At 65.5% G+C, this 57671-nt stretch carries 43 protein-coding genes, 2 tRNA genes, 3 rRNA genes and 2 pseudogenes (2 of these 50 running past the window's edge); 15 read left to right on the top strand and 35 right to left on the bottom strand.

What is annotated here, in order from left to right; translation table 11 throughout:
* Positions 1 to 975, top strand: the 3' portion of a protein-coding gene (locus WS87_RS33290) for an alkene reductase (protein WP_059819760.1). It extends 138 nt beyond the left edge of the window; the window shows 975 of its 1113 coding nt (coding positions 139-1113); the start codon falls outside the window, past its left edge; its stop codon occupies positions 973 to 975.
* A 77-nt stretch (positions 976 to 1052) separates the two neighbouring features.
* On the opposite strand, the gene WS87_RS33285 is transcribed toward WS87_RS33290, so the two are convergent.
* The 3 genes from WS87_RS33285 to WS87_RS33275 all read right to left on the bottom strand — a co-directional run bounded on the left by WS87_RS33285 (position 1053) and on the right by WS87_RS33275 (position 6712).
* Positions 1053 to 1724, bottom strand: coding sequence for a hypothetical protein (locus tag WS87_RS33285; protein ID WP_059819761.1), 672 nt, complete (start codon positions 1722 to 1724; stop codon positions 1053 to 1055).
* A gap of 95 nt (positions 1725 to 1819) precedes the next feature.
* Entirely contained in the window at positions 1820 to 3700 is a 1881-nt protein-coding gene (locus WS87_RS33280) for an amidohydrolase (RefSeq protein WP_059698928.1), read from the bottom strand.
* A 120-nt stretch (positions 3701 to 3820) separates the two neighbouring features.
* Positions 3821 to 6712, bottom strand: a complete 2892-nt coding sequence (locus WS87_RS33275; protein ID WP_059819787.1) for an ATP-binding protein — start codon at positions 6710 to 6712, stop codon at positions 3821 to 3823.
* 417 nt (positions 6713 to 7129) lie between these two features.
* Between WS87_RS33275 and WS87_RS33270 the strand changes: the two genes are divergently transcribed.
* The gene (locus WS87_RS33270; RefSeq protein WP_059819762.1) at positions 7130 to 8038 is read left to right on the top strand and encodes a helix-turn-helix domain-containing protein; all 909 of its coding nucleotides are present in this window, start codon (positions 7130 to 7132) and stop codon (positions 8036 to 8038) included.
* Between the two features lie 22 nt (positions 8039 to 8060).
* Here the strand turns inward: WS87_RS33270 and WS87_RS33265 are convergent, their stop codons facing one another.
* The gene (locus WS87_RS33265; RefSeq protein ID WP_107938258.1) at positions 8061 to 9002 is read right to left on the bottom strand and encodes an MBL fold metallo-hydrolase; all 942 of its coding nucleotides are present in this window, start codon (positions 9000 to 9002) and stop codon (positions 8061 to 8063) included.
* A 201-nt stretch (positions 9003 to 9203) separates the two neighbouring features.
* Positions 9204 to 9854 (bottom strand): DsbA family oxidoreductase, encoded by a 651-nt coding sequence (locus tag WS87_RS33260; protein ID WP_059819763.1) that lies wholly within the window; start codon positions 9852 to 9854, stop codon positions 9204 to 9206.
* A gap of 104 nt (positions 9855 to 9958) precedes the next feature.
* Here WS87_RS33260 and WS87_RS33255 point away from each other — a divergent pair, with 104 nt between their 5' ends.
* Entirely contained in the window at positions 9959 to 10864 is a 906-nt protein-coding gene (locus WS87_RS33255; protein WP_059819789.1) for a LysR family transcriptional regulator, read from the top strand.
* 18 nt (positions 10865 to 10882) lie between these two features.
* Here the strand turns inward: WS87_RS33255 and WS87_RS33250 are convergent, their stop codons facing one another.
* Genes WS87_RS33250 through WS87_RS33240 form a run of 3 tightly spaced genes read right to left on the bottom strand, consistent with a single transcriptional unit; the run spans position 10883 to position 14056 of the window.
* Positions 10883 to 12325, bottom strand: a complete 1443-nt coding sequence (locus WS87_RS33250) for an alginate export family protein (RefSeq protein ID WP_059819790.1) — start codon at positions 12323 to 12325, stop codon at positions 10883 to 10885.
* A 14-nt stretch (positions 12326 to 12339) separates the two neighbouring features.
* Positions 12340 to 13281: a hypothetical protein gene (locus tag WS87_RS33245; RefSeq protein ID WP_059534424.1), complete on the bottom strand. Its 942-nt coding sequence runs from the start codon at positions 13279 to 13281 to the stop codon at positions 12340 to 12342.
* Between the two features lie 49 nt (positions 13282 to 13330).
* Entirely contained in the window at positions 13331 to 14056 is a 726-nt protein-coding gene (locus WS87_RS33240) for a YoaK family protein (RefSeq protein WP_059534426.1), read from the bottom strand.
* Between the two features lie 366 nt (positions 14057 to 14422).
* On the opposite strand from WS87_RS33240, the gene WS87_RS33235 reads away from it, so the two are divergent.
* Positions 14423 to 15142, top strand: coding sequence for a TetR/AcrR family transcriptional regulator (locus tag WS87_RS33235; protein WP_059690265.1), 720 nt, complete (start codon positions 14423 to 14425; stop codon positions 15140 to 15142).
* Positions 15143 to 15169: 27 nt separating this feature from the next.
* On the opposite strand, the gene WS87_RS33880 is transcribed toward WS87_RS33235, so the two are convergent.
* A complete protein-coding gene (locus WS87_RS33880; RefSeq protein WP_159085748.1) occupies positions 15170 to 15448 on the bottom strand; it encodes a hypothetical protein in 279 nt (92 codons plus the stop codon).
* Between the two features lie 49 nt (positions 15449 to 15497).
* Here WS87_RS33880 and WS87_RS33225 point away from each other — a divergent pair, with 49 nt between their 5' ends.
* A complete protein-coding gene (locus WS87_RS33225) occupies positions 15498 to 16640 on the top strand; it encodes an FAD binding domain-containing protein (RefSeq protein WP_059819765.1) in 1143 nt (380 codons plus the stop codon).
* Between the two features lie 19 nt (positions 16641 to 16659).
* Here WS87_RS33225 and WS87_RS34440 read toward each other — a convergent pair.
* From WS87_RS34440 to WS87_RS33200, 5 genes and pseudogenes are all read right to left on the bottom strand, one after another.
* Positions 16660 to 16806: pseudogene (locus WS87_RS34440) on the bottom strand (IS481 family transposase); the annotation flags it as partial.
* Entirely contained in the window at positions 16805 to 17815 is a 1011-nt protein-coding gene (locus WS87_RS33215) for a CfaE/CblD family pilus tip adhesin (protein ID WP_269467401.1), read from the bottom strand. The gene WS87_RS33215 and the pseudogene WS87_RS34440, both read right to left, overlap by 2 nt.
* A gap of 222 nt (positions 17816 to 18037) precedes the next feature.
* Positions 18038 to 20740 carry a cable pilus usher protein CblC gene (gene cblC / locus WS87_RS33210; protein WP_059819767.1) on the bottom strand — a complete coding sequence of 901 codons (2703 nt, stop codon included), beginning with the start codon at positions 20738 to 20740 and terminating at the stop codon, positions 18038 to 18040.
* 84 nt (positions 20741 to 20824) lie between these two features.
* On the bottom strand, positions 20825 to 21325 hold the full coding sequence (gene cblA / locus WS87_RS33205) for a cable pilus major pilin CblA (protein WP_059819768.1): 501 nt from the start codon (positions 21323 to 21325) through the stop codon (positions 20825 to 20827).
* A 3-nt stretch (positions 21326 to 21328) separates the two neighbouring features.
* A complete protein-coding gene (locus tag WS87_RS33200) occupies positions 21329 to 22150 on the bottom strand; it encodes a fimbrial protein TcfA (RefSeq protein ID WP_059819769.1) in 822 nt (273 codons plus the stop codon).
* A 1064-nt stretch (positions 22151 to 23214) separates the two neighbouring features.
* On the opposite strand from WS87_RS33200, the gene msrB reads away from it, so the two are divergent.
* From msrB to WS87_RS33180, 4 genes are all read left to right on the top strand, one after another.
* Positions 23215 to 23748, top strand: coding sequence for a peptide-methionine (R)-S-oxide reductase MsrB (gene msrB / locus WS87_RS33195; protein WP_059819770.1), 534 nt, complete (start codon positions 23215 to 23217; stop codon positions 23746 to 23748).
* 35 nt (positions 23749 to 23783) lie between these two features.
* Positions 23784 to 25664: a cytochrome c biogenesis protein DipZ gene (locus WS87_RS33190; protein WP_059819771.1), complete on the top strand. Its 1881-nt coding sequence runs from the start codon at positions 23784 to 23786 to the stop codon at positions 25662 to 25664.
* A gap of 60 nt (positions 25665 to 25724) precedes the next feature.
* Complete coding sequence (gene msrA / locus WS87_RS33185) at positions 25725 to 26468, top strand: peptide-methionine (S)-S-oxide reductase MsrA (protein WP_059819772.1); 744 nt, start codon at positions 25725 to 25727, stop codon at positions 26466 to 26468.
* 233 nt (positions 26469 to 26701) lie between these two features.
* Complete coding sequence (locus WS87_RS33180) at positions 26702 to 27817, top strand: aromatic ring-hydroxylating oxygenase subunit alpha (protein WP_059819773.1); 1116 nt, start codon at positions 26702 to 26704, stop codon at positions 27815 to 27817.
* Between the two features lie 21 nt (positions 27818 to 27838).
* Here the strand turns inward: WS87_RS33180 and WS87_RS33175 are convergent, their stop codons facing one another.
* From WS87_RS33175 to WS87_RS33140, 8 genes are all read right to left on the bottom strand, one after another.
* Positions 27839 to 28228 carry a cytidine deaminase gene (locus tag WS87_RS33175; protein WP_059534451.1) on the bottom strand — a complete coding sequence of 130 codons (390 nt, stop codon included), beginning with the start codon at positions 28226 to 28228 and terminating at the stop codon, positions 27839 to 27841.
* A 127-nt stretch (positions 28229 to 28355) separates the two neighbouring features.
* Positions 28356 to 29681 (bottom strand): thymidine phosphorylase, encoded by a 1326-nt coding sequence (gene deoA / locus WS87_RS33170; RefSeq protein WP_059819774.1) that lies wholly within the window; start codon positions 29679 to 29681, stop codon positions 28356 to 28358.
* A gap of 20 nt (positions 29682 to 29701) precedes the next feature.
* A complete protein-coding gene (locus WS87_RS33165) occupies positions 29702 to 30976 on the bottom strand; it encodes a NupC/NupG family nucleoside CNT transporter (protein WP_059690276.1) in 1275 nt (424 codons plus the stop codon).
* A gap of 345 nt (positions 30977 to 31321) precedes the next feature.
* Positions 31322 to 32779, bottom strand: coding sequence for a dihydropyrimidinase (hydA, locus tag WS87_RS33160; RefSeq protein WP_059819775.1), 1458 nt, complete (start codon positions 32777 to 32779; stop codon positions 31322 to 31324).
* Between the two features lie 46 nt (positions 32780 to 32825).
* Positions 32826 to 34334, bottom strand: coding sequence for an NCS1 family nucleobase:cation symporter-1 (locus WS87_RS33155; protein ID WP_059819776.1), 1509 nt, complete (start codon positions 34332 to 34334; stop codon positions 32826 to 32828).
* Between the two features lie 99 nt (positions 34335 to 34433).
* Positions 34434 to 35741, bottom strand: a complete 1308-nt coding sequence (gene preA / locus WS87_RS33150) for an NAD-dependent dihydropyrimidine dehydrogenase subunit PreA (RefSeq protein ID WP_059606025.1) — start codon at positions 35739 to 35741, stop codon at positions 34434 to 34436.
* A 90-nt stretch (positions 35742 to 35831) separates the two neighbouring features.
* Entirely contained in the window at positions 35832 to 37169 is a 1338-nt protein-coding gene (locus WS87_RS33145) for an NAD(P)-dependent oxidoreductase (protein ID WP_059819777.1), read from the bottom strand.
* Between the two features lie 128 nt (positions 37170 to 37297).
* Entirely contained in the window at positions 37298 to 38578 is a 1281-nt protein-coding gene (locus WS87_RS33140) for a Zn-dependent hydrolase (RefSeq protein WP_059819778.1), read from the bottom strand.
* 362 nt (positions 38579 to 38940) lie between these two features.
* Between WS87_RS33140 and WS87_RS33130 the strand changes: the two genes are divergently transcribed.
* Positions 38941 to 39633 carry a TetR/AcrR family transcriptional regulator gene (locus WS87_RS33130; RefSeq protein ID WP_059819779.1) on the top strand — a complete coding sequence of 231 codons (693 nt, stop codon included), beginning with the start codon at positions 38941 to 38943 and terminating at the stop codon, positions 39631 to 39633.
* Between the two features lie 112 nt (positions 39634 to 39745).
* Here the strand turns inward: WS87_RS33130 and WS87_RS33125 are convergent, their stop codons facing one another.
* Genes WS87_RS33125 through WS87_RS33115 form a run of 3 tightly spaced genes read right to left on the bottom strand, consistent with a single transcriptional unit; the run spans position 39746 to position 43416 of the window.
* Positions 39746 to 40936, bottom strand: coding sequence for an acetyl-CoA C-acetyltransferase (locus WS87_RS33125; RefSeq protein ID WP_059819780.1), 1191 nt, complete (start codon positions 40934 to 40936; stop codon positions 39746 to 39748).
* Between the two features lie 18 nt (positions 40937 to 40954).
* A complete protein-coding gene (locus WS87_RS33120) occupies positions 40955 to 41722 on the bottom strand; it encodes a 3-hydroxyacyl-CoA dehydrogenase (RefSeq protein WP_059819781.1) in 768 nt (255 codons plus the stop codon).
* A gap of 20 nt (positions 41723 to 41742) precedes the next feature.
* On the bottom strand, positions 41743 to 43416 hold the full coding sequence (locus tag WS87_RS33115; RefSeq protein WP_059819782.1) for an acyl-CoA synthetase: 1674 nt from the start codon (positions 43414 to 43416) through the stop codon (positions 41743 to 41745).
* Between the two features lie 135 nt (positions 43417 to 43551).
* On the opposite strand from WS87_RS33115, the gene WS87_RS33105 reads away from it, so the two are divergent.
* The 3 genes and pseudogenes from WS87_RS33105 to WS87_RS33095 all read left to right on the top strand — a co-directional run.
* Positions 43552 to 44556 carry an AraC family transcriptional regulator gene (locus WS87_RS33105; protein ID WP_059819783.1) on the top strand — a complete coding sequence of 335 codons (1005 nt, stop codon included), beginning with the start codon at positions 43552 to 43554 and terminating at the stop codon, positions 44554 to 44556.
* A 351-nt stretch (positions 44557 to 44907) separates the two neighbouring features.
* Positions 44908 to 45507: a hypothetical protein gene (locus WS87_RS33100; RefSeq protein WP_059819791.1), complete on the top strand. Its 600-nt coding sequence runs from the start codon at positions 44908 to 44910 to the stop codon at positions 45505 to 45507.
* Positions 45508 to 45609: 102 nt separating this feature from the next.
* Positions 45610 to 45807: pseudogene (locus tag WS87_RS33095) on the top strand (DUF4440 domain-containing protein); the annotation flags it as partial.
* A gap of 88 nt (positions 45808 to 45895) precedes the next feature.
* On the opposite strand, the gene WS87_RS33090 reads toward WS87_RS33095, so the two are convergent.
* Positions 45896 to 47019, bottom strand: a protein-coding gene (locus WS87_RS33090; RefSeq protein WP_107938141.1) for an IS3 family transposase whose coding sequence is annotated in 2 segments (ribosomal slippage) — positions 45896 to 46758 and positions 46758 to 47019 — 1125 coding nt in all. Because the reading frame shifts where the segments join, the coding sequence is not laid out codon by codon here.
* Positions 47020 to 47062: 43 nt separating this feature from the next.
* A protein-coding gene (locus WS87_RS33085) for an IS3 family transposase (protein WP_442861418.1) occupies positions 47063 to 48192 on the bottom strand; the annotation gives its coding sequence in 2 pieces (ribosomal slippage) (positions 47063 to 47940 and positions 47940 to 48192; 1131 coding nt in all).
* A gap of 91 nt (positions 48193 to 48283) precedes the next feature.
* Here WS87_RS33085 and WS87_RS33080 point away from each other — a divergent pair.
* Positions 48284 to 49407, top strand: a protein-coding gene (locus WS87_RS33080; protein WP_107938004.1) for an IS3-like element ISBvi7 family transposase whose coding sequence is annotated in 2 segments (ribosomal slippage) — positions 48284 to 48545 and positions 48545 to 49407 — 1125 coding nt in all. Because the reading frame shifts where the segments join, the coding sequence is not laid out codon by codon here.
* Positions 49408 to 49623: 216 nt separating this feature from the next.
* Here WS87_RS33080 and rrf read toward each other — a convergent pair.
* From rrf to WS87_RS33050, 5 genes are all read right to left on the bottom strand, one after another.
* Positions 49624 to 49736, bottom strand: a 5S ribosomal RNA gene (rrf, locus tag WS87_RS33075).
* A gap of 132 nt (positions 49737 to 49868) precedes the next feature.
* A 23S ribosomal RNA gene (locus WS87_RS33070) occupies positions 49869 to 52750 on the bottom strand.
* A gap of 272 nt (positions 52751 to 53022) precedes the next feature.
* Positions 53023 to 53098, bottom strand: a tRNA-Ala gene (locus WS87_RS33060).
* A 39-nt stretch (positions 53099 to 53137) separates the two neighbouring features.
* Positions 53138 to 53214, bottom strand: a tRNA-Ile gene (locus tag WS87_RS33055).
* A 64-nt stretch (positions 53215 to 53278) separates the two neighbouring features.
* A 16S ribosomal RNA gene (locus tag WS87_RS33050) occupies positions 53279 to 54811 on the bottom strand.
* Together the 16S, 23S and 5S rRNA genes with 2 tRNA genes alongside form the textbook arrangement of a ribosomal RNA operon.
* Before the next feature lie 710 nt (positions 54812 to 55521).
* Here WS87_RS33050 and WS87_RS33045 point away from each other — a divergent pair.
* Positions 55522 to 55959 (top strand): ATPase, encoded by a 438-nt coding sequence (locus tag WS87_RS33045; RefSeq protein ID WP_236873292.1) that lies wholly within the window; start codon positions 55522 to 55524, stop codon positions 55957 to 55959.
* A gap of 189 nt (positions 55960 to 56148) precedes the next feature.
* Here WS87_RS33045 and WS87_RS33040 read toward each other — a convergent pair whose 3' ends face one another.
* The 3 genes from WS87_RS33040 to WS87_RS33030 all read right to left on the bottom strand — a co-directional run.
* The gene (locus WS87_RS33040; protein WP_059820733.1) at positions 56149 to 56838 is read right to left on the bottom strand and encodes a DUF429 domain-containing protein; all 690 of its coding nucleotides are present in this window, start codon (positions 56836 to 56838) and stop codon (positions 56149 to 56151) included.
* Between the two features lie 9 nt (positions 56839 to 56847).
* A complete protein-coding gene (locus WS87_RS33035; protein WP_059699304.1) occupies positions 56848 to 57372 on the bottom strand; it encodes an HD domain-containing protein in 525 nt (174 codons plus the stop codon).
* Between the two features lie 122 nt (positions 57373 to 57494).
* A protein-coding gene (locus WS87_RS33030; protein ID WP_059820734.1) for an ATP-binding protein crosses the window boundary here: on the bottom strand, positions 57495 to 57671 show its 3' portion. Its footprint extends 3294 nt past the window's final position; only the last 177 of its 3471 coding nucleotides appear in the window; its start codon lies off the right edge, out of view — the gene reads right to left on this strand; its stop codon occupies positions 57495 to 57497.

The raw sequence follows: 57671 nt of genomic DNA, 5'->3' as shown, positions 1-57671 counted from the left end.
GCGTCCGCCGGCCTGATCGTCACCGAAGCGACCAACGTCAGCCCGGCCTCCGTGGCATTCGAACTCACGCCGGGGCTCGTCACCGACGAGCAGGCGGCCGGCTGGAAGCAGGTCACCGACGCGGTCCATGCCAACGGCGGTCGCATCTTCGCGCAGCTGTGGCACGGCGGCCGGGTCAGTTCGCTGACGCTGCTCGGCGGCGCGGCGCCGCTGTCGCCGTCCGGCGTCAACGACGATCTCGAACAGTTGCAGGTGTGGGCGCAGTTGCAGAACGGCTACTACACGAAGATTCATGCGACGCCGTCGCGCGCGATGACGACCGACGAGGTCGCCGCGACGGTCGAGGAATTCCGCCAGGCGGCGCTTCGGGCGAAGGCGGCCGGCTTCGACGGTGTCGAGATTCACGCGGCCAACGGCTACCTGCCGCACCAGTTCCTGTCGTCGACGCTGAACCGCCGCGACGACCGCTACGGCGGCTCGCTCGCGAACCGCGCGCGCTTCCTCGAGGAAATCGTCGACGCCGTCGGCGGCGTGCTGCCGCTCGATCGCGTGGGCGTGCGCATCTCGCCGTACGCGAAGTACAACAACGTGCGCGACGCGGATCCGGATGCGACCTACGCCTACGTCGGGCGCATGCTCGACGAAGCCGGCGTCGCCTACGTGCACGCGGCGGACACCAACGGCTGGAGCGGCGAGCCCGACCTGCCGCGCATCATCGCCAACACGCGCGACGCGTACCGCGGCACGCTGATCGTCAACGGCGGCATCGCGCCGGACGCCGCGAATGCGCTGATCGACGCGGGCGATGCCGATCTCGTCGCGTTCGCGCGCGCATACATCGCGAACCCCGACCTCGTCGAGCGGATCGCAGCGAATGCGCCGCTCGCCGCGCCGAAGACGGTCGGCTGGTACGGCGGCGACCGCGCGGGATACGTCGACTACGCGCGTCACGACGCGGCGGGCCTGACCGCCTGACCGTCAGCGCATGGCACCGGCGGCAGCCCCCGCTGCCGCCGCGACCGGCCAGAACGTCAGGATCGCGAAGAATGCGCTCAGGTGTCCTGCCAGCGGGAACCGAGCACACGGCCGCAGAAATTCGGCCGGCGAAAATCCGGATCGGCCCGATCGAGCACATCCGCGCTCCACGTGCCGAAGGTCGACGCCGGCCGATGCGCGACACCGCGCGCGAGCGCATCGAGGAACGCATCGCCGAATCCTTCGCCGCGCGGATACGCGGCGAGCAGCGCGCGGCGCTCGTCCGCCGAATACGCGTCGAAGCCGGTCGCCATCAGGTCGGTCGACACGGCGAACGCCAGCGCACGCGCGAGCGGCGACATGCGCGCGGCCACGCCGGGCGTCGTATGGAGCGCGATCGCGCACCACACCTCGTCGCGCAGCTGCTGCGAAATCTGGTGGCGCGACAGGAACGCCTGCGCGGCATCGGCGCTGTCGATCTCGTAGCGTTCGGTCGAGCGGGAGTAGGCCGGGCTCAAGCCCATGTTCGCGTACATCGCGGCCACGTACAGCGCATCGGCATCGAGCGTCTCGCCGGCACGGCGCGCGGCGAGCGACGCGAGGACGAACACCCGGCATGCATGATCGGCGATCACGCGCGGCAGCGACGCGCATGCGGCCTCGACGGCTTCGATCGTCATCGGCGTCCGGGGAATGCGAACGCCGGCAACTTCGTCGTCGGCCCGTGCACACGTGTGCGCAGCACTCATCTCGTCTCCTTCTGCCCGTTGCCGGGGCACAAAATTATCCATTCGCTGCGCGGTACGCACCGGCACCGCCATTCCGCCCGCCGACCCATGTCGTCCTAAAAGGCGGCACCGTGGCAGACCAATCCTTCGCACTGCTCGACGACCTCCCGCGCGGCCGCCTGCAGGCGCTGCGCGAAACGGCCCGCATGACCGCGCGCGGCGCGCGCATCCGGGTGGCCGTCGGCCGCCGCGCGCTTCGGCATCGCGGCCGTCCAGCCACGCCGCGCGAAGCCGCCGAACTCGACCACCGGCGACCACGCGGGGCTGACCGGCAGCGGCGGCGGCGCCAGCGTTTCGAACTCGTCGTCGGCGTGCACGACCTTGCCGTCGACGACCGTCAGCACCGACGCCAGCGACTTGATCTGCGACTCGTCGATCGTGAAATAGTCGTCCGTCAGCACCGCGAAATCCGCATACTGGCCCGGCACGAGCGCGCCCTTGCGATCGTCTTCGTTCGAGAACCACGCGCTGCCCACCGTGTAGCGGCGCAGCGCCTCCATGCGGCTGAGCCGGTTGCATTCGGGATAGAGCGCCGTACCGCCCACGGTGCGCCCGGACACCATCCAGTACAGCGACAGGAACGGGTTGTAGCTCGCGATGCGCGTCGCATCGGTGCCCGCGCCGACCGGCAGCCCGGCCGCCAGCATCGCGCGGATCGGCGGCGTGCGCGCGGCCGCTTCCGCGCCGTAGCGCGCGATGAAATACTCGCCCTGGTACGCCATCCGGTGCTGAACGGTCACGCCTCCGCCCAGCGCGGCGATGCGCGCGATGTTCGCATCCGAGATCGTCTCGCAGTGGTCGAGGAACCAGCGCAGTCCGTCGAACGGCACCTCGCGGTGCACGGCTTCGAGCACGTTCAGGAAACGGCCGATCGATTCGTCGTACGTCGCATGCAGCCGGAACGGCCAGCGGTGCCGCACCAGCAGCCGCACCACGGCGGCCAGTTCCGTCTCGAGCGCTTCCGGCAGATCGGGGCGCGGCTCGAGAAAATTGCCGAAATCGGCCGCGGAATACACGAGCAGTTCGCCCGCGCCGTTCATGCGCAGGAACGCGTCGCCGTCGCCGGGTTTCGCCAGCGTTACCCACTGCGCGTAGTCGTCGATCTCGCTCCCGGCGTGCTGCACGAACAGGCTGTACGCGATGCGCACCGTCATTTCACCGCGCTGCGCGAGCGCCATGATCGCGCCGTAGTCGTCCGGATAGGACTGGAAATCGCCGCCGGCGTCGATCGCGCTCGTCACGCCGAGGCGATTCAATTCGCGCATGAACTGCCGCATCGAATTCATCTGCTCGTCGTGGTCCAGCTTCGGGCCGCGCTCGAGCGCCGCGTGCAGGACGCCCATGTCCGGGCGCGCGATCAGCATGCCGGTCGGCCTGCCGAGGCGATCGCGCTGGATCTCGCCGCCGGGCGGATCGCCCGTGTCGCGGCCGTAGCCGATCGCACGCAGCGCGGCCGCGTTCAGCAGCGCGCTGTCACCGAGGTGCAGGATGAAGACCGGCGTGTCGGGCGCGATCGCGTTGAGCTCGGCCACCGTCGGCCCGCGCTTTTCCGCGAACTGGAATTCGGTCCAGCCGCCGACCACGCGCACCCAGTGCGGCGCCGGCGTGCGCAGCACCTGGCGACGCAGCATGCACAGCGCGTCGGCCAGCGTCGGCACGCCGTCCCAGCGCAGTTCCAGGTTGAAGTTCAGGCCGCCGCGAATCGCGTGCAGGTGCGAATCGTTCAGCCCCGGGATCACGGTGCGGCCGTTCAGGTCGATGCGCAGCGTGCCGTCGCGCGCATGGCGCATCACGTCGTGCCCGCTGCCCGTTGCGAGAATCCGGCCGTCCTTGACCGCGAGCGCGGTCACGAACGACTGCCGCGCGTCCTGCGTCGCGATCTTGCCGTTGTATACGATGAGGTCCGCCGCTTCGGCGGATGCCGTCGTCTCGAGCACCGTCAGGCCCCCCCGTGTGCGCCGAAAGCCGGCATGCGGCCGCACGCGGCGTGCATCCGGTTTGACGATCCACCGACCATCCCTTCCTCCTTGAACATTGAACGATCGGCCCGCGCGCCGTCACGCCGCCGACTGCATCGCATCCGCCGCCTCGCGTCGCGCGCGCGTCGAGCTGGTCGACGCGTTGGTCTCCTGGCGAACGAAGTTCTGCAGACGCGCCAGCCGCCGGACGTCGAACGCGCGCGACTGCGGGTCGATCTGCCCCGACAGGTCGGCCACCAGCGACGATGCCTGCGCGATGCGCCCGCGCTCGATCAGGTGATCGGCCAGGTCCAGCGTGCCGCGCAGCGCCCACATCGCGGCGCCTTGCGCGTTCGCCGTCTGGATCGCCGTCAACAGATGATGCTGCCCGTCCGCTTCGCACGCGGCCGCGCGATCCGGATCGGCGGCGCGGGCCTGTTCGAGCGTCGCCAGCCCGCGCGCGCGCAGCAGTTCGGGCACGAACAGATGCTCGCCGTGCGCGCGGCAGCGCGCGAGCGTCGCGTCGAGCTTGGTGCATGCGTCGGCCGCGCGGCCGGTGCGCGTCAGCCCTTCCGCGTAGGCGACGACCAGCGGCGCGAGCAGCCGCCGGAACCCGCTCGCTTCGATGCGCCGCAGCGCGGGCTCGAGCCGCGCGAGGCCGGCGCCCGGATGGCCTGCCTGCATGTCGAACCGCCCAGCGAGACATTCGGCATGGTTGCGCCAGATGTCGAAGCCGTTCGCGTCGGCGGTCGCGCGCAGCGTCGCGAGATAGTCGGAGATCGCATCGTGATCGCCGTAGCGCAACGCAATCGGCACGGCCGCGGCACCGAGCACGACGCACAACGCCAGCCCCGAGCCGCTGCGGCGCGCGCGTTCGACCGCCTGCGCCGACAGCCGCATCGCGTAATCCGGATCGCCCTGGATCCAGACGAGCCGCATCAGCATCGTCCGGCCGAGCGTCGCGACGTCGATGCCCAGCGCGGCTTCGGCGCACGGCGGTTCACCGGCGTCGGCCAGCTCGGCCGTCGCCGCCTCGAGCCGCTCGCGCGCCTGCGCATGCTCGCCGAAGTAATGCAGCGAGGTCGCGACCATCGCACTCGCCAGCAGCCGTTGCGACGGGTCGCCCCGCCGCTGCGCGGCCCGCTCGAAGCGCGTCGCATAGCGCAGCGATTCATGAATGTCGGCGCGCGTCAGCATGGTGTTCCACAGCCCGACCAGCGCGCGTGCGTCGAACGCGTCGTCGCCGATCCGGCCCGCGAGACCGAGCGTCCTGTCCCACATCGCGGCGGCCGTATGCGTGTCGCCGTCGGTATGCAGCAGTGCAGCCGCATAGGCCGCGCGCAGGCGCATCTCGCGCGCGGCGTCGACGGCCTCCGGCGCGCCGGCGTCGAGCGCGTCGAGTGCGCGTCGCGCGGGTAGCGAACATTCGCGCATGCGCGCCGGCTCGAGCAACGCCTGCGCCAGCCCGTCGATTTCCGCGGCCTGCGGCCCGGCCGCCGCGCGTTCGCGAAGCGGCGCCACGTCCGCGTCGGGACGCAGGTCCGCGGCGTGCGCGGGCTGTGCCTGGGCCAGTATTCGCGCTTCCGCCTGCTCGTGTTCGTAACGCGCATGACGTGCGGCGACCGCGTCGAATTCGCCTTCGTTGTGCAGTTTCTCGAGCGCGTACGCGCGGGTCGATTCGGTCAGCCGGTAGCGCGCCTGCGCACCGTTGAATTCGACGGCGACCAGCGACTTCGCAACCAGCTCGCCGAGCAGCGCGACCATCTCGGCGGCCGGCATGCCCGGGTCCATCGCGACGTCGCGCGCGGCATCGAACGTAAACGGACCGATGAAGCAGGCCATGCGGCGAAACAGCGACCGGGCGGCTGCATCCAGCAGCACGTAGCTCCAGTCGAACGTGGCCCGCAACGTCTGGTGGCGCGGCAAGGCCGACCGCAGCCCGCCCGTCAGCAGGTTCAGCCTGTCGTCGAGACGCGCCGCGACGACCTCGAGCCCGAGCGTCGCGACGCGCGCGGCCGCAAGCTCGATGGCGAGCGGCAACCCGTCGAGGCGCCGGCAGATATCGCCGATCAACCTGAGGCCAGCCGCATCGACCGCGCAATCGGGTGTGGCAGCGCGAATCCGCGCCAGAAACAGCTCGACGGCGGAATGGCGCACGATCTCGTCGACGGATGCGCGCCCGTCCGGCACCGCCAGCGGGCTCACGCGAAACACGGCTTCGACCGAAATATGAAGCGGCTCGCGACTCGTCACGAGCACGCGCAGCGCCGCGCTGTGCGACGTCAGCGTTTCGACCAGGTCGGCCACCAGATCGACGACGTGCTCCGCGTTGTCGAGCACGAGCAGGCCCCGCGACGCGGCGAATGCATCGCCGATCCGCTCGATGGCAGGCACGCCGGCCGCGTCGAGCCCGAGTTCGGCGGCAATCGCGCGCAGCACGTCGTCGCGCGTCGTCGCACACGCCAGTTCGACGAACAGCACGCGCTCACCCGAACGCGCGCGCAATTCATGCGCGACGCGCGCGGCGAGGCTCGTCTTGCCGATGCCGCCCGCGCCGACGAGCGTGACGACCGGCACCCGTTCGAGCATGTCGACGATCTGCCCGATCTCGGTTTGACGCCCGACGAGCGGCACCGGATGGGATGTTGCTTCGGTATCGTGCGCCACCTCGGGCGCGGGCGGCGCCACGGTGTGCGCGACCGGCGGATGCGCGATCAGCAGGTAGCCTCGGCCCGGCACGGTCTTGATCAGGTCGCGGTTCGGGCCCAGCGCCTTGCGCAGCGTCGCGACGTGCACCTGCAGCCGGTTCTCCTCGACGATCAGGCCCGGCCATACCGCGTCCATGATGTCGTCCTTCGACACGAGGGATCCGTTCGCGCGATGCAGTACTTCCAGTATGTCGAGCGCGCGCGCGCCAATCCGCAGCGACGCGCCGTGATGGCGAATGTCGCGCTGCTCGAAATCCACCGACAAATTCCCGATCTGGATCATGGCCGCCTCCAGGTTCCCCACGATGACCGCCATGTGAACGCACGGTTCACCGGGGCGGAAGCCCGCACCGGGCCTGCGCGGCACGCGGGGCACGAAATGTCAAAAAGTGGGCCGAGTCTAAACGCCGCATAAAGAAAAATCTTGAATGAAAATGCACTCGCGCCCGCCGCGACGGCACGCGGCGGACACGCGGGCGGCGAGAACCCGAATGGGGCAGTATCATTCGGCCCGCTGTCTCCGCAGGCCGTTCGCGCGACGGCGAAATCGTTCGCGTGCTGGCACAATGAACCGGCCCGGCCGGCGCATTTTTCATCAGCAAGCGGACATTTATTCAAGTTACAGTGGGCCTGTCGGGCGCGCCGTATAAACTGCGCGCAAGAATGCTCGCGCGCCGTACCCCTCGAAGGACGCTCCATCATGTCAGATGCCCTCGTCGCGCCCGCCGCGGCGCCACCGAAAGACACGCTCGGATGCATGTCGAGCCTGCTTTCCAAGGATATTGAAAGGTCGGCCGGCGGCCTGACGCTCCATCGCAAATGCATGCGCGACGAACAATTCGAGCGCATCGAGATGGCCGCCAGCGATCGCGGCTTCCTGATCGGCGTATCGCTGAACGGCGGGCATCGGCGCACGATCTATGGCGGCACGGGCAAATCCGAGCGACGGTTTGAGCACAACTCCATCTACATTCGCGACTTTTCCCGGAATTTCCGCGCCGACCTGTACGGCAAGTTCGACTTCATGCTGATCGAGCTGTCGCACAGCTACCTCGGCCATCTCGGCCGCGAGCACGACGGCACCGAAATCGCCGGCCTGACCTGCGCGCCCGACGTGCAGGACGCGGTGCTCGGCCACCTCGCGCACGCGGTCGCCGACAGCCTCGACGTGCCGGGTGCGCTGAACACGCTGTTCGTCGAGCAGATGGGCGTCGCGATCGGCACGCATCTCGCGTGCCAGTACGGCAGTGCGCATGCGCGCGACCTGCAGCGCAAGGGCCTGCTGTCGCCGGCCAAGACGGCGCTCGCCAAGGAACTGCTGATGGAGAAGGCGAACCTCGGCGTATCGATCGAGGAGGTCGCGAACGAATGCGATCTGTCGCGCGGATATTTCATCCGCGCGTTCTCGCGCACGACAGGGCGCACGCCGCATCAATGGCTGCTGGAGCAGCGCGTGATGCGCGCCCGCGAGCTGATCGAGACGACCGACATGACGCTCGCGGAAATCGCGGCCGCGTGCGGCTTCGCCGACCAGAGTCACCTGAACCGCCTCTTCGCGCGCATCGTCGGCCATCCGCCCGGCGCATGGCGGCGCGGCATGTCGCGCTGACGCTGTCGCGGGCATCGTCCCGTCATCGCAACGGCGTCGCGTCGTAGTTGACGGGCACCCAATCGTACCGCGCCCCGTCCCTGCGCAAGTGTCCGAGCCCGGGAAACGCAATGTGCGCGGCGCCGACCAGATAGCGCCGGTCGGCCACGCGCTTGAACACGTCGCGCCGCGTGCGGCGGGCTTCGCCGGCATCGCTGTCGTACTGGACGGTCGCGTCGAGATCCCGCAACTGGATCGCCGCAACGTGCACGATGTCTCCCCACGCGAGCAGCCCGGCATCACCGCTCTCGATCAGATAGGCCGTATGGCCCGGCGTGTGGCCGGGCATCGGCACCGCGCGAATGCCCGGGGCGAGCGTCGCTTCGCCGCGAAACGTCCTGAAGCGGCCGGCGGCGACATAAGGTGCGACCGACGCGGCCGCCGCGTCGAAAAACGATGCCAGGAACGCCGGCGCCTGCGCCTTGTTGTCCGGGGCGAGCCAGTAATTCGCCTCGATCTCGTTCACCCGGACGACCGCGTTCGGGAAGGTCATCCTGCCGTCCGACACGATGCCGCCGACATGATCCTTGTGCAGGTGCGTGAGCAGCACCTCGTCGATCTGCTCCGGCGCGTAGCCTGCCGCGCGCAGATTGTCGAGCAGCTTGCCGCAGCAGTCGCCGTACAGCACGCCGGCGCCCGTATCGACGAGAATCCGCTTCGATCCCGTGTCGACCAGGAACGCGTTGATCGACCCCTGTACCGGCGGCTCGAGAAACTCGCGATCGAGATCGCGTCGGACTTCATCCTTCGACACGTCGCGGAACACCGTATCGACCGGAAACGGATGGGTGCCGTCGGACAGCGCGACGATCTGCAGGTCGCCGAGCTTCTGCCGGTAGAAGCCGGGCGGCTGGCTGCCGCCGCCCGGCCCGGCGGCAAACGCGCCCGAGGCGAGAAGGCCGACGCACCATGCGGCGAGCAGCATGGCGCCGGAGCGCAACGCGCGCATGCGCCGGTTCAGTGTGTTCATGTCCGAGTTCCACGGTTGCGTGTCGACGTCGCGCGGCGCCTGCCGCTCCAGCAGACGAAATGCGCGCAACATGGAGCGTACCGTTCGGTTTCGCAATAATCCTGAGCCGAATATGAAACGTTCTGAAAATCGACGCGCCGCGGCTGCGGGCCGGATTCATGCGACCGGATGATGCGCGCGGTGCGCGGCGAGCAACGCATCGCGAAACACGGCGGCCGGCTGCGCGCCGCTGACGACCGTGGATCCGATCCGCGTCGACGGCACCGACGCGACGCCCGCGCGCACCGCATCGGCCTCGAGCGCGATCACCGCGTCGAGCCCTTCGTCAGAGGCGAGGAACGCCCGCACCGCGTCGCCGGCCAGACCGGCACCCGCCGCAAGCTCCACCAGCACGTTCGCATCGCCGATGTCGCGGCCGTCGCGGAAGTACGCGGCGAACAGCGCATCGACGAGCGCGGCCGCGCCGCCGCGCTGCTGCGCGAACCAGACGAGCCGGTGCGCGAGCCGGGTGTTCGGCGTGCGCGCGATCCGCGCATGATCGAACACGAGGCCCGCCGCGCGGCCGGCGTCGGCCACCTGCGCGTCGAGTGCCTGGGAGCGCGCCCAGCTGCCGAACTTCGCGCTGCGGTACGCCTTGCGGTCCATGCCCGCGGCCGGCATCGTCGGGTTCAGTTCGAACGGCGCGAACCGGACCTTCACGTCGCCAGCGAGCCCGGCTTCGTCGATCGCCTCCGCGAGCCTGCGCTCGGCGATCCAGCACCACGGGCAGATGAGGTCGTAGGTGATCGTGACTTCGACGAAATTCATTGCGCTCTCCTGTTGATTGCAGTCTCGAAGATAGCGCTTGCCGGCCGGCGATAGAATGCGAGCGGCACGCAACGCATCGTTGCGGCATGCACAAAGGCAACGACATGGACAAATTCTCCGCGCTGCGCGCGTTCGTGGAAGTAGCGGAAGCCGGCGGCTTCTCGAGCGCGGGGCGGCGTCTCGATCTCGCGGCCTCGTCGGTGGTGCGCGCGGTGGATGCGCTTGAGGCATCGCTCGGCACCGTGCTGCTGAACCGCACGACGCGCCAGGTCACGCTGTCCGATGCCGGCTCCGTGTATTACGCGCGGGCCAAGCGGCTGCTGGAGGAACTCGCGGAAGCCGACGCGCTCGTCTCCGATCGCGGCGACGAGCCGTCCGGACCGCTGCGCGTGTCGGTGCCCGTCGCGTACGGCGTGCGTCGCATCGCGCCGCACATCGGGGCCTTCCTCGCGCGCTACCCGAAGCTCGACCTCGACCTGCAGCTCACCGACGAACGCGTCGATCTCGTCGCCGGCCGGATCGACGTCGCGATCCGGCTCGGCGAGGCGGCGCCGTCCGCGGAGGTCGTCGCGCGGCAGCTCGGCACCTTCCAGCGCTTCGTCGTCGCGAGCCACGACTACCTCGATGCGCACGGTGCGCCGGGTAGCCCGGCCGAACTGGTCGACCATCAGTGCCTGCGCTTTCACTTCGGCGGCGACCAGCAGGCGTGGTCGTTCGCCGATGCGCACGGCACGACGAAAGTGCTGGTCGCCGGACGGCTGAAGTCGAACCACAGCGAAGTGTTGCGCGATGCCGCGCTCGACGGCGCCGGCATCGCGCTGCTGCCCGACTGGCTGGTCGACGGCGACGTCCAGTCGGGCCGTCTGCGCAGGCTGTTCGAAGCGTACGACGTCATGCCCGACGCGGCGCGCTCGGTCGTCACCGCGCTGTATCTGCCGAATCAGCGCGGCTCGAAGCGCGTCACGGCGTTCATCGACTTCATCGAGACGCTCGCCGGCGCGCAGCACTGAGCCGCGCGCCGCGCCGCGTCACCAGCCGAACTTCGCCTCCACGCCGACATAGTCGGCGTTGCGCGCGCCCAGCGCGCGAATCGAATCGGCGAGCTGGAAATGCACCGCCTCGACCGCCAGCGCCGTGTTCGCATTGACGAGCCAATCCACGCGGGCCTGCGCGTACATGCCGGTCCACGCGCCGCCCTTGCCGGCCGTGCCGGGCACAGCCTGCATCCCTTGCCCGTAGATCGCGTCGGCCGTCGTCGCGCGCCACTGGAAACCGACCGCGGTCAGCACCGTCACGTTGCCGGCCGGCTTGAACGTCAGCGACGGCTTCACATGAATCAGGTTGCTGTAGCCCGTGTAGCCGGCCAGCGTGAAGTAATAGCCGTTCGGGAACAGCGGATTGAAGGTGCCCATGCGTCCGTCGCCGGGATGCTTGTCGCCCGACGCGCCGTCGACCTGGATGCCGATGCGCGGCGTGCCCGGCGTCTTCGCGAATGTGTAGCCGCCCAGCGCGCCGAACGCCCATGCACCGATCGTGTCCTGGCCGATGTGCCCGGTCTGCAGCATCGCTTCGGCGTCCCAATCGAACCCGGAAGACTTGCCCGCGTAGCGCATGTCGAACACGTCGCGCCGCTCGGTGCCGGCCCCCGCGATGTAGCGCGCGTTGTCGCGCGTATAGCGCGACCAGTAGCCCGACAATTCGCCCGGCCCCACCGCGTTGTGCTCGATCCGCACGCCGTCGAATCTGAGGTGCCGGTTCGACACGTCGTCGAACACCGCGTCGTTGCGATACTGCACGGGGCGCGTCACATAGCCGATCAGCCGCCAGTTGCCGATTTCATAATCCGCCCACAGCGCGTCGAACGCCTGGCGCACGTTGGGCCCGTCGCGCACCGACACGAACCGCTGCAAGTCGTACGCCATTTCCTGCCGGCCGACGCGCGCCTTGAACGTGCCGCCACCCAGCTGGTCGACATACGCGACGAACGCCTGCTCGATGTCGAGCTGATCCTTGTCGACCGGGCCGACCGTGTCCTTGCCGTACGGCCGCGCATCGACGAACTGGACGAACGCCTGGAAATGCCCGGCATAGCGCAGATCCGCGTGCACCGTCGCGCGCTGGATCACGTAGTTGTCGTCGTGGGCGGCGCCGAGCCCGAACAGCGGCGCGTTGTTCAGCTCGAAGCGCTCGCGCAGGTTCGCGCCGAGCGACAGGTAAGTCGACGGGTCGCCGCCCAGCGGGATGTACTTCAGCCCGTCGAGCGGCTTGCGCGGCACGCACGGATTCGCGAGCACCGACCAGTCTTCCTGCCAGCGGTTGAACAGCACCGCGGGACGCTTCGCGGTGCACGTCGCGGCGGCGGTCGAGGCCGGCGCCGCGGTTTCCTCGGCGCCGGCCGCCGTCCCGGCGTACGTCGCGACGCCGCCCGCCAGCACGGCGGCCGGCAACACGCCCCGCCACGTCCGCCTCATCGACCGCCGTTCCATCACTTCGACCGCGCGTGGATCTCGGCGACGTAGCCGCCCGGGAACTGCACGAGCGCCGCATCGCGCCCGTCCGACGTGAAGGTCGGCACCAGCACCGTCACGCCGGCGGCCTTCGCCTTCTCCAGCGTGGCAGCAAGGTCCGCCACTTCGTAGCCCGTCATCTCGCGCCCGAACGGATAAGGCAGATGGCCGTCGGTGGCCAGCACGGTCATCTTGCCGAAGCCCGACTCGATGCGGATGCGGCGGTACGTGTCGTTCGGCCGGCCGATCTCGATGCCCGGCGCCTTGCGCACGTCGGACACGACCTTGCCGCGCGAGAACGCGACGAAGTCGTGCACCAGCTTGCTCGCGCTTTCCGGCGACACGTACACGCGGTTTTCCGGCACGGTCTGCAGCGGATCGTAGTGCGGCGCCTGGGTGTGCCAGTACAGCTGCATGTTCACGCCGCCCGGCCAGCGGATGATCGCATCGCGGCCGATCGGATCGGGGAACGTGTCGACGACCACGTCCGCGCCGTGCGCGCGCGCCGACTTCATCGCGACGTCCATGTCGGTGACGAGATAGCCGGTGCGCTCCTCGCAGAACGGGTACGGGATCGGCGTCTTGAAGCCGAACACCGAGATCGTGCCGGACGGCGTGAACACGAGCTGCGACATCGTCTGGCTCGGCGTCGGCGTGACCTGGAACACGCCCTGCTGCGACTTCTTGCCGCCGAACGTGGCGACGAAGCTGTCGGTGAAGCGGTCGAAGTCTTCCGGCGCGACGCACACGTGCGTCGTGTCGTATTGCGGGCCGACCGAGACGGCCGGCACCTTCGCCGACGAGGTCTCGAGCAGACGCGTCTCGTCGGCGTGGGCCGGCGCGGTCGCCAGCAATGCGCCGAGCACGGCCGTCGACGCGGCCGTCATCCGCAATACCTGTCGCAACTTCAGTGCAATCATCGAAATTCTCCTTGAAAGTGGCAAGCGCTGCCGTGCGGCGCGCGTGGATTCAGCGTGATGCCGGCCCGTCGTCGGGCCGGCCGGATCGATAGGCGAGGAAGCACAAGGTCGCGAGCGGCAGCGCCAGCGCCCAGAAGGCGGCGAATACGTACGCCGCGGCCCCCGCGCCCGCGCCGATCGCGAAGGCCGCGACCGGCGGCAGCGTGCGCCGCAGCCGCACGCGCGCGGCGTCGCGTTCGGCCGGCGCGGCAAGCGGCACGAGCCAGTCGAACGCGTCGATCACCGCCTGCGTGACGTTGCCCGTCATCACCGTGTTGGCGACGACCGAGCGGGCCGTCAGCCGGCCGTGCGCGTTCTGGACACCCATTGCCGCGGCGCCGAGCAGACCGCACAGGATCGTGCGCGGCGCATCGGCGTCGGCGATCGGCGACGCCATCACGCCGGCCAGCATGAACCCGGCCAGCAGCACGGCCTGAAGCGCATAGAGCGAACGCGCGCGCGGGCCGTGGCCCAGCGAACGCATCCGGTGGTCGAGCACGCGCGCGCCGACGATACCGGCGATGAAGGCCGGAAACGCGAGCCATTTGATCGCGAGCCCTTGCCCGACGCCGGCCAGCCCCGAGCCGATCAGGATGAAGTTGCCGGTGACGTGCGCGGTAAACAGGCCGAACAGCGCGACGAAGCCGAGCGTGTCGACGTAGCCGGCGATCGACGCGAGAAACACGTCCTCGCCGCGCACGTGATCGGGCGCCGCGGCCGCGGTTACCGTCGGCATGACACGGCCTCCTGGATGGCGACGGTGGCGCCGGCGCACGCGATGCGTGCGTCCGGCGAGATCAGATCACGCATGTTCCGCTCCGGTTGTGCCGAACGGCCCGGCGGTGCCGACTGGCGTCCGGTCCAAACGGCTGTTCGGAAGCAAGACTAGTTAAGGCGCGTCTTAATGTCATGGCGATGGGCCTGAATTTTCCTGAATAGGCCGCCCGGACGCCCGGTCGGATGGCGCGCTCGACGCGACGCGAGGCGCGTGCGCGACGGGTCCCGCATCGCGTCGACAGGCACGCCGCGAGCGGTCCTCGCGGTCCGATCGTGTTATTTTTCGATCGATAGCTTAAGCGCACACGCGATCAGGAGCCGATGCATGACCGAAAGAAAACGCAGCACGCCAGCCCGCGAGCGCGGGACGGACGCCGAAGGCAACGCCGTCACGCCGGGCCGGCGCCTCGCGCCGGAAGCGCGGGAGCGGCAGATCGTCGAAAAGGCGATCGAGCACTTCGCGACGCACGGCTTTTCCGGCAGCACGCGCGAGCTCGCGCGGCAGATCGGCGTCACCCAGCCGCTGCTGTACCGGTATTTCCCGAGCAAGGAAGCGCTGATCGATCGCGTGTACGACGAGGTCTACACGTGGAGCCCCGACTGGGAAAAAATGATCGCGGATCGCACGGTCCCGCTGCAGGAGCGGCTCGTCGCGTTCTACCGCGCGTACGCGCAAACCATCCTGCGGCGCGAATGGATCCGCACCTTCATCTTCGCGGGGCTCAGCCGCGAGGGCTTCAACACGCGCTATCTGTCGCGGCTGCGCGAACGCGTGTTCCTGCCGGTGCTGCGCGAGCTGCGCCACGAATACGACATCGCCACGCCGGCGACGGAGGCCCAGCGCAACGCGGAAATCGAGCTCGTCTGGAGCCTGCACGCGAGCATCTTCTATTTCGGCGTTCGCAAGTGGGTCTACGGGCTGCCGGTGCCCGACGATCTCGACACCGAAATCGAACGGCTGGTCGACGCGTTTCTCCACGGCACGCCCGCTACGCTGAAGCAACTCGCGTCCGGTGCGAGCGCGCGGCGCCGCCGCCGCGTGTAGCGCGGCCCCGCGCGCCGCCCGACGAATTCAGAACAATTCATCCGGCGTGCCGGTCGCCGCGCCTATCCTCGAAAGGCATTTGCGCCCGCGTCCGGGCGCGTGCGGGCCGAACCGCATGGTGACCGTCACCTGACCAACGACACGCATTCGATCGCTCATCGCACCGTCACCGTCACTGCGAACGGTTTCCGCCAGCACGACGTCGACGCCGGCAGCGGGCCGGTCGTCGGCCAAGACAAGCGCAACATGGCGCGCGAAGAACAGCCGGCGCGTGTGAATGCGTGGCCGGTGTGTTTCCTGAAGCATCGGGAAGGTTGAGTCGCCGCGCGCGACAAATCATCGGGGGAAGGGAATCATGAGCGACGTTTCGGGCCCGTCGGCGATCGTCATCGGCGGATCGGTGGGCGGGCTGTTCACGGCGACCGCGCTGCGCGCGGACGGATGGCGCGTCAAGGTATTCGAGCAATCGCCGAACGACCTCGACAGCCGCGGCGGCGGCATCGTGCTGCAGCCGCCGATCGAGCGCGCGTTCGCATTCGGCGGCGTGCCGGTGCCGCGCGATGCAAGCGTCGATTCGGTCGACCGGATCTATCTCGACGAGCACGACCGGATCGTGCAGCGCCTTTACATGCCGCAAACGCAGACCGCGTGGAACGTGATCTACACCGCGCTGAAGCGCGCGCTGCCCGCCGGCGTCGTGCACGCCGGCGTATCGTTCGAGCGGTTCGAACAGGACGGCGCGCGCGTGATCGCGCATTTCACGGATGGCCGCGTCGAGCATGCCGACCTGCTGGTCGGCGCGGACGGCGGCCGCTCGGCCGTGCGCGCCCAGCTACTGCCCGACGCGCGGCCCGCGTATGCGGGCTACGTCGCGTGGCGCGGGCTCGTCGACGAGCACACGCTTCCCGACACGGTGCTGCGGGTGCTGCGCGATCGGTTCACGTTCCAGCAAGGCAACGCGCATCTGTTCCTGACTTACCTGGTGCCCGGCCGCGACGGCGCGATCGAGCCGGGCAAGCGGCGCGTGAACTGGGTCTGGTACCGGTGGCTCGAGCAGGATCGCGTGCCGTCGCTGTTTCTCGCGCAGGACGGCACGCAACGCGACGGCTCGCTGCCGCCCGGCGCGATGCGCGACGACAACCGCCTCGAACTCGTGGACGCCGGCCGCCGGTTGCTCGCGCCGACGCTCACCGGGCTCGTCGACGCGACCCAGGCACCGTTCGCGCAGGCGATCCTCGATCTCGCGGTCGAGCGCATGGCGTTCGGCCGCGCGGTGCTGCTCGGCGACGCGGCCTGCCTCGTGCGACCGCATACGGCCGCCGGGGTCGCGAAGGCGGCGAAGAACGCGGTCGGTCTTGCAGAAGCGCTGCGCGGCGGCGTGCGCGCGAGCGCATTCGACGCCGCGCTGTCGCGCTGGGAAGCCGCCCAGCTCGCGACCAATGCTTCGCTGTCCGAACTCGGCATCTCGCTCGGCACGCGGATCATGGGACGGGTGTGATCGGCGGCAGGCCGGTGTCGCGCGCCTCTCGTGGATGTATCGCCGTGTAGGCAATCCGGGCATGATCGTCCACGGCGACGAAGATGTACGCTCAGCCAACGGCGTTCACTGTATCGCGCCGATTGCCGGTGACGCGATGGCCGGGACGCACGATACGGCCGTGCTTACAGACTCGCCGACGACGGCGTAAACGTGATCGTCAGCTTGTTGCTGTACTTGCCCGGACGCTTCCACACCGACTGGAATTCCGGCGTCTCGAGTGTCAGCGGCGTCGGGGTGCAGACGACCGGCACCGAAATGCCCGGCAACGATACCGAGCGACCGGCGCTGTTGTTCACGCCCTGGAGCCGCACCGTCTCGTTGTTCGGCAGCGTGATCTTCTTGCCGGCATACGTCAGGCTCACGTTGTAGTCGATACGCGATTCGTACGCACCGCTCTTGTCCGAAGCGAGCAGCACGGAATACTGGCCCTTGTCGCGGCGATCGACCGTGAGACCGTCGCTCGCCGATACGTCGAACCACGTGCTCTGCGAGTTGTAGCCGTCGTACAGGCACATGTCGATGTTCGACGTGCCCGACATCCGGCTACCGTTCGGCAGCTTGCGCAGCTTGAGATCGACCGTCGGCGTCGCGCTCGTGAATTCCGGAAGATAGACCTGGATGTTGTCTTTGTCGGTGACGTTCAGCGTGATCGCTGATTTGAAGACTGCGAGCTTCGCAGCCGTACCTTCCGTCCCCCACAATCTCAGGTTCAGTTGAAGGTTCGCCTTCCAGGTCCCGCCGGACGGGAGGTTCTTCAGTTCCGCAGCGGGAATCTTGACGAAGAGCGAGCGCCCGTCCCAGCCTAAGGTGAGGCAAGCGGCCACGACAGAGGACGCCGCTTGATGGATCGCCAAACGCGCCAGCGACTGTACTTCTGGAATGACGTTGCCGTCGCAATCGAGGTGGCGACTGTATGCACTTTCTCCGTTGAGATTCAGCACGGCCGTGGCACCGGTCCGCTCCTCCTTGAACGAAAGCCGGATCGAGGTCGACTTGCCCTCAGCCGTCCATACCGGCTCGGTCGCGCACGCACCGGTCGCCGTGTCGGTGGCCGACTGGCACGTCCACGAATTTCGCCCCCATTTCCTGTAATCGGTCGTGTCGTAGCCGCCCGACGCGCCGTTGAAGATCACGACATCTCCCACCGGCGAACTACGATCCCGAACAGCTTGTGCGGTATCGTTGCGATCCGCAGGTACCTGCATGACTGCAGACACATCGAGCGTGATCGCGCTCAGTATGGCCGCCAGGACGATTGCCCGACAGCGAATTCGGCTGATCTGAATCATTTGAATGACTATTTTCCCTATGTACTTGAATCGTTGGTCGCGCCACGCGGCAGCCGCGCATACACGTCATTGGGCCGTTTCGGGAGCCCCTGTCGTCCGCGCCCGCATCGACATCACATATCGATGCTCCAGCAGCTTGCGCACGCGGGCCTGCTTGCGCAGCGATTCCGGCAGCGCATCCGGCCCGGCCACTTCGCAGCGCACCTTGCCCACCATCATCAGCACGTCCTGCTGGCGCTTCACGTGCAGCGGGCAGCGCATCAGTGTCGGCCCGTCCACGACGAACAGTTCGCTTTCCTTATGGTCGAGTTCGGCAATGAATCCGCCCTGACTGTCGATCAACGGCATCGCGCCGTTGAGAATCACGCTGTCCGACAGCGGCATGCCACCCTTCGAGAAGGCCTGGCCGACGTAGGTGTACGTCACCTTCGCATCGACGTTGCGCAGCGCAAGCTGCCCCGGCACCATAAACAGCGTGCGCTTGCCGAGCCCCTCGGTCACGCTCGTCGCGCCCGCGGACGCATGCGCGCCCGCGTCGTTCACTTCGGTCGTCACCGGCGTGAAGGCCGACACCGGCAGCAGCGCGCGCTGCCCGAAACCCACCTTGATCCTCGCGCTCGAATCGCTGCGCACCTCGGCTGCCATGCCACTCGCATCGTCGCGCTTGCCGACTCTGACGGCGAAACCCGCCAGCGGATCCGGCTGCGACGCGGATGCGCCGAGGAACACGCCCTGTCGCGCCACCGCGAACGACGACGAATAGCTCGCCGTCACCGACGGATTGTTGCCGCCGCTGTCACGGCTGTAGCTGTTCGCGACCGACGCGGCGACGTCGCCGTAGCGCCCATTCCAGCGGCCCTGCACGGTGCCGGTCAGGCTGTCGGTGCCGTAGCCCGACACGCCGAGCGCGACCTCCCGGTAGCTGTCGCCCTGCCAGTTCCAGTTGCGGTCGAGTGTGTAGTTCGTCGTCGTGCTGCTGCGGTCCGTGCGAACGTCGACACCCGCCGACGTGTAAGCGGACGCTCGCCCGGGCTGCATCGCGGGTTCGGCCATCGACAGCGTCACGCCGACGTAGCCGCCGTACTCGCTGCGGGCACCCGTGTTGCGGTTCGCGTACGCGCCGACGCGCAGGTTCGTGCTGACCTTGCGCCATGTGAAGGATCGCGACAGCGACGCCTGGAGCGCACGCGACACCTGATCGCCTTCACGGAACACGGGCGTCGCCCACGGACGGTCCGGTGTGTCGGGCTGCCAGTTCTGCGACCGCCCGACGCTCTTGTTGTACGTATAGCCGAGCATTGCCGACCAGTTGCCCATCGGAAACGACACGGTCGCGTTCAGCATGTCGTAGCAGCCGATGTCGCGATATGACACGGCCGGACCATTGCACGCCGCGCCGCGCATCTGGTAACGGTACACACTCCACGACACGCCGTCGGCGAATGAAATCTGCTGCGTGTTGCCTCGCGAGCCGTCGTTGCCCACGAAAAACGAGCCGCCGGTCGAAAGCACACCCAGCGGAAACGCGTGTCGCCACTCCAGCGCCGTTTCGTTGTACACGTGCCGGCCGACGCTCGCGATACCGCTCGTCAGCGCCATTTCACGCAACAGCGGAATCCGCACGCCGGCTGCCGCTGCCATGCCGTCCGGCGCGTCCCGGTCGGACGGGCGACCGGCCTGCGCGAACCATTGTCGCGTGCGCGAATTGACACCGCCGCCCGTCTTCGTGAACGGCGACATCTGCGTGCGCACCTGCACGCCATTCTCGAACACGCGCAGCGTCAGCGGATACGTGCCTTCCGGAAAGCGGGACGTATCGAGCGCATTGACGCCGGCCTTCATGTAGAACGTGCCCAACAGCTCCTGGCCGCGGTACGCGTCGATACGCGAATCGCGTGGTAGCAGCAGCGTGACCGGCGTGCCCTGCTGCGCGACTTCCGGATTCACATATGCCAGCGTCGTGCCGACGCGCACGCCGTCGAGCGTGCCGACCGGCAGCATCGTGAACCCGAAGTTGCCGCCGAGCGCGCTCGCGAGGTTGCGGTTGTCCATCCGGCCGGCCTGCGCGTAATGCTCGGCGCCGAGATCGTTGCGGTAGTAGAGATCCTGAAGCTGGACGTGGCTGTCCGATCCTCTCGAATAGCCCGTATGGGTGAAATTCCAGTTCCCGCCGATGAAACTCTTCGGCGTGATGCCGAGCGCGCCCGTGCCCGACACGGACAGGCTCTTGTAGCCGCGCCCGCCCGACAGGTTGATCGTCTGCTGATGGATCAGCGCGTTTTCGGTCATCGGCGACGGCTCGCGAAACCGCTGGTCACGCTCTTCGGTGCTCAGCCAGTCGCGCGACAGGAACAGCTCGATGTTGCCTTCGCTTTCGTCGTAGATCACGGCCGCGCCGTCGGTGTCGACATACCCGCAGCCGTTCACGCCCGCCGCCCCCGCGCAGGCGAGGTTGCCGTTGCGCGCCATCGACTTGGACAGCGCGTCGCCGATCGTCGACACGTCGGTCGCCGGGTTCACGTGTGAGCCGAGCGCCTGCAACAGGCCTGCGGGATCCTCGAAACGGACCGTGTCCGGTGTCACATACACGCGGAACAAGCCGAGCGGCTTGCCCAGAAAGTTGACGTTGATGCGTTCGTCGTGCCCCGTCATGATGTCCTCGAAGCCCGGCGGCACGGATGAAGCAGCCTGCGCGACGGACACGACGTCCGTCACACACAGAGCGCTCAGACATGCGACAACGGTTTTCTTGAGGTCGAATGGAATCATGCGGGAAATTGAACGTTTTTTGACGGAGTACTACAAAAAACAGGGCGCGCCGTTCAGGCGCGCCCATCGATACAGCCCGGGAGCTTAGCTACCCGACGCGGCGCTCTGCGTGACGATCACGCTGACGAGGCCTTGGTAGCTACCGGACGCCGTGACGGCTGCGACCGTCTTCTGACCGATCGACAGCGGCAGCACGTTCGAGCCTTGTGCCAGTTCGCCGGGGAAGAGCTCCGCCGTCTTCAGCGTCGACGCCGTGGTAGTCAGCTCGGTTTCCCCCAGCTTGACCGACAGCGGAATTTCCGGCGCGCCCGGGCTCGTCTGGTTCTTCAGCGACGGGACAGTCGCCAGGCGGATCTGCAGATCCTTCGCCTTGTCGTTCGTGAAGATCTTCGTTTTCACTTCAGCTGCCTGAAGACCCGTACCCGGCAGATATTGCATCTGCATGGTGGTCGGCAGTGCCGAGCCGTCCGCCGACAGCATTTCGAGCGTCGTGTCGACGTTGGCCGTGACGGTGATGTCCTTCTGAACGGCGTAAGCCGACATCGACATCAGGGCTGCGGCAGCGATCGGAACGTATTTCAGCATGGGTTAGTCCTTCTGGTTGGTTGAAACAATTGAATGACCCGCCAGGGTCTCGTTATTCGCGCTCGGCGCGTTTATCGTGTCGGCGGAATGCGTGCGCACAATCTTCTGCTGTACATCTGTCATTCCCCCCACGCGATATCGGATTCGCACATAAGGTGCGGAATTCAGCCCCTCCAGCGCGAAGTGCTGGCCAGGGTAGACACTGCGGTCGAATTTCGTCCAACTGCACGACGCGGCGTCCTGCTCGGACTGGCACGCGCCGGCTTCGATCAAACCGATCCGTACGTTGCCGGTATTGGCCAGCGCGCCTTTCGACACGTGGAAATCTGGCACGAGCGTCTTCGGCAGCACACGGACGAGCGGTGCCCAGACGAGACTGAAGTCGACCTTGCCGGACATATCGTCCTTCGCCGCGGAGTCGTCATCCGACGGTGCAGCCACCGGTTGCAGATAGACGCGATACAGCACCTCCTTTTTCGGCACGCCCAGCGGTATCACCCGCACGAGCCGTGTGCCGCCGGCCGGCAACGCGAACTTGGCCGGCGAGATCACGATTGCGTCGTCGCCGGAATTCATGCTGGCCTCCTCGCGCTCGTGATCCGTCGCCGGATCGATCACGCGCTTCGCGATCGCCTTCACGTATTGCGTCGTCTCGGATTTCGAATAGATGCGCAGCTCCGCGGCCGACTCCTTGCCGCCGCCGATCGACGCAGACATCGGATAGACCAGCATGTTCGCGGTGGAAATCGACGATGCAAGCGACATCGCGACCGCGACGAGCGGCATCCTATACGGACTGCACTTCAACATGTTAATAATTCGCATAACTTATCTGTATATAATCCAGATTAACTCGGACATCAAATCGGCTCGCGCATCCCTCATCGATCAGATCTAGAACCGTCTTGGATCTGATCAGTTCGACGTCGTTTTTCACACCTAATTTTCATCGCGTTGACCTTCCGCGCTGATGGTCTGCTTGCCTTTCTTCATGCGCTCCGCAATCTGGCTTCCCTCATTCCAGACGAGTAAAGCCGGATCACCTCCATCTCGCGCGGCGACAGCCTGGATGCACGCTTTTCGCCGTCACGGTTTATCGACTCGAGAGACCTCTTGATCATCGGTGACAAATTCGCAATGCGTGCGCGACATCGAATCGATTAGAGCATCTGTAGTCCTATATATAATTACGATATCGATCGCGTTGGAATCGCCTTCGATATACTTCTTGCCCGCAAGCGTCGATGGCCGCCGCTTGCAAAAATAGGTCCCTCGCGAAATTTTCTCATTTGAATTTCCTGCTTCACCTCGAGCCGCCGTCATTCGCCGCAAATACTGAATCGCCGCCGCTCCCGCCCGAGGTCATCTTGCGAAATTCTTTGATAGATATTTTATAAATCCCTTACAACGCAAGATATAGGACCAGTGCCCAATCTAGGGTTCGCCGAATTAGACAAGTCCTAGATATGACGAATTTTGACAGTTTGGCGACCCACCGCCTCCTGCAAAGTCGACTCGGTGCGCGCCACGCGGGATCTCGCGCCCTTCACGCGATATCAAGGCGGTTCCCGTCGCGGTCTGGCGCGCCCTACCGACTGAACGCCCAGCCGATACACCGCCTCTGTTTTCGACCGGACGCACTTGCCTGAGCGTGACGAGTTTCGTTTGCCCGGGTGCCTCATTCGGATCACGGCGCGAGCAAGTGCTCGGCAAACATCGGCGGCTCACCTGCTCGAAGGCCCTTGCCAGTTGGAGCGTAGACGGATGCGAGCGCGCCCCGACGGAACACCACAAACATCACGATTCCTTTAACTTTCCGTGAGGACTTCGACACCGGCCGCTGTCTACGATAGGCGCATGTTTTCAGGACCTGCTTCCAGGAGCCCATCATGCCCACCCGCAGACATCTGCTGCTGTTCGCCGGCGCCACCGGCCTCGCCACGCTCGCGGCGCTGTCGTCGGCCGGCCGTCGCGCACTGGTCGGCCGCGCGTTCGCCGCGTCGACGGCTGCGCCGAAGATGGCCGCGCCATACGAACTCACCCTCAGCGACGCCGAATGGCATCGCCGGCTCACGCCCGCCCAGTACGCGATCCTGCGCGGCGCCGGCACCGAGCGGCCTTACAGCAGCCCGCTGAACGACGAGCACCGCCCCGGCACGTTCGCGTGCGCGGGCTGCGGCCTCGCGCTGTTCTCGTCGGCCACCAAGTTCGACAGCCACACGGGCTGGCCGAGCTTCTGGAAGCCGCTCGACCACGCGGTCGCGACCGACGCCGACACGTCGTTCGGAATGGTCCGCACCGAAGTGCACTGCCGCCGCTGCGGCGGCCATCTCGGCCACGTGTTCGACGACGGCCCGCCGCCCACCGGCCTGCGCTACTGCATGAACGGGCTCGCGCTCGCCTTCCACCCGGCCGCCGCCTGATCCGGCCCTACTCCCGACCGACTGGAGAACGCACCATGCTGCTCATCGTCCTTGCCTATCTCGGCGGCGTGCTCACGATCCTGAGCCCGTGCATCCTGCCCGTGCTGCCGTTCGTGTTCGCGCGCGCCGACCAGCCGTTCGTGCGCACCGGCCTGCCGCTGCTGGCCGGCATGGCGCTCACGTTCGCCGTCGTCGCGACGCTCGCCGCCGTCGGCGGTGGCTGGGTCGCGCAGGCCAACCAGGCCGGCCGCTGGGCCGCCATCGTGCTGCTCGCGGTATTCGGCCTGACGCTGCTGATGCCGCGCCTCGCCGAACACCTGACGCGCCCGCTCGTCGCCGCAGGCAACCGCCTCACCGGCCTCGCGCAGCGCGACGGCCGCCCGGCCGGCCCGCTGTCGTCGCTGCTGCTCGGCGTCGCCACCGGCCTGCTGTGGGCGCCGTGCGCCGGCCCGATCCTCGGGCTCGTGCTGACCGGCGCCGCGCTGCGCGGCGCGAGCGTCGGCACCACGCTGCTGCTCGTGGCGTACGCGGCCGGCGCGGCGACGTCGCTCGGCGTGGCGCTCGTGATCGGCGGCAAGGTGTTCGCCGCGATGAAGCGCTCGCTCGGCGCGGGCGAATGGATCAAGCGCGGGATCGGCGCCGCGCTGCTGGCGGGCGTCGCTGCGATCGCGCTCGGCCTCGATACGGGGGCACTCGCGCAGCTGTCGACCGTCACGACGGGCGGCCTCGAGGCGAAGCTCGTCGACCGGCTCAGCGGGCGCTCGAACGGCGCGCCGGCGGCGACGGTCGCGACGGGCTCGCCGGCGGACGGCCCGGCAGACCGCACCGCGAACGGTTCGGACGGCGCGATGATGGCCGCCACGGCCGATGCCGCGCTGCCCGGCGGCGCGATGATGCGCGCGGCCGAGGTCACGCCCGCGCCGCTGGCGCCGGCCGCGCTGCCCGTCGAAGGCACGCTGCCGTCGCTCGACGGCGCCGTGCAGTGGCTGAATTCGCCGCCGCTGACCGCGGCCGGCCTGCGCGGCAAGGTCGTGCTCGTCGACTTCTGGACCTATTCGTGCATCAACTGCCTGCGCACGCTGCCGTACACCACGGCCTGGGCACGCAAGTACGCGCCGTACGGGCTCGTCGTGATCGGCGTGCACGCACCGGAGTTCGCGTTCGAGCGCGACATCGGCAACGTGAAGAAGGCCGTGCACGACCTCGGCATCGACTTCCCGGTCGCGATCGATAACCACTACACGATCTGGCGCACGTTCAGCAACGAATACTGGCCCGCGCACTACTTCGTCGATGCGCAGGGACGCGTGCGCCGCCATCACTTCGGCGAAGGCGAATACGCGCAGTCGGAACGCGCGATCCAGTCGCTGCTCGCCGAAGCCGGCCACCCGGAAGCGCTGAACGTGCCGCTCGGGCTCGCCGGCGCGCCCGCGAAAGGCGCGCTCGCGGCGGCCGACAGCGCGGACGTCCGCTCGCCGGAAACCTATGTCGGCTATGCGCGTGCGGACGCCTTCACGTCGCCGGACGGCGTGGTGCGCGACACGGCACACCGCTACGACGCGCCCACGCACCCCGACCTGAACGACTGGGGCCTCGCGGGCACCTGGCAGGTCGGCGCCGAGCGCGCGTCGCTCGCCGCGCCGTCCGGCCGGATCGTCTACCGCTTCCATGCGCGCGACCTGCATCTCGTGCTCGGCCCGGGTGCGAACGGCAAGCCGGTGCGCTTTCGCGTGACGCTCGACGGCGCGGCGCCCGGTGCCGCACACGGCGCCGACGTCGACGCGCAGGGCTACGGCACGGTCACCGGGCAGCGCCTGTACCAGCTCGTCCGTCAGCCCGGCGCGATCGCCGATCGCACCTTCGCGATCGAGTTTCTCGATCCGGGTGTCGATGCGTACGCATTCACGTTCGGTTGAACGCATGCCAGGCCGACACCCGACCGCCGTCTTCCCCTACGCATTCCGAAGGAGCCAACGATGAACCCGACACCCACCCGCGCCGCCACGCCAGGACGGCGCACAGCGATGCTGCGTCGCATCGGCGCCCTCGCCGTCGCGGCCGCCGCCGTGTTCGGCTACCAGCGCATCGTCAACTCCGCCGAACCGATGCGCACCGTGCCCGCGCCGACCCTCGACGAAACGCCCGGCGCATCGCACGACGAGACGGCCGTGCTTGCCGGCGGCTGTTTCTGGGGCGTGCAGGGCGTGTTCGAGCACGTGAAGGGCGTGAAGCAGGTCACGGCCGGTTATGCGGGCGGCGCGTCCGAAACCGCGCACTATGCACTCGTCGGGTCCGGGCTAACGGGGCACGCGGAATCGGTACGCATCGTCTACGACCCGACGCAGATCACCTACGGCCGGCTGCTGCAGGTGTTCTTCTCGGTCGCGCACGATCCGACCCAGCTCAACCGGCAAGGCCCCGACGAAGGGTCGCAGTACCGGTCGGCGATCTTCCCGACCACCGCGCAGCAACGCGCGGTCGCGACCGCGTACATCGCGCAGCTCGGCACCGCGCACGCGTTTCCGGCGCCGGTCGTCACGCGTATCGAGGCCTACAAGGGGTTCTACCCGGCCGAGGCCTATCACCAGAACTACCTCGAACTGCATCCCGACGCGCCGTACATCGCGTTCAACGACCTGCCGAAGGTCGCCGGGCTGAAACACTACTTCCCGGCGCTGTACCGCGCCGACCCGGTGCTGTGGCGCGATGCCCGCTCGTGACCGGCAACCGGCCGCGTGACGGAATGCGGCGCGTCGCGCGGCCGAGGCCGCAGCCGGGCAGCCGCGCGTGCCGCCCGCGCCCCGGATTGCGCCGCATCAAACAAACCGCGCCCGCCGTGCCGGTGCAAACCCGCATCGCGTCCGCCATGCGGTGCAACTTCGCGTAGACTTCTCCCAAGCCACGCCGCTCGTTGCGGCGTCCGGACCTTCCGTCCCGCCTGGAGGCGTCACGCATGCGCGCAGTGCCTTTGTCTGACAGCGGCACCCTTGAAGAACCGTCCACCGGCGCGGTCGTGCGCGACCTGCGCCGCGTGCCCATCCATCCCGATCACTGGTATCCGCTTGCGTGGTCGCGCGAACTGAAGCGCGGCAAGACGCTCGGCGTGCGCTTCGCCGGCGATCCGATCGTGCTCGTGCGCACCGAATCCGGCGCCGTGTATGCGCTCGAAGATCGTTGCGCGCACCGCCAGGTGCCGCTGCACGCGGGCGTCGTGAGCGGTGAAACGCTGCGCTGCTGCTACCACGGCTGGACCTATGCGTGCGACAGCGGCCGCTGCGTCGACGTGCCCTACCTCGGCCGCGAGCGTTTGCCCAACGGCGTGCGCGCCTATCCGTGCCGCGAGGCGCACGGGGTGATCTTCGTGTTCCCCGGCGATGCGACGCTCGCCGACGAACGCCCGTTCCCCGCGCTCGAATCGGCGGACGACCGTGCATTCAAGACGCGCCGCTTCGGCCGCGAGGTCAAGTGCCACTACTCGTTCATGCACGAGAACCTGATGGACATGAACCATCAGTTCCTGCATCGCAAGCAGATGGGGCAGATGCGGGCGCGCGCACTCGGCCGGCGTCGCGGCGACGACTGGGTCGAGGTCGATTACACGTTCGCGCGCATGGAAGGCAAGCAGCCGGTCGGCGAGGCGCTCGTGTTCGGCTCGAGCAAGAAGCCCGGCGACCAGGCCGACAAGAGCGTGATGACGGTGCGCACCGGCTACCCGTACCAGACGCTGCAGATCCGCTCGAGCGAAGGCACGCTCGTGATGGACCTGTGGATCGTCTACGTGCCGCTCGATGCGGAGCAGCGCACCAATCGCACGTTCGGACTGCTGTCGATCCACAAGCCCGGCATCCCGTTCGCGCTCGATCTCGCGTGGCCGCTGCTCGTCTGGTTCACCGAGCGAATCTTCCGCGAGGATCGCTGGATCGTCGAGCGCGAGCAGGAAGCGCACGACCGGCAGGGCGCCGACTGGAACCACGAGGTGTTTCCGGTCATCAACGAACTGCGCGACCTGCTGCGCCAGTGCGGCGCGCGCACCGTAATCCCGATCCGCGACGCGCGCGACGGCGCGTGATGCGTGCCGCGGCGTGCTCCGCTACAGGCTGAACGCGCCCGGCAGCAACGCGCGGGCCGTCGTAATCTCGACGGCCCCTTTCAGGTTGGCCAGGATCACTTCGATATCGGGCCGGCCGATCTCGATGATCACCTGACGGCACGCGCCGCACGGCGCGATCGGGCCGTCGGTGTCGCCGATCACCGCGAGCCGCGTGAAGTCGCCCGGACGATAGCCGGCGGCGATCGCCGCGAACATCGCCGTGCGTTCCGCGCAATTGCACAGTCCGTACGACGCGTTCTCGACGTTGCAGCCGTGAAAAACCGTTCCGTCGCGCGCCTGCAGCGCAGCGCCGACCTTGAAGCGCGAATACGGTGCATACGCGCGTTCGCGCGCCGCCCTGGCCTGTTCGATGAGTTCGTCTCGTTCCATCTCGATGGTGCCTCCAGTCGTGTGCCGGGATGCGTCGACGCGACACATCCCGGCCGGCACGATACACCCGTCATGTGAAGCGGGCGCCGATACCCGCACGTTCCGCCGCGCCGGCATCGACGCCCGGTTAGCCGATCTGCCCGTAAATGGTCGGCGGCGCCTCGCCCGTCTCGCCCGCCTCGTCCAGCAAGTAGCTTTGCCGCACCTCGTCCACCGCACGTGCCGCAGCCGCGTCGTCGCGGGCATGCACATAGCCGAGCGGCTGGCCGGCTTCGACACGCTGCCCGATCTCCGCGAGCGCCGTCAGGCCGACTCGGTAGTCGATCGCATCCTCCGCGCGCGTGCGGCCGCCGCCGAGCGCGACGACCGCGAGCCCGAGCGCGCGGCAATCGACCCGCTGCACCACACCGCTCGCGGGCGACGGAACCGGCACGATCACATCCGCCCGCGCAAGATGACGCGCAGGTGCTTCGATCAGGTCCACCGGGCCGCCGAGCGCCGCCACCATTCTCGCGAAGCGTTCCGCCGCCGCGCCCGAGTCGAGCGCCTGCTGCAACATCGTGCGCGCCTGCGCGACATCGCGCGCCAATCCGCCGGTGACGAGCAACTGCGCCGACAGCGCCATCGTGACGTCATGCAGGCGCGCCGGTCGCGACTGGCCCGTCAGGTAGTCGATCGCACACGCGACTTCGAGCGCATTGCCCGCGCACGGCGCGAGCGACTGGTTCATGTCGGTCAGGATCGCGGTGGTCTTCATGCCTGCGCCGTTGCCGACGTCGACGATACTGCGTGCCAGCTCGGCCGATTTCTCGGCGGTCGGCATGAACGCGCCCGAGCCGACCTTGACGTCCATCACGAGCCCGTCGAGCCCCGCCGCGAGCTTCTTCGACAGGATCGACGCGGTGATCATCGCGACCGACTCGACGGTCGCCGTCACGTCGCGAATCGCATAAATGCGCTTGTCCGCCGGCGCGAGCCGCGCGGTCTGCCCGATGATCGCGACGCCGACGTCGCGCACCGTGCGGCGAAACGCATCCGTGTCCGGTGTCACGTCGTAGCCGGGGATCGCACTGAGCTTGTCGAGCGTGCCGCCCGTGTGGCCGAGCCCGCGCCCCGAGATCATCGGCACGTAGCCGCCGCATGCGGCCACCATCGGCCCGAGCATCAGCGACACGACATCGCCGACGCCGCCCGTCGAATGCTTGTCGATCACCGGCCCGCCGAGATCGAGCGCGCGCCAGTCGAGCACGTCGCCCGAGTCACGCTGCGCGATCGTCAGCGCGACGCGCTCATCGGTGCTCAGATCGTTGAAGTACACGGCCATCGCGAACGCCGCCACCTGGCCCTCGGTCACGCTGCCATCGGTCACGCCGCGCACGAACGCGGCGATCTCGTCGCGATCGAGCGGCTGCCGGTCGCGCTTGCGGCGAATGAACTCCTGCGGCAGAAACATCGTTGCGTCTCCTCGATTGCTCAGTGCAGCGAAAAGAACAGGCCGGCGATCGCCGCGCTCATCAGGTTCGACAGCGTCGCGGCCGTCAGCGCACGCAAGCCGTGCCGCGCGACTTCCGAGCGGCGCTCGGGCGCGACCGCGCTGAAGCCGCCCGCGAGAATGGCGATCGACGAGAAGTTCGCGAAGCCGCACAGCGCGAACGACACGATCGCGAGCGTCTTCGGGTCGAGCACCTGCAGGCCGGCCGCCGCGACGTGCTCGCCGCCCTTCAGATACGGCGACAGGTCGCCGTACGCGACGAACTCGTTGAAGATCAGTTTCTCGCCGATGAAGTTGCCCGCCAGCGCCGCGTCGTGCCACGGCACGCCGATGATCCACGCCAGCGGCGCGAACAGGTGGCCGATGATGCCCAGCAGCGTCACCTGCGGAAAGCCCGCGAACGCGGCCACGCCGCCGACGATGAGGTTCATCAGCGCGATGAGCCCCACGAACGCGATCAGCATCGCGCCGACGTTGATCGCGATCCGCAGGCCGACCGACGCGCCGGATGCCGCCGCCTCGATCACGTTGGCGGCCCGCTTGTCGTCGAAATCGAGCCCGTCGACCACGACGCGACTCGGCTCGACGGTCGGAAACAGCAGCTTGCCGAACAGCAGCCCGCCCGGCACCGCCATGAACGATGCGGCGAGAAGGTACTCCATCTTCACGCCGAGGCCGGCATAGCCGACCAGCACCGAGCCCGCGACCGACGCCATGCCGCTCGCCATCACCGTGAAGATCTCGGCGCCCGTCATGTGCCGCACGAACGGCTTCACGAGCGCGGGCATCTCGCTCTGCCCGAGAAAGATCGTCGCGACGGCCGAGCACGCCTCGATGCGGCTCACGCCGAGCACTTTCGCGAGCCCCGCGCCGAGGATCGCGACGATCCACTTCATCACGCCGACGTAGTAGAGCACCGCGATCAGCGCGGTGACGAAGATGATCATCGGCAGCACGCGCAGGCCGAACACGAACCCGCCGTCGCCGAACAGCTGAAACATCCGGGCGTCGACCAGCCCGCCGAAAACGAACGCGATGCCGTGATTGCCCATGTCGAGCACGCGATTGACACCGTTCGCGGCCGCCGCCAGCGCCGCGCGGCCCGACGGCACGAACAGCACCAGCGCGCCGATCGCGAACTGCGTGAGCAGCGCGGCGATCAAGGTCCGGCCGCTCACCGCGCGCCGGTTGTTCGACAGCAGATAAGCGACCAGCAGCAGGAACAGCATGCCCAGGAGACTGCGCAGAATATCCACCTTGTGCTCCTTTCTCTCTATGTTTATTGGACTGCTCGGTAGGCGGCCCGGCCCGGCACGCGCGTATAACGCCGTCGGTGGATATTACTCGCCGTCATGCATGACGACAACGCAAACAAAATGGCATGCTCCGTGCGGTGTCGCTCGCGTCGTCGATTTGCTCAGTTATTCTATTTATCTGCAAGTTGAACGGATGCGACGACGTTCGATCGGTCCCATATATTGAAAGAATCGAGTGGAGGCCGAAAAGAGACGTGGCGGCAACGCACATGACGAGCCGCATGAACGCGCGCGGGGCGTGCCGTTCGAATGGACACGCCCCGCGCAATCGACGACGTATGTCGCTCAGCCCGCGCGTTCGACCGGATGCGGCTCGCGCAGCCGGTTCGCGATGCGCGCAGCCTCGTAGTAGCCGGCCGCGGGCGGCCGTTTCAGATAGCGGCCCGCGCCGCGCACCGCGCGCAGCTCGCCGTCGGCCCATGCGAGCGCGCCGCGCGTGAGCGTATGCGTCGCGACGCCCTGCACGGTCATCCCTTCGAACACGTTGAAGTCGACCTGCTGGTGATGGGTCTTCACCGAGATCGTCTTCGTTGCGGCCGGATCCCACACGACCAGATCGGCGTCGGCGCCAACCTGCACGGCCCCCTTGCGCGGATACAGGTTGAAGATCTGCGCGGCGTTCGTCGATGTGATCCGCACGAATTCGTTCGGCGTGATGCGGCCATGATTGACGCCGTGATGCCACAGCACCGACATGCGATCCTCGACGCCGCCGCAGCCGTTCGGGATCTTCGTGAAGTCCTCGCGGCCCATCGCCTTCTGCGACGCGCAGAACACGCAATGATCGGTCGCCGTCGTATGCAGCTGCCCCGCTTGCAGCCCGCGCCACAGCGCCTCGCGATGCTCGGCCGACCGGAACGGCGGGCTCATCACGTGCGCGGCCGCACGCGTCCAGTCCGGATCGCGATACACCGACTCGTCGATCACCAGGTGGCCCGGCAACACCTCGCCGAACACGCGCAGCCCTTCGCTGCGCGCGCGCGTGATCGCATCGACCGCATCCTTCGCCGACACGTGCACGATATACACGGGCACGCCGAGCACCTGCGCGATGCGAATCGCGCGGTTCGCGGCCTCGCCCTCGACCTCGGGCGGACGCGACAACGGATGTGCCTCCGGCCCCGTCATCCCGCGCGCGAGCAGCGCCTTCTGCAACTGGAACACGAGCTCGCCGTTCTCCGCGTGCACGGTCGGCAGCGCGCCGAGGTCGAGCGAACGCGAGAAGCTGTTCACGAGGACCTCGTCGTCGGCCATGATCGCGTTCTTGTACGCCATGAAGTGCTTGAAGCTCGACACGCCATGCTCGCGCACGAGCGTGCCCATGTCGCGGTGCACCGATTCGTCCCACCACGTGACGGCCACGTGAAAGCCATAGTCGGCCGCGGCCTTCTCGGCCCAGCCGCGCCACTCGTGGAACGCATCCATCAGCGGCTGCTTCGGGCTCGGAATCACGAAGTCGATGATGCTGGTCGTGCCGCCCGACAGCCCGGCAGCCGTGCCCGAGTAGAAATCGTCGCTCGCCGTCGTGCCCATGAACGGCAGTTCCATGTGCGTATGCGGATCGATGCCGCCCGGCATCACATACTGGTCGTGCGCATCGACCACCGTCGCGCCGGCCGGCGCGTCGATCGTCTCCGCGATCTGCAGGATCGTGCCGCCGTCCTGCGGGTCGGCACACAGTACGTCCGCGCGATAGGTGCGGTCCGCATCGACCACGGTGCCGCCGCGAATCAGGATTGCCATTTGGTTGCCTCCTCGTTGACTGTCGGGTGCCGCATGCGTTCGCGCATCACGCGCTCGCGATCTGCGCGCGCTGTCCGGCGCGCCACTTCATCCAGGTGCCGTACACGCCGGACGCCAGCACGAGGCCGACGAACCACGCATACGTGTAAAGCGTGTTGAAGAACGCCGGCACGTTCGGGAACGACGCCGGGAACGCGGTATGCAGGAAGCCGGGCAGGTTCGGCAGCACGCCGATCGCGAGCGCCGCCAGCGCGGCCGGGTTCCAGCCGTGTGCGTAGCTGAAGTCGCCGCGCTCGTCGAACAGCGCGCGCGTATCGAGCCGCGTGCCGCGAATCAGGAAGTAGTCGACCATCAGGATGCCCGCGACCGGCCCAAGCAACGCCGAGTAGCCGACGAGCCAGGTGAAGATGTAGCCGTCCGTCGTCGCGAGGATCTTCCACGGCATCATCACGTTCGCGAGCGTCGCGGTGATCATCCCGCCCGTGCGGTACGAGATCGCCTTCGGCCACAGGCTCGAGAAATCGTAAGCAGGACCGACCAGGTTCGCCGCAAGGTTGCAGCACATCGTGTCGAGCGTGAGGATCACGAGCGCGATGCCGACGCCGATGCCGGTCATCCGGCTCGTCAGGTCGATCGGATCCCAGATCGCGTTGCCGTAGATCACGACGGTGGCCGACGTCACCACGACCGACACCACCGACAGCAGCGCCATCGGCAGCGGCAGCCCGATCGACTGCCCGATCACCTGGTCGCGCTGCGAATGCGCGAAGCGCGTGAAGTCGGGAATATTCAGCGCGAGCGTCGCCCAGAAACCGACCATCGCGGTCAGGCCCGGCCAGAACGTCGCCCAGAAGAGTCCCGCCTTCTTGCCGCCCGCGACGAACTGCGACGGCGCCGACAGCATCGTGCCGAACCCGCCCGCCTGCGACGTCGCCCACCAAACGAGCGCGATGCACATCACGACCTTGATCGGCGCGGACCAGCTCTCGAGCCAGCGGATCGAATCGGTGCCGTGCCAGATGAAGTACAGCTGCAGCGCCCAGAACACGAGAAAACACGCGAGCTGCCCGAACGAAATGCCGACGAGCGGCAACGCGGCGCCGTGCAATGCGTTGCCGGTCAGGATGTTCAGCAGCGTGTAGATCGCGCTGCCGCCGAGCCAGGTCTGAATGCCGTACCAGCCGCACGCGACGATCGCGCGCAGCAGCGCGGGCAGCTTCGCGCCCTGCGTGCCGAACGACGCGCGCACGAGCACCGCGTACGGAATCCCGTGTTTCGCGCCCGCATGGCCGATCAGCAGCATCGGCACGAGCACGATCAGGTTGCCGAACAGAACGGTCAGCACGGCCTGCCACGGCGACATGCCTTCCTGGATCAGCCCGGCCGCGAGCATGTACGACGCGATGTTCATCACCATTCCGACCCACAGCGCCGCGAAGTGATACCAGCGCCACGTGCGCTGCGACGCCGTCGTCGGCGCGAGGTCGTCGTTGTACAGGCTGCCGGCCGGCGCCGCGGCGCTGTCGGGATCGGCGGGAATCGCTGCTGGTTTCATCGGACGCGCTCCACGTAAACGTCAGCGCCGGCATCGTGCGATGCCGGCAGAACAGGACACAATCAGCAGCGCGGGCGATACCGCGCCGCCGGCCACCGGTCAGGCCGCCTTCGCGTGCTTCGCGGGCTCCGCCGGGCTCGCACCCGCATCGGCACGCGCCGGGTTGTTCGGATGCGTGGTCCAGTTCGCATAGTCGCCCGCGTCGACCCGCTCCATCGTGATGCATTGCTCGACCGGACACACATGCATGCAAAGATTGCACCCGACGCACTCCGCGTCCACCACTTCGAAGTGCCGCACGCCGTCCTTCTCGGCCGTGATCGCCTGGTGCGACGTGTCCTCGCACGCGATATGACACAGCCCGCACTGGATGCAGCGGTCCTGGTCGATGCGCGCCTTGATGTCGTACTTCAGGTTCAGGTATTTCCAGTCGGTCACGTTCGGCACCGCGCGGCCGCGCACGTCGTCGAGCGTCGCGTAGCCCTTCTCGTCCATCCAGTTCGACAGCCCGTCGGCAAGATCCGACACGATCCGGAATCCGTAATGCATCGCGGCGGTGCACACCTGCACGCTGCCGGCGCCGAGCACCATGAACTCGGCCGCGTCGCGCCACGACGAAATCCCGCCGATGCCGGAGATCGGCAGGTTCGGCGTTTCCGGGTCGCGCGCGATCTCCGCGACCATGTTCAGCGCGATCGGCTTGACCGCCGGGCCGCAGTAGCCGCCGTGCGTGCCCTTGCCGTCGACGGTCGGCATCGGCGCCATCTGGTCGAGATCCACCGCGACGATCGAGTTGATCGTGTTGATCAGCGACACGCCGTCCGCGCCGCCCTTGTAGGCGGCGCGCGAGCCCATCCGGATGTCGCTGATGTTCGGCGTGAGCTTCACGAGGCACGGCAGCTTCGTGCCTTCCTTGACCCAGCGCGTGACCATCTCGACGTATTCCGGCACCTGCCCGACGGCCGCGCCCATCCCGCGCTCGCTCATCCCGTGCGGGCAGCCGAAGTTCAGCTCGACCGCATCGGCGCCCGTATCCTCGACGAGCGGCAGGATCCATTTCCAGTCGCGCTCGTTGCACGGCACCATCAGCGACACGATCAGCGCACGGTCGGGCCAGTCGCGCTTCACCTGCGCGATCTCTTTCAGGTTCACGTCGAGCGGCCGGTCGGTGATCAACTCGATGTTGTTCAGGCCGGCGATGCGCTGGCCGTTCCACTGCACCGCGCCGTAGCGTGAGCTGACGTTGACGACGTGCGGATCGAGCCCGAGCGTCTTCCAGACGACGCCGCCCCAGCCCGCCTCGAACGCGCGATTGACGTTGTACGCCTTGTCGGTTGGCGGTGCGGAGGCCAGCCAGAACGGATTCGGCGAAGTGATGCCTGCGATGGTGCAGCGAAGGTCGGCCATGTTCGGCTCCGTGAAAATGGGGCGTTTATCGTGGTTCGCGTGGCGCGCGCCATGCACACAATACGCGCGATGCCGTTGCGTATGCCGTGCTCACGCGGCCTTGGCGGCGCGCTGCGCGAGCGCCGCGTCGATCGCCGCCGCCGCGCGCTTGCCGTCCTGCACGGCCTGCACCGTGAGGTCGATGCCGTCCGTCGCCGCGCAATCGCCGCCGGCCCACACGTCGGGCAACGCCGTGCATCCGTCCGCGTCGACCGCGATGCGCGTGCCGTCCGTGGTCAGCAGCGCGGCCGCGACACCGTCCGGCGCCAGCGTCTGACCGATCGCCTTCAGCACCATGTCCGCGTCGACGGTGAAACGCTCGCCCGACGCGGCCTCGAATTCGACACCCGTCACGTGCCCGTCCGCGCCCGAAATGCGCACCGGCTTCGCGTGCGTGACGAGCGTGACGCCGCTCTTTTGCGCGAACTCACGTTCGGCCCAGGTCGCGCTCATCGCGTCCACACCGCGCCGGTACACCATCGTCACGCGCTCCGCGCCGAGCTTGCGGCTCTGCACGGACGCGTCGATCGCCGTGTTGCCGCCGCCGATCACGACCACGCGCCGCCCGACCGGCACGTTCTCCAGCGCGGCGGCCTGCCGCACCTGCTCGATGAAGTCGACCGCGTTCATCACGCCGGTCAATTGCTCGCCATCGATCGCGAGCGTGCGCACGCCGCCCAGGCCCATCGCGAGAAACACCGCGTCATGCCGCTCGCGCAACGCGTCGAGCGTCACGTCGCGGCCGAGCGCAACACCTGTTTCCACCGCGATGCCGCCGACCGACAGCAGCCATTCGACTTCGCGTTGCGCGAAATCGTCGACGGTCTTGTACGCGGCGATCCCGTATTCGTTCAAGCCGCCCGCCTTCGGCCGCGCGTCGAACAGCGTGACGCGATGCCCCGCGAGCGCGAGCCGGTGCGCACAGGCGAGCCCGGCCGGCCCCGCGCCGACCACCGCGACATGCCGCCCCGTATCGGGCGCACGCGTGAAGCGCACTGCGCCGCACGCCATCGCCCAGTCGGTCGCGTGCCGCTGCAGCGCGCCGATCGCGACCGGCTGCGCATCCTGGTGATTGCGCACGCACGCGCCTTCGCACAGGATCTCGGTCGGGCACACGCGTGCGCACATCCCGCCGAGCGGATTCGCGGACAGGATGTCGGTCGCGGCGCCCTTCAGGTTGCCGTTGCCGATCTTGCGGATGAAGCTCGGGATGTCGATCTGCGTCGGACAGGCCTGCACGCACGGCGCGTCGTAGCAATAGTGGCAGCGGCTGGCGGCGGCCGCGGCGGCAGTCGGATCGAGCAGCGGCGCGATATCGGCGAATTCGCACGAGAGTTGCGTGGACGACACGCGATGCGCGGCGATATCGCCGGTTGGCTTGGTGGTCATACGCGTTCCTTCGACTGGTGGAGACAAAGCCGTCCCCGCCGGCTGCGAATGCGCAGTCGGGGCGGTCCTGCTTGGGAATGCCACGGTCAGGCGACGATCAGCCTGCCGGCTGCGCTAGATCCGATCCGTCATGAAGCCGGCTCGCATGCGCGCGACAACATCGCGTGCAGCAGCACGTTCGCGCCGGCCTCGATCCACGCAGGCGTCGCGTCCTCGATCTCGTTGTGACTGATGCCGTCGACGCAGGGTACGAACACCATCGACGTCGGCGCGACCTGCGCCAGATAGCAAGCGTCGTGCCCCGCCCCCGACACGATGTCGCGATGCGAGTAGCCGAAGCGATCGGCCGCGTCGCGCACGGCCGCCACGCAGGCCGGATCGAACGCGACGGGCTTGTAGTAGAAAATCTGCTCGAGCGCGGTGTCGAGCCCGATCTCGCCCGCGATGCGCGCCACGCCGTCGCGCAGCGCGGCGTCCATCTCCGCGAGCACGGCGTCGTCCGGATGACGGAAATCGACGGTGAAGAACACGCGGCCCGGAATCACGTTGCGCGAGTTCGGGTGAACCTGCATCATCCCGACCGTCGCACAGCCGAACGGCGCGTAATCGAGACCGATCCGGTTCACGAGATCGACCACGCGCGATGCGCCGAGCAGCGCGTCGCGACGGCGCGGCATCGGCGTCGGCCCCGCGTGCGCTTCCTGGCCGGTGAACGTGATCTCGTACCAGCGCTGCCCCTGCGCGTCCGTCACGACGCCGATCGTCTTGCACTCCGCCTCGAGAATCGGCCCCTGCTCGATATGCAGCTCGAACGCCGCATGAAGCTTGCGACCGCCGCAGGGTACGTCGCCCGCGTAGCCGATGCGCGCGAGTTCCTCGCCGATCGTCTTGCCGTCGACGTCCTTGCGCGACAGCCCGTACTCGAGCGGGAACACGCCCGCGAACACGCCCGACGCGACCATCGCCGGCGCGAAGCGCGAGCCTTCCTCGTTGGTCCAGATCACGACCTCGACCGGATGCTCGGTCTCGATGCCGTGATCGTTCAGACTGCGAATCACCTCGAGGCCGCCGAGCACGCCGTAGATGCCGTCGAAGCGGCCGCCCGTCGGCTGCGAATCCGCGTGCGAGCCGGTGACGACCGGCGCCGCGTCGGCCACGCGGCCCGCGCGGCGCATGAACACATTGCCCATCGTATCGACCGTCACCGTGCAGCCGGCGGCTTTCGCCCAGCTGACGATCAAGTCGCGTCCGGCCTTGTCGAGATCGGTCAGCGCGAGACGGCAGACGCCGCCCTTCGGCGTCGCGCCGATCTTCGCCACCTCCATCAGGCTGTCCCACAACCGCCTGCCGTCGACCTTGATCGACGTGTCGAATGCTGCCCGCTTCACTGTTTCCGATACCGCGTTCATTCGTATCGCTCCTGTGGGGTCGGTCATGCCGTCATTCCGGTCGCCGCCGGTGCGCGCATTGCTGCCGTCGGGGCAAACCCGCACCGGCGAGGTGCAGATGTGCATCGTTCGCGTGATTCGTCCGATCGATCGGCGGATTGCCGGCACTGCATTCCGTCGATCATCAAATCCTGTCCGATTGGACAGGTTTTAGACGATCAAAATGCCCAGCGCAACGTCTTTCTTGCGTGAATCGAACGAGCGAGAAACGTGCCACCGCATCGCAGCATCACGCGCGCCGATGCGGACGAGCACGTGCGTTCGATGCGAACCAGCGGCTAGAATGAAGCGCAACGCGGCATGCAAGCCGCGCGAGGGTAACGATGAGACATGACGAAGCGGCCGCCGAAGTCACCGGCGACGACGAAGCGAACATGCCTTTGCGGCGACGCAAGGCGCACATCCGCGAGTCCAACGAAGCGCATCTGCTGGCCTGTGCGGAAGCCGTATTCGCGGAGCGCGGGCTCGACGGTGCGAGCACGGCGATGATCGCCGAACGTGCGGGCCTGCCGAAGGCGAACCTGCATTACTACTTCCCGACGAAGCTTGCGCTATACCGTCGCGTGCTCGACGACCTGTTCGAAGACTGGCACCGCGCGGCCGGGTCGTTCGAGGCCGGCGACGATCCGGTCGAGGCGATCGGCGGCTACGTGCGCGCGAAGATGGATCTTTCGCGACGGCGCCCGCTCGGCTCGAAGGTCTGGGCCAACGAGATCATCCACGGTGCCGCGCACATGCAGGACATCCTGTCGGAACGCGTGAAGCCCTGGTTCGACACGCGCGTGAAGGTGATCGAAGGCTGGATCGCGCGCGGGCTGCTCGCGCCGATCGATGCACATGCGTTGATGTACCTGATCTGGGCGACCACGCAGCACTACGCGGATTTCGATGCGCAGATCCGCGCGTTGAGCGGCAAGCGTGCGTTCACGCAGAAGGCGTTCGCCGAGAAGACCGAGCAGGTCGTGCAGCTCGTGATCCGCGCGTGCGGTGCGGTGTCGCCGGAGGCGCACGCGTAACGCGATCGCGCGCGCCCCGGAAAGCGAAACGGGCGACGGGCACGATGCCCGCCGCCCGCGTCGCAAGACGGCATGCGTGCCGTCTCGCGCGTGATGCGTCGATGCGCTTGCGTTACGCGACCCGCTCGATCGCGATCGCCGTCGCCTCGCCGCCGCCGATGCACAGCGACGCGACGCCGCGCTTCAGCCCATACGCTTCGAGCGCGGCCAGCAGCGTCACCATCACGCGCGCGCCCGATGCGCCGATCGGATGGCCGAGCGCACACGCGCCGCCGTGCACGTTGACCTTGTCGTGCGGCAGGTCGAGATCGCGCATCGCGGCCATCGCCACCACCGCGAAGGCTTCGTTGATCTCGAACAGGTCGACGTCGCGCAGGTTCCAGCCGGTTTTCTCCGACAGCTTGCGGATCGCGCCGATCGGTGCCGTCGCGAACAGGCCCGGCTTGTTCGCGTAGGTCGAATGCCCGACGATCACCGCCTTCGGCGCGAGGCCGAGCCGGTCCGCTTCCGAGCGACGCATCATCACGAGCGCGGCCGCGCCGTCGGAAATCGACGACGAATTGGCGGCCGTCACCGTACCGCCTTCGCGGAATGCCGGCTTGAGCGTCGGAATCTTGTCGAGCTTCGCGTTACCAGGTTGCTCGTCGATCAACACGACAGCTTCCGTCTTGCCGGCCTTCACCGTCACCGGCGCGATCTCCGACACGAAGCGTCCTTCCGCAATCGCGCGCTGCGCGCGCGTCAGCGATGCGATCGCGAACGCATCCTGCTCCTCGCGCGTGAACTGGTAGGCCTGCGCGCAATCCTCCGCGAACGTGCCCATCAACCGGCCCTTGTCGTACGCGTCCTCGAGTCCGTCGAGGAACATGTGGTCGAGCACCTGGCCATGCCCCATGCGCATCCCGGCGCGCGCCTTCGGCAGCAGATATGGCGCATTCGTCATGCTCTCCATCCCGCCCGCGACCGCCACGTCCGCCGATCCGGCCAGCAGCAGGTCGTGCACGAACATCGCGGCCTTCATCCCTGAGCCGCACATCTTGTTGACCGTGGTCGCACCCGCCGCCAGCGGCAAGCCCGCCTTCAGCGCGGCCTGCCGCGCCGGTGCCTGCCCCTGGCCGGCCGGCAGCACGCAGCCGAACACGATTTCATCGATGCGCTCGGCGGGCACGTTCGCGCGTTCGAGCGCCGCACGAATCGCCACCGCGCCGAGCTCGCTGGCGCTGGCCGCGGCCAGGTCACCCTGAAAACCACCCATCGGCGTGCGCGCCGCGCCAACGATTACGATCGGATCCTGTGTCGTCATGATTGCATTCCTCCAGTGTCAGCGCGGTGCCATGCGCAGCGCGCCATCGAGACGGATGACCTCGCCGTTCAGCATCGTATTCTCGGCGATGTGGCGCACCAGCGCCGCGAATTCATCGGGGCGGCCGAGCCGCGGCGGGAACGGTACGCTCTTGCCGAGCGCGTCCTGCACGTCCTGCGGCATGCCGGCCATCATCGGCGTCGCGAAGATGCCCGGCGCGATCGTCACCACGCGAATGCCGAACCGCGCGAGTTCGCGCGCGATCGGCAACGTCATGCCCACCACGCCACTCTTCGATGCCGCATACGCGGCCTGTCCGATCTGTCCGTCGAACGCCGCGATCGACGCAGTATTGACGATCACGCCGCGCTCGCCTTCCGCGTCGGCGTCCTGCTTCGACATTGCGTCGGCGGCCAGTCGAATCATGTTGAACGTGCCGACCAGATTGATCGACACCGCACGCGCGAAACGGTCGAGCGAATGCGGGCCTTCGCGGCCAACGACCTTCTCGCCCGGCGCGACGCCCGCGCAGTTCACGAGCGCATCGATGCAGCCGAACGCGTCGCGCGCTGCGGCAACGGCGGCCTGCCCGTCTGCTTCGCTCGTCACGTCGGTCTTCACGAAGCGTGCGGCCGCGCCGAGTTCGTGCGCGAGGCTCACACCGGCGTCTTCATTGACGTCCAGCAGCACGGCCTTGCCGCCTTCGGCGACCACCATGCGCGCAACCGCCGCGCCGAGGCCCGAACCGGCGCCCGTAATCAGAAAAACGCGATCCTTGATATTCATTCGCAGTCCGTATTCAGTATTCAGGAGTGAGCGGTCTTCTCGGCTTCCAGCTTACGCAGCACGAAGCGCTGGATCTTGCCGCTCGGGGTTTTCGGCAGTGCGTCGACGAAGTCGATCGCGCGAGGATAGGCGTGTGCCGACAGCCGCCGCTTCACGTGCTGGCTCAGCTCTTCGGCGAGCGCCGGTGTTCCGTCGAAGCCTTTCGACAGCACGACGAACGCCTTGACGATCTCGGTGCGCTCCGGGTCCGGCACGCCGATCACCGCGGCCTCGCTGACTGCCGGATGCTCGATCAGCGCGCTTTCCACGTCGAACGGACCGATCCGGTAACCGGACGATGTGATCACGTCGTCCGCACGGCCGATGAAGCTCACGGTACCGTCCGACTCGAGCTCGACGTTGTCGCCGGTCCGGTAATAGCCGCCCGCGATCGCTGGCGTGTCCTGCTGCCAGTAACCGTAGAACCACAGCAGCGGCGAGCGCGCAATGTCGATTGCGAGAATGCCGGGCTCGCCGGGGCCAAGTTCGCGGCCGGCTTCGTCGAGCACCGCGACGCGATAGCCGGGCATCGCAAAACCCGCCGAACCGGCATGGACGACGTGCGCGAGTCCGTGATGATTGTTCACGACCATCCCGAGCTCGGTCTGACCGTAGTGGTCGTAGATCGGCGCGCCGAGCGCCGCGTGGAACCAGCGCACGACTTCCGGATTCAGCGGTTCTCCCGCGCTGCTGACGACGCGCAGTTGCCCTTTCAGGCGCGCGGCCGCTTCGGTGCCGGCCGCCATCAGCATCCGGAACGCCGTCGGCGAACCGGCGAGGCTCGTGATGCCGAGCCGTTCGATCACGTCGTAGGTGCTGTCGACCGTGAAACCACCCTCGAACAGCGTCGTTGCATGGCCGAGCAGCAGCGGGCCCGTGATCGCGTAATAGAGGCCGTATGCCCAGCCCGGATCGGCGATGTTCCAGAAGCGGTCGCCGGCGCGAAGGTCCACCGCGTCACGCATGTACGCGCCGAACGCGAGCAGCGCGCGCAACGGCACCGGCACGCCCTTCGGCAAACCCGTCGTGCCCGACGTCGACATCATCATGAACAGGTCGGCGCCCTTTCGAAGCACCGGTTCGAATACGTCGGACTGCGCGTCGAGCGCCGCGCGGAAATCGATGTCGCGCGCCGGCAGCGCGTCGCCCGACTCACGCACCGTCGCGACCCGCGGGCAATCGACGATCTCGTCGAGCTTCGCGCGATTCGCGATGTTGGTGACGACCAGCCGTGCATCGCTCATGCGCAGCCGGTGCTCGATCGCCTTCGGCCCGAACGCTGTGAAGAGCGGCTGATAGACGGCGCCCGCGCGCCACGTGCCGAGGATCGTCGCGACGAGTTCGGGCGTGCGCGGCAACAGGCCGGCCACCACGTCGCCCGGCTTCACGCCCTGCTCGACCAGCAGGTTCGCGACCCGCGCCGACAGCGACTGCATCTGCGCGAACGTGAAGCTGCGATGCTGGCCGCCGGCGTCGATCCAGTCGAGTGCGATCGCATTCGCGTCCGCCGCCGCATGCCGGTCGCAGCATTCGACGCAGGCGTTCAGGCCCTGCTCCAGGTCGCCGTGCAGATGTGCGGCGGCGGTCTCGATCCGGAAGCCGGCCACGGCGTCGGCGTAGGCCGGCACCACCCGGGCGGTTGCTCCATCACGCATGCGTGTCTCCTGTTCGTTATGCCCGCCGGCGAACCGGGGGTATATCGATGATGGTAGACAGCCGTCACATTGCAATCAATGACAAACAGAATCTAGAATCGTGATCGCTTTTGCCATGTCTGGAGGGCATGAAAAATGGGGCCGCAGATGATCTCGCCGGATTTCGTCGAGGATGCGCTCGAGAGCCTGCGCCGGCTGCGGATTCCGACCGAGCCCGTGCTGCGCGTGGCCGGCCTGCCGGCCACCGTGCGCGAGCCCGTCACGCCACAGCAGTACGGTCGCCTGTGGCTGGCGATCGCCAACGCGATCGACGACGAATTCTTCGGGCTCGCGGCCCGCCCGATGCGGCGCGGCAGCTTCACGCTGCTGTGCCACGCAGTGCTGCACGCGGGTACGCTCGAGAAAGCGCTGCGGCGTGCGCTGCAGTTCCTGCGCGTGGTGCTCGACGAACCGCGCGGCGAGCTCGTGGTCGCCGACGGCCAGGCGCAGATCGTCCTCTCGCAGGCGGGCGCACCGTATTCGGCGTTCGCTTACCGGACGTTCTGGCTGATCCTGCTCGGCGTCGCCTGCTGGCTGATCGGCCGGCGCATTCCGCTGCAGCGTATCGATTTCGCGTGTCCGAGCCCTGACCAGCGCAGCGACTACCACCAGTTCTTCGGCGTGCCCGTGCATTTCGACCGCCCGGACAGCCGGCTCGCATTCAACGCCGCGTACCTCGCGCTGCCGACGATCCGCTCCACGCAGGCGCTGAAAACGTTCCTTCGCGGCGCGCCCGGCAACCTGCTCGTGCGCTATCGGCACGACACCGGCTGGGTGGCAAAGACACGTGCGCATCTGAAGGCGCAACCGGCCGCCGAGTGGCCGGACTTCGACACGCTGGCCGTGCGCCTCGGCACGACGCCCGCGACGCTGCGGCGACGGTTGCGCAGCGAGGGGCAGAGCTTCGCGTCGATCAAGGACGAGCTGCGCGGTGCGCTGGCCCAGTCGCTGTTGCGCGGGCACACGCTCAGCGTCGCGGAAATCGCGGCGGAACTCGGTTTTACCGAGCCCAGCGCGTTTCATCGCGCGTTCCGGAAATGGACCGGGACGAGCCCGGGCGCATTTCGGCGGGATGTCAATGCGGCGCAGGCGGAGCATTGAATTGCGGCGCGGGTGTGCGTCACGCGCGGTGCGAGCGCGCTAAAGGGCAAGGCTGACGTGCATAATCGCAGTGAATTTCAGCAGTCGTGCGGTTGCTCAAGCTATTGGCCTTCAAAGGAAGTTCTGGAAGAACCGCTCTCTTTTGCTTCAAGAAGCGATCCCCACGCATTCGACGGCCACGCAGTGGATTCGGCTGGGAGCACGCAATCGCGCTGCAGTCTGTTGGCGTTCAATCGATTCCGGCTTCGGCAACGACACGGCGAAGAATCGACGGCGCCGCATGCCAGCGCGAAGTTGCGCGTTGCGCTGCCTGACCACATACTGACCGCCCATGCGAACAAGACCGCGTTGATGGTGACTGTCGATCAGGGTGCCGCTTCAGTGCTGGGTGTCGTGGGATCTGCCGTGTCCCTGTCGGCAGCCATTCCGTACGCGCTCGCGATCTACCGGCGCACCGTTCGGCCGCACCTGTTCACATGGCTCATCTGGTCGGTCGTCACGGTGATCGCGGCCGCCGGCCAGTTCGTTGCGGGTGCCGGACCGTCTGCATGGTGCACGGCGGCGATCGCACTGACCTGCTTTCTGACTTTCGTCGCGAGTCTGTTCCGAGGTGAGCGCGGCTGGACCCGCATCGATTGGCTCTTCCTGTGCGCGGCGCTATCGGCTATTCCGCTCTGGATGCTGACCGAGGACCCTACGATGTCGATCTGTCTGGTCACGCTGATCGAGCTTGCCGGCCTGGGACCGACCATACGCAAGACGCTTCGCGATCCGTGGAGCGAGAGCCTCACGTATTTCGCGCTGTGCGTGCTCAAGTACGCATTGGCGCTGCTGGCGCTAAGCAGGTGGAATGTCGCGGTCGCGTTCTATCCTTCGGTCAACATCGTCGCGTCGATCGGCATCTGCTTGGTGATGATGGTGCGACGTCAGGCGCTGTCGAAACCGGAGTAATCTCTGTCGAATAGCCTTGGTGCCGGAACGCGAGGGCCGCCGCAGCCCGGTTACCGGCCGCGTATGAAATGCGGACCCTTCGAACCGTTGCGAGACCCCGATATGGATACCGTTCGTGCAGTCATCGAACCGTATGAAGCCGCACTGCGAGCGGCGATGCTCGCCAACGACGTCGACACACTCGACACATTGCTGGATGACGACCTCGTCTTCACCATCCCGAGCGGGCTGGTCATTTCGAAATATGACGATCTGTCCGCGCATCGCGCGAAACTGCTGCGTCTCGACACACTCGATATCCAGTGACGTGCCCCCGGTTTTAGTCCGAACTACAGTTAGAGTCCGAGGTTAAAATGAACGGTCCCGGTTTTCAGTGCCAAAGGCAATGTTAGTCTTCGGCGTTCTGTTGGTCCGTCAGTTGGGCCTGCAGGCCCAACTGACGGACGTATTCGGCAGGCGGCACTTCACCGAGAGCCCTGTGAGGCCGACTCTCGTTGTATTCGACCCGCCATCGCTCAATCTGCTCACTGGCGTCGGCCAGCGATGTGAACCAGTGCACGTTCAGGCATTCATCGCGAAGCGTGCCGTTGAACGACTCCACGAATGCGTTATCCGTTGGCTTGCCGGGCCGGCTGAAGGCAATCTCGACCTTGTGATGGTAAGCCCACAGGTCCATCACCTGACTCGTAAATTCCGAGCCGTTGTCACAAAACAGCGTGCGGGGCGCTCCGCGTTTGCTCCTCAATTCATCCAGTGCACGCACGACATCTGAAGCGCTCAGTCGCTGGCCAACATCGATGGCTAGTGCTTCGCGCGTAAAGACGTCGATGATGGTCAGCGCGCGGAACCTCTGGCCGTTCGAAAGCTGGTCGGCGACGAAGTCCAAACTCCACGCCTGATTTGCCGCCGTCGACTTTGCACGTGCCGGGCGGCTCATCTGTGCACGTCGCTTGCGATTTGGTCTGTAGCGCAGCGACAGCCCTTCCTCACGATACAAACGGTACAGCCGATTCTTGCTGACCTGATAGCCCTCCCGTAGCAGCAGCACGCGTATCTTGCGGTAACCATAGCGCACCCGCGTCGCCGCGATTTCACACATGCGCTGCCGCAATGCAGTCTGCGGGTCGCGGTGGCTGCGATACTGGTACACCGAGCGCGATATGGCCACCAGGCGGCAGGCACGCCGCTCTGCTACTCCATAGGCGGACTTTAGATAATCCACGACATGGCGCCTCGGCGATGAATTCACCACTTTTTTTTCAATACGTCGGTCAGCATCGCCTTGTCCAACGTCAGCTCCGCGACCACCTTCTTCAGTTGGACGTTCTCGTCTTGAAGCTGCTTGAGCTGCCGCACCTGGTCCGTCTGCAAACCGGCATATACCTTCTTCCAGCGATAGAAGGTTTGCTCCGAAATGCCCACGTGACGAATCAGTTCCGCTACCGGCATGCCTGCTTCGGCCTGTTTCAACACCGCCACAATCTGCTCCACACTGAAGCGCTTGCGTTTCATCGTACGGCTCCTTTCATACTGAAAAAGTCCGCCGAAAACTCGCTTACATCATGGCACTGTTTGCTGGGGGCCGCTCAAAAAACTGCTGCTTCGCGTCGTGCGCCCGGGCGAACTGCGCAGGCGTCAGATAGCCGAGCGAACTATGAGGCCGCTCGGTGTTGTACTCGATACGCCATTCCTCAATCAGCCGCTTGGCGTGGCGCATTGAGACGAACCAGTGCTCGTTCAGGCATTCGTCGCGGAAGCGACCGTTGAAGCTCTCGATATAGGCATTCTCCACCGGCTTGCCAGGCCTGATGAACGACAGCGTGACACCGGCTTCGTAGGCCCATGCATCCAGCACCTTACCAGCGAACTCCGGCCCGTTGTCGACCGTGATGGATGCGGGTAAGCCTCGCATCTCCTTGAGCCGCTCGAGCACTTGCTGAACGCGTAGGCCCGGCAATGAAGTATCGACCTCGATGGCCAAGCACTCGCGCGTGTAGTCGTCGACCACGTTCAGGCATCGAAACCGCCGACCATAGGCCAGCCCGTCAGAAACGAAGTCCATCGACCAGCTCTGATTCGGGCCTGTTGGTAACGGTAGCGGCGTGCGCTCGACAGCCGCAATACGCTTGCGTCGCCGCTTGCGCACGCTCAGTCCCGCCTTGCTGTACAGGCGCCAGATGCGCTTGTGGTTGGCGAAGCAGCCATCCCGCTGCAACAACACGTGAATCCGGCGATAGCCGTAACGACGCTTCTGCGCGGCGATGGCCATCATCCGGCCAGTCAGCGCTTCGTCGTCAACTCGGCGGCGTGATTCGTAATAGAACAGCGAGCGCGAAATCCCTACCAGCCCGCAGGCCCGGGTAACACCCATGGCGCGTTCGGTCATCAAGATTCGGACCGCTTCGCGCTTGGCCTGCGGGCTTGCTACTTTCGGGCCAACAGGTCCTTCAGCGCGGCGTTGTCGAGCATTGATTCGGCCAACAGGCGCTTGAGCTTGCTGTTCTCCTGCTCCAGTTCCTTCAATCGCTGCGCTTCGGAGACCGTCATCCCGCCGAACTTCGCTTTCCAGTTGTAGTAGGTCGCTTCCGAGACGCCGTACTTGCGGCACAGCTCCGCCGGCTTCAGGCCAGCCTCGGCTTCCTTCAAGATGCCGATGATTTGTTCTTCGGTGAATCGCTTTTTCATTGCCGTTCCTCTCTTGAGCGGCCCCCAGCAAACAGTGCCATGATGTAAGCGAGTTTTCGGCGGACTTTTTCAGTATGAAAGGAGCCGTACGATGAAACGCAAGCGCTTCAGTGTGGAGCAGATTGTGGCGGTGTTGAAACAGGCCGAAGCAGGCATGCCGGTAGCGGAACTGATTCGTCACGTGGGCATTTCGGAGCAAACCTTCTATCGCTGGAAGAAGGTATATGCCGGTTTGCAGACGGACCAGGTGCGGCAGCTCAAGCAGCTTCAAGACGAGAACGTCCAACTGAAGAAGGTGGTCGCGGAGCTGACGTTGGACAAGGCGATGCTGACCGACGTATTGAAAAAAAAGTGGTGAATTCATCGCCGAGGCGCCATGTCGTGGATTATCTAAAGTCCGCCTATGGAGTAGCAGAGCGGCGTGCCTGCCGCCTGGTGGCCATATCGCGCTCGGTGTACCAGTATCGCAGCCACCGCGACCCGCAGACTGCATTGCGGCAGCGCATGTGTGAAATCGCGGCGACGCGGGTGCGCTATGGTTACCGCAAGATACGCGTGCTGCTGCTACGGGAGGGCTATCAGGTCAGCAAGAATCGGCTGTACCGTTTGTATCGTGAGGAAGGGCTGTCGCTGCGCTACAGACCAAATCGCAAGCGACGTGCACAGATGAGCCGCCCGGCACGTGCAAAGTCGACGGCGGCAAATCAGGCGTGGAGTTTGGACTTCGTCGCCGACCAGCTTTCGAACGGCCAGAGGTTCCGCGCGCTGACCATCATCGACGTCTTTACGCGCGAAGCACTAGCCATCGATGTTGGCCAGCGACTGAGCGCTTCAGATGTCGTGCGTGCACTGGATGAATTGAGGAGCAAACGCGGAGCGCCCCGCACGCTGTTTTGTGACAACGGCTCGGAATTTACGAGTCAGGTGATGGACCTGTGGGCTTACCATCACAAGGTCGAGATTGCCTTCAGCCGGCCCGGCAAGCCAACGGATAACGCATTCGTGGAGTCGTTCAACGGCACGCTTCGCGATGAATGCCTGAACGTGCACTGGTTCACATCGCTGGCCGACGCCAGGGAGCAGATTGAGCGATGGCGGGTCGAATACAACGAGAGTCGGCCTCACAGGGCTCTCGGTGAAGTGCCGCCTGCCGAATACGTCCGTCAGTTGGGCCTGCAGGCCCAACTGACGGACCAACAGAACGCCGAAGACTAACATTGCCTTTGGCACTGAAAACCGGGACCGTTCACTCTGGAACGGACTCTACACTGTCACCGTACTAAACGCGGGGAGCAGGTCAATCGGTGAAAAGGAGTCCTCGGGAAAGTATGCAGTTTGCAAGATGGGGACGGTTCTCTGTCATCTCGCGCATTTCCATCGCGCCAATGCAGAAACCCCCGCCTGTTTGGGCGGGGGTTTCTGGCTTAGGGAGCCTGACGATTACCTACTTTCACACGGGAATCCGCACTATCATCGGCGTAGAGTCGTTTCACGGTCCTGTTCGGGATGGGAAGGGGTGGGACCGACTCGCTATGGTCATCAGGCAAAGAGGGTTGTCCTGCTGGCATGGCCAACAGAACCAATCTGGGAAGAAGCAGTAATTTTGAGTTGTGTGTATCACACACGAGAATCAACCAGTCCGACGCGCTGTAGTCAGCGCGAGACAGACTTGTTATAGGATCAAGCCTTACGGGCAATTAGTATCAGTTAGCTGAACGCATTACTGCGCTTACACACCTGACCTATCAACGTCCTGGTCTCGAACGACCCTTCAAGGGGATCTAGTCCCCAGGGATATCTCATCTTAAGGCGAGTTTCCCGCTTAGATGCTTTCAGCGGTTATCTCTTCCGAACATAGCTACCCGGCGATGCCACTGGCGTGACAACCGGTACACCAGAGGTTCGTCCACTCCGGTCCTCTCGTACTAGGAGCAGCCCCCTTCAAATATCCAACGCCCACGGCAGATAGGGACCAAACTGTCTCACGACGTTTTAAACCCAGCTCACGTACCTCTTTAAATGGCGAACAGCCATACCCTTGGGACCGGCTACAGCCCCAGGATGAGATGAGCCGACATCGAGGTGCCAAACACCGCCGTCGATATGAACTCTTGGGCGGTATCAGCCTGTTATCCCCAGAGTACCTTTTATCCGTTGAGCGATGGCCCTTCCATACAGAACCACCGGATCACTATGACCTGCTTTCGCACCTGCTCGACTTGTCGGTCTCGCAGTTAAGCACGCTTATGCCATTGCACTATCAGCACGATTTCCGACCGTACCTAGCGTACCTTCGTACTCCTCCGTTACGCTTTGGGAGGAGACCGCCCCAGTCAAACTGCCTACCATGCACTGTCCCCGACCCGGATCACGGGCCAAGGTTAGAACCTCAAACAAACCAGGGTGGTATTTCAAGGACGGCTCCACCGAAACTAGCGTTCCGGTTTCATAGCCTCCCACCTATCCTACACAGATCGGTTCAAAGTCCAATGCAAAGCTACAGTAAAGGTTCATGGGGTCTTTCCGTCTAGCCGCGGGTAGATTGCATCATCACAAACACTTCAACTTCGCTGAGTCTCGGGAGGAGACAGTGTGGCCATCGTTACGCCATTCGTGCAGGTCGGAACTTACCCGACAAGGAATTTCGCTACCTTAGGACCGTTATAGTTACGGCCGCCGTTTACCGGGACTTCAATCAAGAGCTTGCACCCCATCATTTAATCTTCCGGCACCGGGCAGGCGTCACACCCTATACGTCCACTTTCGTGTTTGCAGAGTGCTGTGTTTTTATTAAACAGTCGCAGCCACCAGTTTATTGCAACCCCTTCACCCTCCTGGCGCAGGCCAGTCAAGCTACAAGGGCGTACCTTATCCCGAAGTTACGGTACCAATTTGCCGAGTTCCTTCTCCCGAGTTCTCTCAAGCGCCTTAGAATACTCATCTCGCCCACCTGTGTCGGTTTGCGGTACGGTCATCGTTAGACTGAAGCTTAGAGGCTTTTCTTGGAACCACTTCCAATTGCTTCGCTCCCTAAGGAGCTCGCGCCACACCCTTGAATCCTGCGCCCGGATTTGCCTAAGCGCCTTCTCCAATGCAGCGACCGGGACTTCCAACACCCGGACAACCTTCCGCGATCCGTCCCCCCATCGCATCTAACAATGGTGCAGGAATATTGACCTGCTTCCCATCAGCTACGCATTTCTGCCTCGCCTTAGGGGCCGACTCACCCTACGCCGATGAACGTTGCGTAGGAAACCTTGGGCTTACGGCGAGGGGGCCTTTCACCCCCTTTATCGCTACTCATGTCAGCATTCGCACTTCCGATACCTCCAGCACCCTTTACAAGGCACCTTCGCAGGCTTACGGAACGCTCTCCTACCATGCGTGCAAAGCACGCATCCGCAGCTTCGGTATATAGCTTAGCCCCGTTACATCTTCCGCGCAGGACGACTCGATCAGTGAGCTATTACGCTTTCTTTAAAGGGTGGCTGCTTCTAAGCCAACCTCCTGACTGTTTTAGCCTTCCCACTTCGTTTCCCACTTAGCTATATTTGGGGACCTTAGCTGGCGGTCTGGGTTGTTTCCCTCTTGACACCGGACGTTAGCACCCGATGTCTGTCTCCCGTGATTGCACTCTTCGGTATTCGGAGTTTGCTATGGCGGGGTAATCTGCAATAGACCCCCCAACCATGACAGTGCTCTACCCCCGAAGGTGAGACACGAGGCACTACCTAAATAGTTTTCGGAGAGAACCAGCTATTTCCAGGTTTGTTTAGCCTTTCACCCCTATCCACAGCTCATCCCCTAACTTTTCAACGTTAGTGGGTTCGGACCTCCAGTACGTGTTACCGCACCTTCATCCTGGCCATGGATAGATCACCTGGTTTCGGGTCTACGCCCAGCAACTGAACGCCCTATTCGGACTCGCTTTCGCTACGCCTGCCCTATACGGTTAAGCTTGCTACTGAACGTAAGTCGCTGACCCATTATACAAAAGGTACGCCGTCACCCCTTACGAGGCTCCGACTGTTTGTATGCATGCGGTTTCAGGATCTATTTCACTCCCCTCCCGGGGTTCTTTTCGCCTTTCCCTCACGGTACTGGTTCACTATCGGTCGATCACGAGTATTTAGCCTTGGAGGATGGTCCCCCCATCTTCAGACAGGATTTCACGTGTCCCGCCCTACTTGTCGCACACCTAGTTCTTTCATACTGTTTTCGCCTACAGGGCTATCACCTGCTATGGCCGCACTTTCCAGAGCGTTCGGCTAACAATACAAATAAAGAGTGCAAGGCTCATCCCATTTCGCTCGCCACTACTTTGGGAATCTCGGTTGATTTCTTTTCCTGCGGTTACTTAGATGTTTCAGTTCACCGCGTTCGCTTCGCATGGCCTATGTATTCAGCCATGGATACTCCAAAAGGAGTGGGTTTCCCCATTCGGACATCTACGGATCAAAGCTCGTTTGCCAGCTCCCCGTAGCTTTTCGCAGGCTACCGCGTCCTTCATCGCCTGTGATCGCCAAGGCATCCACCACATGCACTTGTTCGCTTGACCCTATAACGAGTCTGTCTCGTTACAGGTTGAGTTCTCGCGTTGTGCCGTATTCCAATTGAGTCAAACATAGAGTTCGAATCATCTTGAGATACATCGATACAATCACAACCCGGATAGTTTCCACGTCCATCTCAAGACGCTTCCGCTATCCAAATTACTTACTTCTTCCAGATTGTTAAAGAACGACAGCCGATACATCCTACGTACCGCTCTGACTGGCTCAATCGCCAATGACAAACACTCGAGCACCTCGAACGCTTGTCATTGAAGATTGGTGGAGGCAGACGGGATCGAACCGACGACCCCCTGCTTGCAAAGCAGGTGCTCTCCCAGCTGAGCTATGCCCCCATGAGTACAGATTTGCCTCAGGTACCTACCGCCAGACAATGGTGGGTCTGGTTGGATTCGAACCAACGACCCCCGCCTTATCAAGACGGTGCTCTAACCGACTGAGCTACAGACCCCTGAGTCTGTCTTTAAATTTACAGCCGATAAGCGTGAGCGCTCAATTTTGCGAGATAGCTCTGGAAAGGAGGTGATCCAGCCGCACCTTCCGATACGGCTACCTTGTTACGACTTCACCCCAGTCATGAATCCTACCGTGGTGACCGTCCTCCTTGCGGTTAGACTAGCCACTTCTGGTAAAACCCACTCCCATGGTGTGACGGGCGGTGTGTACAAGACCCGGGAACGTATTCACCGCGGCATGCTGATCCGCGATTACTAGCGATTCCAGCTTCATGCACTCGAGTTGCAGAGTGCAATCCGGACTACGATCGGTTTTCTGGGATTAGCTCCCCCTCGCGGGTTGGCAACCCTCTGTTCCGACCATTGTATGACGTGTGAAGCCCTACCCATAAGGGCCATGAGGACTTGACGTCATCCCCACCTTCCTCCGGTTTGTCACCGGCAGTCTCCTTAGAGTGCTCTTGCGTAGCAACTAAGGACAAGGGTTGCGCTCGTTGCGGGACTTAACCCAACATCTCACGACACGAGCTGACGACAGCCATGCAGCACCTGTGCGCCGGTTCTCTTTCGAGCACTCCCGCCTCTCAGCAGGATTCCGACCATGTCAAGGGTAGGTAAGGTTTTTCGCGTTGCATCGAATTAATCCACATCATCCACCGCTTGTGCGGGTCCCCGTCAATTCCTTTGAGTTTTAATCTTGCGACCGTACTCCCCAGGCGGTCAACTTCACGCGTTAGCTACGTTACTAAGGAAATGAATCCCCAACAACTAGTTGACATCGTTTAGGGCGTGGACTACCAGGGTATCTAATCCTGTTTGCTCCCCACGCTTTCGTGCATGAGCGTCAGTATTGGCCCAGGGGGCTGCCTTCGCCATCGGTATTCCTCCACATCTCTACGCATTTCACTGCTACACGTGGAATTCTACCCCCCTCTGCCATACTCTAGCCTGCCAGTCACCAATGCAGTTCCCAGGTTGAGCCCGGGGATTTCACATCGGTCTTAGCAAACCGCCTGCGCACGCTTTACGCCCAGTAATTCCGATTAACGCTTGCACCCTACGTATTACCGCGGCTGCTGGCACGTAGTTAGCCGGTGCTTATTCTTCCGGTACCGTCATCCCCCGGCCATATTAGGACCAAGGATTTCTTTCCGGACAAAAGTGCTTTACAACCCGAAGGCCTTCTTCACACACGCGGCATTGCTGGATCAGGCTTTCGCCCATTGTCCAAAATTCCCCACTGCTGCCTCCCGTAGGAGTCTGGGCCGTGTCTCAGTCCCAGTGTGGCTGGTCGTCCTCTCAGACCAGCTACTGATCGTCGCCTTGGTAGGCCTTTACCCCACCAACTAGCTAATCAGCCATCGGCCAACCCTATAGCGCGAGGCCCGAAGGTCCCCCGCTTTCATCCGTAGATCGTATGCGGTATTAATCCGGCTTTCGCCGGGCTATCCCCCACTACAGGACATGTTCCGATGTATTACTCACCCGTTCGCCACTCGCCACCAGGTGCAAGCACCCGTGCTGCCGTTCGACTTGCATGTGTAAGGCATGCCGCCAGCGTTCAATCTGAGCCAGGATCAAACTCTTCAGTTTAAACCTGTTACTGTTTTCGGTTCCGTTAAGAACCGGTCGCTCACTCAAAGCTGACAGGTATATGAATCACTTCATAAACCTGACTTACTTTAGTGTGAGACTCTTGATACTTTCGCTTTCTGATCCGAGGATCAGCTCGCGGCCATCAAGCGCCCACACTTATCGGCTGTTAATTTTTAAAGAGCATTTCTGCAAGAAACCTGGAGTTTCTCAGCAGCGCTGCGTTTTCAGCAGCAGAGAAGCGAGATTATGAACCGTCTTTTTCAGCTCGTCAACAACTTTCTGAACTGCTTCGTTGCGACGGCGGGGGTTCAACTTCGTGTGCGCCGGGGCTCTACAACCTGCCCTCGACCGCACCGCTTCTCTTCTTCCTCCGCGCTGCGTTTCCGTTAGCGCGAAAGAGGCGTGATTCTAAGCACCCACCCCGGTCTCCGCAACCCCTTTGTGAAAATATTTTGAAAAAGCCCCCGTGCGCGGCGGCGCACGGGGGCTTCGGCCTGACGCCCTGCATACCGCATGCTGCGCAAGGAGCCCGCGACGAATCCGGGGCGAGTCCTTCTTTCCACCTATCCTATACAGCAGATTGAATACGCCCTCTGTTCAACCGCGCTCCGTATTTGCCTCGCGCCGGACACAACCCCACGGCACAAACAAGAGAGCGCACGTCGTCGAGTATCATGCCGCGATCGAACAACGCACTCATACCGACGATGGACAGCACCACTCAATCCGGCGACGCCGATCTCCGCGATGAATACGCCGCGCTGCGCGAGCGCGCCGTCATGCTCGAAGAACAGGTCCCGCCGCTCCTGCAACGTATCTCGAATGTCCTGCCCCGCATCAGCGGTGTCTCCGACCTGGCGGACGAGCATCGTGAACGACTCGTCGGCGCGCGCAACTCAGCGATGGTCTCGATCGAAAACTATCAACAGGCAATCCCGTTCCTGCAGACGGCCGACTCGATCATCGAGCAGCTCGACAAAACGCCCGAGCGCGACGAGGACATCGAATGGCGCGAATCGCTGCTGCAGCGACTCGACGAACTGATCGACGTCGCGGTCGTGATGATCGACGATGCGCAAGGCTATTTCGAGCAAGCGGCTGCCTGCGATCTCTCCAGCGTGCCGAAGTCCATTCTCGAAGACTGAGCATCCCGGCCGAGAGGCGCGCGGTGCGTCAACTGCATATATGTTGCGTGTTGCGCACGCCAGCTGCCCCGCACATGCCGACCGGCTGTCACTGCTCGACACCTCGACATCGACATGTCCGATGCTTCTCCCGAAAGAGCTCACCTTCCTGTCGCGGGTTCACGCGTATCGGCCAGCCGCGGTCCGTGACTAGAGCGTATCGAGAACGATCGTCTCGCCGACGATCGGCACACGGATATACCCGCCTTCCGCATCGCCGTACGCGTGCGCGTTTCCGTCGATCACGTATTGCGCGGTCAATGCGCACAACGTCGCGTCCCGCGCGTCGACCGATCGCAGTGTCGACACGTCGATCCCGAGTTGGGTCAGCAATTGCCGGCGCTGGTTGCGTTTCTGCTTCGCCGAAGCAATCGCCTTGCCAAGCAACGCACAGGTAATCGCGTACGGATAAGTCTCGAAGCTCACGCGCCCGCCGGCATAGCGCGCGTCGGTCAGCAGCGGATAGGCGTCGGCCAGCGCGCGGTAGACGCGCTCTCCCATGAACATCCAGTCGAAGAAGCCCGACGTGCTGGCCACGGCCTGCTCGCGCGATGGCGTCGGAAAACACGAGATCCGTTCACGCGCGAGCGCCTGCTCGGCAGCCCGGCGTCCGCTGCCCGTCCACCAAAGGCTCGGTGCGTCGACGCCGACCGCCACCACGTCATGCTCGATACACAGTGAAGGCAGCGCTTCGGGCGCGATCCGCTCCTCGCGGCAAACGATCGTCGCGCCGCGCAAGATCACGAGATCGCATCGCTTCTTGTCGCCGCCCACGTCGACGCCCGCCACCGCGGGCAACGACCGTGCGACTGATCGGGAGCGGGATCGGGCCGCCTGCATGGCTGTGCGTCAGTCCGCCGGCCGCGCGTCATACGCGGCGTCGAAGATCCCTTCGAGGCCCGGATGCACGCCGCGCATCCGGTCGACGACCGACTTCGCCCAGTCGAAGTACGCCTGCTTGCGCTCGAGGGGCCAGTCCGCGGGTGGATGTCGCGCGATGTCACGCAAGTTGCAGATCTTGTCGGCGAGCTTCACGAGCTTCGCGCGCCGGCTGATGGTCGCCGCATGCTCGATCTGCAGGCGCTTGCGCTCGTCCTTCGGCAACGACTTGTCGTCGGTGACTTCCATCACGATGTCCGCGACGTCCTTGCCGAACAGCCGCAGCAACTCCTGCTCGGTGGTCTCCGTATCCTCGATCGTGTCGTGCAACACCGCCGCGACGATCACGCGCTCGTCCTCGATGCCGGCCTCGTTGGCCAGCACGGCGGCCAGCGCGATCGGATGGTTGATGTACGGCGATGCCTCATCGTCCTTGCGCCGCTGATTGCGATGCTTGTCCGCCGCGAACGCGATGGCAGCTACCAGCTTGTTCATGTTGATCCCTCGTGTGGCCGGACCCGCGACCGGGCTGAACCGGTCGCGTGCGTTTCGGAACCGCACATACTACCTGTACGCGATGACCATTCCCACATATCGGAACATCGGGCCGCGCGCCGTCATGCGCCGGCCGCCTCGCGCTCCAGCCCCACCACGTTCACCTGCGCGCCGAACACGTCGCGCACGAGCGGCAGCAGGTGATCGTGGTGCGTCAGAAACAGCACCTGCGTTCGCGTCGACAGATCGCGCAGTGCCTCGAGTCCCGCCTTCGCGCGCGCATCGTCGAAGTTGATGAA

Source organism: Burkholderia sp. MSMB0856 (assembly GCF_001524645.2).
GTDB lineage: Bacteria > Pseudomonadota > Gammaproteobacteria > Burkholderiales > Burkholderiaceae > Burkholderia > Burkholderia diffusa.
The sequence above is the reverse complement of the archived record's forward strand: the minus strand, read 5'-3'. Positions and strand labels throughout refer to the sequence as shown.

Coding starts and splice junctions, on each gene's coding strand:
- WS87_RS33285 (WP_059819761.1), bottom strand. CDS start 1,724: ATGAGTGCTGCGCACACGTGTGCACGGGCCGACGACGAAGTTGCCGGC.
- WS87_RS33275 (WP_059819787.1), bottom strand. CDS start 6,712: ATGATCCAGATCGGGAATTTGTCGGTGGATTTCGAGCAGCGCGACATT.
- WS87_RS33270 (WP_059819762.1), top strand. CDS start 7,130: ATGTCAGATGCCCTCGTCGCGCCCGCCGCGGCGCCACCGAAAGACACG.
- WS87_RS33265 (WP_107938258.1), bottom strand. CDS start 9,002: ATGCTGCTCGCCGCATGGTGCGTCGGCCTTCTCGCCTCGGGCGCGTTT.
- WS87_RS33260 (WP_059819763.1), bottom strand. CDS start 9,854: ATGAATTTCGTCGAAGTCACGATCACCTACGACCTCATCTGCCCGTGG.
- WS87_RS33255 (WP_059819789.1), top strand. CDS start 9,959: ATGGACAAATTCTCCGCGCTGCGCGCGTTCGTGGAAGTAGCGGAAGCC.
- WS87_RS33250 (WP_059819790.1), bottom strand. CDS start 12,325: ATGAGGCGGACGTGGCGGGGCGTGTTGCCGGCCGCCGTGCTGGCGGGC.
- WS87_RS33245 (WP_059534424.1), bottom strand. CDS start 13,281: ATGATTGCACTGAAGTTGCGACAGGTATTGCGGATGACGGCCGCGTCG.
- WS87_RS33240 (WP_059534426.1), bottom strand. CDS start 14,056: ATGCCGACGGTAACCGCGGCCGCGGCGCCCGATCACGTGCGCGGCGAG.
- WS87_RS33235 (WP_059690265.1), top strand. CDS start 14,423: ATGACCGAAAGAAAACGCAGCACGCCAGCCCGCGAGCGCGGGACGGAC.
- WS87_RS33880 (WP_159085748.1), bottom strand. CDS start 15,448: ATGCTTCAGGAAACACACCGGCCACGCATTCACACGCGCCGGCTGTTC.
- WS87_RS33225 (WP_059819765.1), top strand. CDS start 15,498: ATGAGCGACGTTTCGGGCCCGTCGGCGATCGTCATCGGCGGATCGGTG.
- cblC (WP_059819767.1), bottom strand. CDS start 20,740: ATGATTCCATTCGACCTCAAGAAAACCGTTGTCGCATGTCTGAGCGCT.
- cblA (WP_059819768.1), bottom strand. CDS start 21,325: ATGCTGAAATACGTTCCGATCGCTGCCGCAGCCCTGATGTCGATGTCG.
- WS87_RS33200 (WP_059819769.1), bottom strand. CDS start 22,150: ATGCGAATTATTAACATGTTGAAGTGCAGTCCGTATAGGATGCCGCTC.
- msrB (WP_059819770.1), top strand. CDS start 23,215: ATGCCCACCCGCAGACATCTGCTGCTGTTCGCCGGCGCCACCGGCCTC.
- WS87_RS33190 (WP_059819771.1), top strand. CDS start 23,784: ATGCTGCTCATCGTCCTTGCCTATCTCGGCGGCGTGCTCACGATCCTG.
- msrA (WP_059819772.1), top strand. CDS start 25,725: ATGAACCCGACACCCACCCGCGCCGCCACGCCAGGACGGCGCACAGCG.
- WS87_RS33180 (WP_059819773.1), top strand. CDS start 26,702: ATGCGCGCAGTGCCTTTGTCTGACAGCGGCACCCTTGAAGAACCGTCC.
- WS87_RS33175 (WP_059534451.1), bottom strand. CDS start 28,228: ATGGAACGAGACGAACTCATCGAACAGGCCAGGGCGGCGCGCGAACGC.
- deoA (WP_059819774.1), bottom strand. CDS start 29,681: ATGTTTCTGCCGCAGGAGTTCATTCGCCGCAAGCGCGACCGGCAGCCG.
- hydA (WP_059819775.1), bottom strand. CDS start 32,779: ATGGCAATCCTGATTCGCGGCGGCACCGTGGTCGATGCGGACCGCACC.
- WS87_RS33155 (WP_059819776.1), bottom strand. CDS start 34,334: ATGAAACCAGCAGCGATTCCCGCCGATCCCGACAGCGCCGCGGCGCCG.
- preA (WP_059606025.1), bottom strand. CDS start 35,741: ATGGCCGACCTTCGCTGCACCATCGCAGGCATCACTTCGCCGAATCCG.
- WS87_RS33145 (WP_059819777.1), bottom strand. CDS start 37,169: ATGACCACCAAGCCAACCGGCGATATCGCCGCGCATCGCGTGTCGTCC.
- WS87_RS33140 (WP_059819778.1), bottom strand. CDS start 38,578: ATGAACGCGGTATCGGAAACAGTGAAGCGGGCAGCATTCGACACGTCG.
- WS87_RS33130 (WP_059819779.1), top strand. CDS start 38,941: ATGAGACATGACGAAGCGGCCGCCGAAGTCACCGGCGACGACGAAGCG.
- WS87_RS33125 (WP_059819780.1), bottom strand. CDS start 40,936: ATGACGACACAGGATCCGATCGTAATCGTTGGCGCGGCGCGCACGCCG.
- WS87_RS33120 (WP_059819781.1), bottom strand. CDS start 41,722: ATGAATATCAAGGATCGCGTTTTTCTGATTACGGGCGCCGGTTCGGGC.
- WS87_RS33115 (WP_059819782.1), bottom strand. CDS start 43,416: ATGCGTGATGGAGCAACCGCCCGGGTGGTGCCGGCCTACGCCGACGCC.
- WS87_RS33105 (WP_059819783.1), top strand. CDS start 43,552: ATGGGGCCGCAGATGATCTCGCCGGATTTCGTCGAGGATGCGCTCGAG.
- WS87_RS33100 (WP_059819791.1), top strand. CDS start 44,908: ATGGTGACTGTCGATCAGGGTGCCGCTTCAGTGCTGGGTGTCGTGGGA.
- WS87_RS33045 (WP_236873292.1), top strand. CDS start 55,522: ATGGACAGCACCACTCAATCCGGCGACGCCGATCTCCGCGATGAATAC.
- WS87_RS33040 (WP_059820733.1), bottom strand. CDS start 56,838: ATGCAGGCGGCCCGATCCCGCTCCCGATCAGTCGCACGGTCGTTGCCC.
- WS87_RS33035 (WP_059699304.1), bottom strand. CDS start 57,372: ATGAACAAGCTGGTAGCTGCCATCGCGTTCGCGGCGGACAAGCATCGC.